The organism is Marinobacter zhanjiangensis (assembly GCF_014651935.1).
In the GTDB taxonomy this organism is placed as follows: Bacteria; Pseudomonadota; Gammaproteobacteria; order Pseudomonadales; family Oleiphilaceae; genus Marinobacter; species Marinobacter zhanjiangensis.
Genome location: NZ_BMXV01000007.1, coordinates 57,672 through 115,342, shown reverse-complemented (window position 1 = coordinate 115,342; position 57,671 = coordinate 57,672). Strand labels below are relative to the sequence as shown.

General features: G+C 58.9%; 44 protein-coding genes, 1 tRNA gene and 1 riboswitch (2 of these 46 cut by a window edge). Of the genes, 18 read left to right on the top strand and 27 right to left on the bottom strand.

Annotation, left to right across the window (positions count from 1 at the left end; all coding sequences use genetic code 11):
- A protein-coding gene (locus IE079_RS14935) for an alpha/beta hydrolase (RefSeq protein WP_189577592.1) crosses the window boundary here: on the top strand, positions 1–779 show its 3' portion. Its footprint begins 313 nt before the window's first position; the window shows 779 of its 1,092 coding nt (coding positions 314–1,092); its start codon lies beyond the left edge, outside the window; its stop codon occupies positions 777–779.
- Positions 780–1,047: 268 nt separating this feature from the next.
- Here the strand turns inward: IE079_RS14935 and IE079_RS14930 are convergent, their stop codons facing one another.
- The 5 genes from IE079_RS14930 to IE079_RS14910 form a co-directional block, all read right to left on the bottom strand.
- Complete coding sequence (locus IE079_RS14930) at positions 1,048–1,551, bottom strand: hypothetical protein (RefSeq protein WP_189577591.1); 504 nt, start codon at positions 1,549–1,551, stop codon at positions 1,048–1,050.
- A gap of 2 nt (positions 1,552–1,553) precedes the next feature.
- Positions 1,554–1,859 carry an ElaB/YgaM/YqjD family protein gene (locus IE079_RS14925; RefSeq protein WP_189577590.1) on the bottom strand — a complete coding sequence of 102 codons (306 nt, stop codon included), beginning with the start codon at positions 1,857–1,859 and terminating at the stop codon, positions 1,554–1,556.
- Between the two features lie 122 nt (positions 1,860–1,981).
- Positions 1,982–3,190 carry a glycolate oxidase subunit GlcF gene (gene glcF, locus IE079_RS14920; RefSeq protein WP_189577589.1) on the bottom strand — a complete coding sequence of 403 codons (1,209 nt, stop codon included), beginning with the start codon at positions 3,188–3,190 and terminating at the stop codon, positions 1,982–1,984.
- Between the two features lie 2 nt (positions 3,191–3,192).
- Positions 3,193–4,269 carry a glycolate oxidase subunit GlcE gene (gene glcE, locus IE079_RS14915; RefSeq protein ID WP_189577588.1) on the bottom strand — a complete coding sequence of 359 codons (1,077 nt, stop codon included), beginning with the start codon at positions 4,267–4,269 and terminating at the stop codon, positions 3,193–3,195.
- Positions 4,262–5,800 carry an FAD-linked oxidase C-terminal domain-containing protein gene (locus IE079_RS14910; protein ID WP_189577587.1) on the bottom strand — a complete coding sequence of 513 codons (1,539 nt, stop codon included), beginning with the start codon at positions 5,798–5,800 and terminating at the stop codon, positions 4,262–4,264. The genes glcE and IE079_RS14910 overlap by 8 nt, the downstream gene beginning before the upstream one ends.
- Before the next feature lie 245 nt (positions 5,801–6,045).
- On the opposite strand from IE079_RS14910, the gene IE079_RS14905 reads away from it, so the two are divergent.
- The 5 genes from IE079_RS14905 (at position 6,046) to astE (ending at position 10,146) form a co-directional block, all read left to right on the top strand.
- Positions 6,046–6,816, top strand: coding sequence for an ABC transporter ATP-binding protein (locus IE079_RS14905; RefSeq protein WP_189577586.1), 771 nt, complete (start codon positions 6,046–6,048; stop codon positions 6,814–6,816).
- Positions 6,817–6,870: 54 nt separating this feature from the next.
- A complete protein-coding gene (locus IE079_RS14900) occupies positions 6,871–7,626 on the top strand; it encodes a transporter substrate-binding domain-containing protein (protein ID WP_189577585.1) in 756 nt (251 codons plus the stop codon).
- 65 nt (positions 7,627–7,691) lie between these two features.
- A complete protein-coding gene (locus IE079_RS14895) occupies positions 7,692–8,399 on the top strand; it encodes an ABC transporter permease (protein ID WP_189577584.1) in 708 nt (235 codons plus the stop codon).
- Position 8,400: 1 nt separating this feature from the next.
- Positions 8,401–9,123 (top strand): ABC transporter permease, encoded by a 723-nt coding sequence (locus IE079_RS14890; RefSeq protein ID WP_189577583.1) that lies wholly within the window; start codon positions 8,401–8,403, stop codon positions 9,121–9,123.
- A gap of 3 nt (positions 9,124–9,126) precedes the next feature.
- Positions 9,127–10,146 (top strand): succinylglutamate desuccinylase, encoded by a 1,020-nt coding sequence (gene astE / locus IE079_RS14885; RefSeq protein ID WP_189577582.1) that lies wholly within the window; start codon positions 9,127–9,129, stop codon positions 10,144–10,146.
- Positions 10,147–10,155: 9 nt separating this feature from the next.
- Here the strand turns inward: astE and astB are convergent, their stop codons facing one another.
- From astB to IE079_RS14860, 5 genes are all read right to left on the bottom strand, one after another.
- Positions 10,156–11,538 carry an N-succinylarginine dihydrolase gene (astB, locus tag IE079_RS14880; protein ID WP_189577581.1) on the bottom strand — a complete coding sequence of 461 codons (1,383 nt, stop codon included), beginning with the start codon at positions 11,536–11,538 and terminating at the stop codon, positions 10,156–10,158.
- 481 nt (positions 11,539–12,019) lie between these two features.
- Positions 12,020–13,492 (bottom strand): succinylglutamate-semialdehyde dehydrogenase, encoded by a 1,473-nt coding sequence (astD, locus tag IE079_RS14875; RefSeq protein WP_189577580.1) that lies wholly within the window; start codon positions 13,490–13,492, stop codon positions 12,020–12,022.
- Between the two features lie 63 nt (positions 13,493–13,555).
- Positions 13,556–14,599 carry an arginine N-succinyltransferase gene (gene astA, locus IE079_RS14870; protein WP_189577579.1) on the bottom strand — a complete coding sequence of 348 codons (1,044 nt, stop codon included), beginning with the start codon at positions 14,597–14,599 and terminating at the stop codon, positions 13,556–13,558.
- A 181-nt stretch (positions 14,600–14,780) separates the two neighbouring features.
- Entirely contained in the window at positions 14,781–15,998 is a 1,218-nt protein-coding gene (locus IE079_RS14865) for an aspartate aminotransferase family protein (RefSeq protein WP_189577578.1), read from the bottom strand.
- A gap of 86 nt (positions 15,999–16,084) precedes the next feature.
- Positions 16,085–17,533, bottom strand: coding sequence for an exonuclease domain-containing protein (locus IE079_RS14860; protein ID WP_227712531.1), 1,449 nt, complete (start codon positions 17,531–17,533; stop codon positions 16,085–16,087).
- Between the two features lie 245 nt (positions 17,534–17,778).
- On the opposite strand from IE079_RS14860, the gene IE079_RS14855 reads away from it, so the two are divergent.
- Complete coding sequence (locus tag IE079_RS14855; RefSeq protein ID WP_189577576.1) at positions 17,779–18,912, top strand: DcaP family trimeric outer membrane transporter; 1,134 nt, start codon at positions 17,779–17,781, stop codon at positions 18,910–18,912.
- Positions 18,913–19,226: 314 nt separating this feature from the next.
- On the opposite strand, the gene aceF is transcribed toward IE079_RS14855, so the two are convergent.
- The gene (gene aceF, locus IE079_RS14850) at positions 19,227–20,975 is read right to left on the bottom strand and encodes a dihydrolipoyllysine-residue acetyltransferase (RefSeq protein ID WP_189577575.1); all 1,749 of its coding nucleotides are present in this window, start codon (positions 20,973–20,975) and stop codon (positions 19,227–19,229) included.
- A gap of 10 nt (positions 20,976–20,985) precedes the next feature.
- On the bottom strand, positions 20,986–23,655 hold the full coding sequence (gene aceE / locus IE079_RS14845; RefSeq protein WP_189577574.1) for a pyruvate dehydrogenase (acetyl-transferring), homodimeric type: 2,670 nt from the start codon (positions 23,653–23,655) through the stop codon (positions 20,986–20,988).
- Between the two features lie 388 nt (positions 23,656–24,043).
- On the opposite strand from aceE, the gene IE079_RS14840 reads away from it, so the two are divergent.
- Complete coding sequence (locus tag IE079_RS14840; RefSeq protein WP_189577573.1) at positions 24,044–25,408, top strand: KamA family radical SAM protein; 1,365 nt, start codon at positions 24,044–24,046, stop codon at positions 25,406–25,408.
- A gap of 147 nt (positions 25,409–25,555) precedes the next feature.
- Here the strand turns inward: IE079_RS14840 and pnp are convergent, their stop codons facing one another.
- The 14 genes from pnp to rlmE form a co-directional block, all read right to left on the bottom strand.
- Positions 25,556–27,673: a polyribonucleotide nucleotidyltransferase gene (gene pnp / locus IE079_RS14835; protein WP_189577572.1), complete on the bottom strand. Its 2,118-nt coding sequence runs from the start codon at positions 27,671–27,673 to the stop codon at positions 25,556–25,558.
- Positions 27,674–27,979: 306 nt separating this feature from the next.
- Positions 27,980–28,249 (bottom strand): 30S ribosomal protein S15, encoded by a 270-nt coding sequence (rpsO, locus tag IE079_RS14830; RefSeq protein ID WP_189577571.1) that lies wholly within the window; start codon positions 28,247–28,249, stop codon positions 27,980–27,982.
- Positions 28,250–28,335: 86 nt separating this feature from the next.
- Positions 28,336–29,262: a tRNA pseudouridine(55) synthase TruB gene (truB, locus tag IE079_RS14825; protein WP_189577570.1), complete on the bottom strand. Its 927-nt coding sequence runs from the start codon at positions 29,260–29,262 to the stop codon at positions 28,336–28,338.
- 3 nt (positions 29,263–29,265) lie between these two features.
- Positions 29,266–29,676, bottom strand: a complete 411-nt coding sequence (gene rbfA / locus IE079_RS14820) for a 30S ribosome-binding factor RbfA (protein ID WP_189577569.1) — start codon at positions 29,674–29,676, stop codon at positions 29,266–29,268.
- Positions 29,677–32,271, bottom strand: coding sequence for a translation initiation factor IF-2 (gene infB, locus IE079_RS14815; protein ID WP_189577568.1), 2,595 nt, complete (start codon positions 32,269–32,271; stop codon positions 29,677–29,679).
- Positions 32,272–32,288: 17 nt separating this feature from the next.
- Positions 32,289–33,782: a transcription termination factor NusA gene (nusA, locus tag IE079_RS14810; protein ID WP_189577567.1), complete on the bottom strand. Its 1,494-nt coding sequence runs from the start codon at positions 33,780–33,782 to the stop codon at positions 32,289–32,291.
- 46 nt (positions 33,783–33,828) lie between these two features.
- Positions 33,829–34,290, bottom strand: a complete 462-nt coding sequence (gene rimP, locus IE079_RS14805; RefSeq protein WP_189577566.1) for a ribosome maturation factor RimP — start codon at positions 34,288–34,290, stop codon at positions 33,829–33,831.
- A 390-nt stretch (positions 34,291–34,680) separates the two neighbouring features.
- Positions 34,681–34,765: transfer RNA gene (locus IE079_RS14800), tRNA-Leu, on the bottom strand.
- A gap of 6 nt (positions 34,766–34,771) precedes the next feature.
- Positions 34,772–35,170 (bottom strand): preprotein translocase subunit SecG, encoded by a 399-nt coding sequence (secG, locus tag IE079_RS14795; protein ID WP_189577565.1) that lies wholly within the window; start codon positions 35,168–35,170, stop codon positions 34,772–34,774.
- A 65-nt stretch (positions 35,171–35,235) separates the two neighbouring features.
- Positions 35,236–35,991 (bottom strand): triose-phosphate isomerase, encoded by a 756-nt coding sequence (tpiA, locus tag IE079_RS14790; RefSeq protein ID WP_189577564.1) that lies wholly within the window; start codon positions 35,989–35,991, stop codon positions 35,236–35,238.
- Positions 35,992–36,245: 254 nt separating this feature from the next.
- Positions 36,246–37,607 (bottom strand): phosphoglucosamine mutase, encoded by a 1,362-nt coding sequence (gene glmM, locus IE079_RS14785; protein ID WP_189577563.1) that lies wholly within the window; start codon positions 37,605–37,607, stop codon positions 36,246–36,248.
- Between the two features lie 284 nt (positions 37,608–37,891).
- The gene (gene folP / locus IE079_RS14780) at positions 37,892–38,722 is read right to left on the bottom strand and encodes a dihydropteroate synthase (RefSeq protein ID WP_189577562.1); all 831 of its coding nucleotides are present in this window, start codon (positions 38,720–38,722) and stop codon (positions 37,892–37,894) included.
- 127 nt (positions 38,723–38,849) lie between these two features.
- Entirely contained in the window at positions 38,850–40,793 is a 1,944-nt protein-coding gene (gene ftsH, locus IE079_RS14775; protein ID WP_189577561.1) for an ATP-dependent zinc metalloprotease FtsH, read from the bottom strand.
- A gap of 100 nt (positions 40,794–40,893) precedes the next feature.
- Entirely contained in the window at positions 40,894–41,514 is a 621-nt protein-coding gene (gene rlmE, locus IE079_RS14770; protein ID WP_189577560.1) for a 23S rRNA (uridine(2552)-2'-O)-methyltransferase RlmE, read from the bottom strand.
- 164 nt (positions 41,515–41,678) lie between these two features.
- On the opposite strand from rlmE, the gene yhbY reads away from it, so the two are divergent.
- From yhbY to IE079_RS14735, 7 genes are all read left to right on the top strand, one after another.
- Positions 41,679–41,987: a ribosome assembly RNA-binding protein YhbY gene (gene yhbY, locus IE079_RS14765; RefSeq protein ID WP_189577559.1), complete on the top strand. Its 309-nt coding sequence runs from the start codon at positions 41,679–41,681 to the stop codon at positions 41,985–41,987.
- A gap of 129 nt (positions 41,988–42,116) precedes the next feature.
- Complete coding sequence (locus IE079_RS14760) at positions 42,117–44,744, top strand: tetratricopeptide repeat protein (RefSeq protein ID WP_189577558.1); 2,628 nt, start codon at positions 42,117–42,119, stop codon at positions 44,742–44,744.
- Between the two features lie 254 nt (positions 44,745–44,998).
- Positions 44,999–45,073, top strand: a riboswitch (cyclic di-GMP riboswitch).
- Positions 45,074–45,113: 40 nt separating this feature from the next.
- Positions 45,114–45,878: a DUF4114 domain-containing protein gene (locus IE079_RS14755; RefSeq protein ID WP_189577557.1), complete on the top strand. Its 765-nt coding sequence runs from the start codon at positions 45,114–45,116 to the stop codon at positions 45,876–45,878.
- Between the two features lie 388 nt (positions 45,879–46,266).
- Complete coding sequence (locus IE079_RS14750) at positions 46,267–46,869, top strand: PEP-CTERM sorting domain-containing protein (RefSeq protein ID WP_189577556.1); 603 nt, start codon at positions 46,267–46,269, stop codon at positions 46,867–46,869.
- Positions 46,870–47,131: 262 nt separating this feature from the next.
- Complete coding sequence (locus tag IE079_RS14745; RefSeq protein WP_189577555.1) at positions 47,132–48,556, top strand: exosortase/archaeosortase family protein; 1,425 nt, start codon at positions 47,132–47,134, stop codon at positions 48,554–48,556.
- 385 nt (positions 48,557–48,941) lie between these two features.
- On the top strand, positions 48,942–50,900 hold the full coding sequence (locus tag IE079_RS14740) for a PA14 domain-containing protein (RefSeq protein ID WP_189577554.1): 1,959 nt from the start codon (positions 48,942–48,944) through the stop codon (positions 50,898–50,900).
- A 380-nt stretch (positions 50,901–51,280) separates the two neighbouring features.
- Positions 51,281–52,759 carry an oligosaccharide flippase family protein gene (locus tag IE079_RS14735; protein ID WP_189577553.1) on the top strand — a complete coding sequence of 493 codons (1,479 nt, stop codon included), beginning with the start codon at positions 51,281–51,283 and terminating at the stop codon, positions 52,757–52,759.
- 201 nt (positions 52,760–52,960) lie between these two features.
- Here the strand turns inward: IE079_RS14735 and IE079_RS14730 are convergent, their stop codons facing one another.
- The gene (locus tag IE079_RS14730; RefSeq protein WP_189577552.1) at positions 52,961–53,578 is read right to left on the bottom strand and encodes a PEP-CTERM sorting domain-containing protein; all 618 of its coding nucleotides are present in this window, start codon (positions 53,576–53,578) and stop codon (positions 52,961–52,963) included.
- A gap of 440 nt (positions 53,579–54,018) precedes the next feature.
- Here IE079_RS14730 and IE079_RS14725 point away from each other — a divergent pair, with 440 nt between their 5' ends.
- The 3 genes in view from IE079_RS14725 to IE079_RS14715 are tightly spaced (at most 27 nt apart) and all read left to right on the top strand, a layout consistent with a single transcriptional unit that may run on beyond the window.
- Positions 54,019–56,616: an RIFT barrel domain-containing protein gene (locus IE079_RS14725; protein ID WP_189577551.1), complete on the top strand. Its 2,598-nt coding sequence runs from the start codon at positions 54,019–54,021 to the stop codon at positions 56,614–56,616.
- Entirely contained in the window at positions 56,613–57,197 is a 585-nt protein-coding gene (locus tag IE079_RS14720) for an acyltransferase (RefSeq protein ID WP_189577550.1), read from the top strand. Before IE079_RS14725 ends, IE079_RS14720 begins: the two co-directional genes overlap by 4 nt.
- Positions 57,198–57,224: 27 nt before the next feature.
- A protein-coding gene (locus IE079_RS14715) for a glycosyltransferase family 2 protein (RefSeq protein WP_189577549.1) crosses the window boundary here: on the top strand, positions 57,225–57,671 show its start. It continues 495 nt past the right edge of the window; the window shows 447 of its 942 coding nt (coding positions 1–447); it begins with the start codon at positions 57,225–57,227; the stop codon falls past the right edge of the window.

Genomic DNA, 57,671 nt, shown 5'->3' with positions numbered 1-57,671 from the left:
CGCCTTACCGGACCATCGTCCATTTCCACGGGGGCGACTGGCGATCCGGCAGCAGGCAATCCGCCGCCAGCGCACCGGTCTACTGGGCTATTTACCAGGGCTATGCACTGGTCGATGTGGGCTACCGCCTGGCTGACGAGGCCCGGTGGCCCGCCCAGCTCCATGACGCCAAGGCTGCCATCCGCTATCTGCGGGCCAATGCCGATCAGTACGAGCTGGATACCGGGCGTATCGTGGCCATGGGTGGCAGTGCCTCCGGTGGCCATCTGGCGCAGATGCTGGCTGCCACCAACGGCGATGCCGTGGCGGAAGATCCGGACATGGGATATGGCGAGCATTCATCGGACATTCAGGGCGTGGTGTCCCGGGCCGGCGTGTCCGACATTACCGCCATGCCGCCACCGGGACGTCCGGCTGCTGACGCCCTCATGGGTTACCCGGCCTATCAGAGCAAAGTGGCCCGGGAAGCCAGCCCGGTGGCGCAGGTCCATAATCAATTCCCGCCGATATTGCTGCTACACGGTACCAATGACCGAGTGGTGCCTTTTGCCCAGTCCGCCCGCATGGCCATCCGGGTCAATGCCGTTACCGGCCACCCCCGGGCAAGGCTGAGGCTGGTGGTGGATGCCGGGCACAGGGACCAGGCACTCGCCACACCGGCGGTAATGACGCAAACGCTCGATTTCGTGGATGAGATCCTGTTCCCGGAAGACGACAATCCGCACCGTTCCTCGTTCTATCCGGGCATTCAGACAATCGGCAATGAGGGAAGCCGTTGACGGCAGGGCTACCCTAAGATGCGCTCGAGGCTGAAGGGAAGCTGATCACAGACTGCAAACCTGACCAGTGTTGAAAGATTATTATCTACCTACTCACGTTTTTTTGATCTATGCTGCAGTTATTGTCGAATATCAAAAACAACAAAGGAAAGGTGTATGAATATGGTTAAACGTCGCGATATGGTTATCCCCGCCTGGATCATGATCCTGACCGGATCAGGTGCCTTTCTCTATTGCGCCTACGCCGGCCTGCTGTCCAGCTGACAGCTCAGGGCTCGCCACCTGCCGGATTCCCACTTGCTGCCTCATCATTGGCAGCTTCTTCAGGTCCGACTTCACCGCTATCAGCCTGCGCCTGCTTCATGTAGGCCATGCCACTCCTGAGCACCATGGCACGGAAGCGAGGATCGGCCTGACCGAAAACCCCCAGGGCAAAGGCGCCTAATGCGGCCTCCAGCGGATTTTCGCGGATGGTGTTTTCCAGGCGCTCGCTCATTGTGGGGCTCTTGGCACCGCCTTCTTCCTTCGGCATTGCCCGCGCACTGATCAGCCGCCAGAAGAACAGGCCCAGCAAGACAAAACAGATGGCGCCGGAAATCCCCAGCGCCCCGGCCTGCCCCACCAACGGCGTCAGAGCTGCCGTAGCGGCCCATAGCAGCAGGACAAGACCGGCAATAAGCAAGGACGACAGCAAGGCAAACGCCAACAAGGCCCCGATCAGGGCGGCGACGGCCTTGCGTGCAATCCCTTCAGCTTCCTGTTTCGAGAACATGATTACCGGTCAAGCAACTTGCCAACCACCAGTCCCGCCAGGAACAGGATAATAACCGTGAGGAACGGACGCTCGGCAATACGCTCCTCCGCTTCGTTCACGGCTTTCTCGCCAGCGCCACGGGCGTAATCCATGGCTTCCTGGCTTTCACGGCGAATTTCATCACGGAAGCTGTTGATACTGCTTTTCTGCCCGTCAGCAACGCTCTTGCTGAGCTTGCTGAGATCTTCCCGCAGAGCTTTCAGGTCCGACTTGACCTGTTCGTAATCTTCGTTCGCACTTTTCAGTTCCGGGCTTTGCGTAGCCATGGATCGATCTCCTTGATGGTTGATTCTTGGCTTTTTTAAACACTCACTTTCAAAGTAGCACAGGCTTTCGTCTCTGGCTAAAGTTGGACCCAATCTCACGATCTTGTGTGCCCTCTCCATTGCTACAGATCAAGAAACTCAATCCAGTGTCGCACCGGCACCGGTGACCGGCTTTCCAGATGCAGCTGACAACCCACGTTGGCGGTGGCGATTTCCTCTGGCTCTTCAATAGTCAGCGCCTGCAGCTTGTTGGTCAGCAGGCGCTGACTCAGTTCCGGCTGCAACACCGAATAGGTACCGGCAGACCCACAGCAAAGATGCCCGTCAGTGGTTGCAGCCAGCTTGATACCGGCTTTTTCCATCACCTGCTCCACCACCCCGCTCTGCCCCATGGCGTGCTGCAGCGTGCAGGGGCAATGGAAGGCCACCCGGCCCTTGCGACCGGAAAGCCCCAGGGCCCCCAGGTCCTGTTTCAGCAGGAACGCACCCAGGTCCATGCTCAGCTCACTGACCCGACGGGCCTTGTCGGCATAGTCGGCGTCGTCCCTGAGCAGATGCCCGTAATCCTGCACCATGGCGCCGCAGCCCGACGCCGTCATGATGATGGCCTCTGCGCCATTTTCGATAGCGGGCCACCAGGCGTCGATATTGCGGCGCATGTAATCCAGGCCCTGGTCATGATCCCCGAGATGATAGTTCACCGCACCGCAACAGCCCGCAGCGGGCGCTTCCACCATCGTGATGCCCAGACGGTCCAGCACCCGGGCCGCAGCGGCATTGGTGTTGGGTGTTGCCGAGGGCTGTACGCAACCCGCCAGTGCCAGCACCTTTCGCTGGTGACTACGGGCCGGCCAGGGGCTGGCGCGTTTGCGCAGAGGAATCTTGCTTCGCAAGGGTTCAGGCACCAGAGGCCGGCTCAGCTGCCCCAGGTAAAGCAGGGCCGCGAATAACCGGCGGTTGGGCAGCACCCGGATCAGAGCCTGGCGCAGCCACCTCTCCTGCCGCGGCCGCTCCAGTCGCTCTTCCATCAGGCCCCGGCTGATATCCAGCAGCCGACCATACTGGACATCCGCCGGACAGGTGGTTTCACAGGCACGGCAGCTCAGGCACCGGTCCAGGTGCTCGCGGGTTTTTTCAGTGGTCTCCCGGCCTTCCAGGAACATCTTCATCAGGTAGATGCGCCCGCGGGGCCCATCGCGCTCGTCGCCCAGCTCCTGATAGGTGGGGCAGGTAGCGGTACAGAAGCCGCAATGGACGCAACTGCGCAGGATGGCCTCGGCTTCCAGACCTTCCGGTTGTGCGGCAAATTCCTGAACAAGATTGGTTTGCATATTTACAACCAGGTATACAGATGTTGGGGGTTGAAGATGCCTTCGGGGTCAAAGGACGCTTTCAGCCGTTTCTGGATGGTCCGCAACGGTGCCGGTTGCGGGTGCATCACCTCGCCACTGCGATCGCCGTGACGGAACAGCGCTGCCTGGCCGCCAGCACGGGCGGCCTTTTCCGCCATCACCGACAGGTTCTCCTGCTGACGACTCCAACGCTGGGCACCGCCCCAGTCAATCAGGGCGTGTTCATCCACGTCCTCCAGAGTCGCGGTCGGGTTGACCGAGAATCGCCATAGCGGCTTCTCACCGTCGAAGAACGGCAACCGCTGGTCACGCAGCTGGCGCCAGAAAATGTCCCCATCGTCCAGCACACCCATATCGCCGCCAGAGTCTGCCCGCCAGCTCTCCGAGGTCGCTTCCACCGCCGGCCGGGAACCGGACAGACGCAGGTACAACTGCCCCTGGTACCAGCACGCAGCCGACAGCGGTTTGGACTGGCCGGCCAGACGGTTCATCAGGGCGAGTGCGTGCTGATGATCCATGGGCTGAATCAGGGTTTGCTCCATGGCCGGCCGTGGCATCACTTTCAGGGAAATCTCGGTAATCGCGCCCAGGGTACCCAGGGCGCCGGCCTGCAGGCGAGAGGCGTCGTACCCGGCCACATTCTTCATCACCTGACCACCGAACCGGAGGTGTTCACCGCGACCGTTGATCAGCCGCAGCCCCAGTACATGGTCCCGCACGGAGCCCTGCCAGGGGCGGCCCGGCCCCGAGAGGTTTGCGGCCAGGGCACCGCCTATGGTGTCAGAACTGCCGAAACGTGGCGGCTCAAAGGCCAGCCGCTGGCCCTGTTCCGCCAGGGCCGCGTCGATATCATCGAGCCGGGTGCCGGCCCGCACCGTCAGCACCAGTTCCACCGGTTCATAGCTGACAATTCCGGCATGGCCTACCAGTTCCAGGGGCTCCCCCCGAAGACCACGGCCCAGGAAAGGCTTGCTGCCACCGCCGGTGATGGCCAACGGCGTATCAGCTTCCGCCGCCTGCCGCACCTGTTCCACCAGTTGCTGACTGATATCACCCATGGCTGGCCTCCGTATCCGGGGCTGCCGAAGGCTGTCGCAGGGGACCGATCGCCCGGTATTCCTGACACTGCCGCAGGGTGGGCACACCCTTGCCCGGGTTGAGAATGCCCCGGGTGTCGAAGGCCTGCTTGATGGCGTGGAACTGGCTGACCTCCAGGTTGCCGAACTGGTTGGGCATCTGGCGGATCTTTTCCATACCCACCCCGTGCTCGCCGGTGATGCTGCCGCCCACGTCCACGCAGAGGTTGAGGATGTCGCCGCCGAAGGCCTCGGTGCGCTCGAACTCCCCCGGTACATTGGCATCGAACAGGATCAGGGGATGCAGATTGCCGTCGCCGGCATGGAACACGTTTGCCACCCGCAGACCGTAATGGGCCGACATTCTGTCCATCTCGGTCAATACATGGGCCAGCTGGCTGCGGGGAATGGTACCGTCCATGCAGTAATAGTCCGGGGAAATGCGCCCCACGGCGGGGAAGGCGGATTTACGCCCCTTCCACAGCAGGGCCCGCTCTTCCTCGGTGCCGGAGGTACGCACCGAGGTGGCACCCATCGTCCGGAACAGCTCCTCGGCCTGGCGGATATGGTCCTGCACTTCTTCCCGGGTGCCGTCCACCTCGCACAGCAGCAAGGCGGCAGCATCGGTGGGGTAACCGGCGCGGGCAAAATCCTCCGCCGCCTGAATGGCAAAGCCGTCCATCATTTCCAGCCCGCCCGGGATAATGCCCTGTCCGATAATGCCCGCCACGGCGTCACCGGCCTTCTGCACCGAGTCGAAACCCGCCATCACCACCTGGGCCACTTCCGGTTTGGGCAGCAGCTTCACCTGTACCTCGGTGACAATACCCAGCAGCCCCTCAGACCCGGTCATCAGGGCCAGCAGATCCATGCCGCAACTGTCGTAGCCGTCGCTGCCAATGGTCACCCGGTCCCCCTCGGCGGTCACTACCTCAACGCTCAGCAGGTTGTGTACCGTCAGGCCATATTTCAGGCAATGCACACCACCGGAATTTTCAGCCACGTTGCCTCCGATGGTGCAGGCAATCTGGGAGGATGGGTCCGGGCCATAATAGAGACCATGCTTCGCCGCCGCCTCAGTGATGGCCAGGTTACGGACGCCGGGCTGCAGCCTGGCGGAGCGGGCACCAGGATCAATACCCAGAATACGATCAAACTTTGCCAGTGACAGCACCACCCCGCCAGCATGGGGCATGGCCCCGGCGCTGAGGCCGGTCCCCGCCCCGCGGGCCACCACCGGCACCTCGTCGGCATGGCAGATACGCATGATCTGTTGCACCTGCTCAACAGTTTCCGGCAGCAGCACCAGCTGTGGCATTTCGCAGTACATGGAGAGGCCATCGCACTCATAGGGGCGGATCGTCTCTTCATCGCTGATCACGGAGTCCGGGTTCAGAAAACGCCGGAATTTTTTCGCCAGCGCGCTGCGATAAACCGGAGGGAAGTCAACACGACCATCCAGTTTGCCGGGCGCGGGGGTCGCTGAGGTATCTTGTTGTTTTGCTGCTGACATTTTTTGGCCTGCTATCCGTCAGTACATCACCAGCCACCATCATAGGAAAGCCTGCCCGGGATCACCACCAGACTTTGGTTGATCCAGTGTCCCGTTTGGCACTGCGCGGCTATTGATTTTCATCGCCGCAATCCGTAAAAAGTGCGCCTTTCATTAACAAACCGCGCATTTTCTGTTCATGGCGCCGGTCAATTCGTGTATTTTTCAGGCATCACCGAACAGTCACAAACAGCCGGAGCATGGCCATGGCGGACGACGCCCCCCTGATCTGCAGGGACATCCACAAGACCTTCGACCAGAACGAGGTGCTCAAGGGTATCTCCCTGGAAACCCGCAAGGGCGATGTGGTGTCGCTGATCGGCAGCTCCGGGTCCGGCAAGAGTACCTTCCTGCGCTGCGTCAACTTGCTGGAAACACCGACTTCCGGCGACATTATCGTGCATGGCGATCCTATCCGCTTCAAAACGGACCGCAAGGGTGAACGGATTCCCGCCGACAACAAGCAGGTTGAACTGATACGGGCACGCCTTTCCATGGTGTTCCAGAGCTTCAACCTGTGGTCCCATATGACCGTGCTGGAAAATGTTATCGAGGCCCCCGTGCACGTACTGAAAGTGCCCAAAAAGGAGGCAATCGAGCGGGCGGAAGCCTATCTTCACAAGGTGGGCATTCATGAACGCAAGGACTACTATCCGGCCCAGATGTCCGGCGGGCAGCAGCAGCGGGCGGCCATTGCCCGCGCCCTGGCGATGGAGCCGGATGTGATGCTGTTTGACGAACCGACGTCTGCCCTCGATCCTGAACTGGTAGGCGAGGTACTCAAAGTCATGCAGGGCCTGGCCGAGGAAGGGCGGACCATGATCGTGGTTACCCATGAAATGTCTTTCGCCCGGGACGTGTCGTCCCAGGTCCTGTTTTTGCATCAGGGTGTGATCGAAGAACAGGGGTCCCCTGAAAAAGTCTTCGACAACCCGGAGTCGGAGCGCATACGGCAATTTCTTGCGCCCCGGTTCTGAAACCCGGGAACTGCCCCGACAACCTGGAAATCGCAACACACTGGAGAAAAACCGATGAAAAAACTGATTGTTGCAGCGGGATGCGCCCTGGCCATGATGGCCGGAACCGTACAGGCCAAGGACTGGAAAGACATTCGCATTGCTTTCGACGTACCCTACGAGCCCTTCGAATACCGTGACGACGACGGCAACCTGACCGGCTTCGAGGTGGAACTTGCCGAAGCCATGTGCGAGGAACTCGGCGCCAACTGTGAGTTTGTCATCCAGGCCTGGGACGGCATGATTCCGGGTCTGCAGGCGCGCAAGTTCGACGCCATCATGTCCTCCATGTCCATCACCCCGGAGCGCGCCGAACGGGTACTGTTCTCCGAGCCCTACTACAACACCCCCGGTGGCTGGTTCGCCCGTGAGGACTTCGACACCGACGTCACCGACATGGACGCAATGGACGGCAAGACCGTGGGTGTGCAGCGTGGCACCACCATGGACACATACGTAACCGACAACCTCGGTGGCGTGGTGACCATCAAGCGCTATACCACCGCGGATGACATGGTACTGGACCTGGAAGGCCAGCGTCTGGACGTGGTGTTCGTGGACTACCCGGTGGGTGAGCAGACTATCCTGAGCAAGGACGGCTTCAAGGAAGTGGGTGAGCCGGTCAAGCTGGGCCAGGGCGTGGGCGTTGCCATGCGCAAGCGTGACAAGGAGCTGGCCGAAATGGTCAATGAGGCGCTGGCGACTCTCAAGGAAGACGGCACCTACGACGACATCATGGACAAGTACTTCGCCTACGACATCAAGATGTGACCTGAGGGTCCTCGCCGGGCGGCCTGCAACGGAACACCGCAGGTCGCCCCCCACCGGATTGCCCGATGATTGATCTCAAAGGTTACGGCCCCAGACTTGCCGAAGGCGCCGTGGTTACCATTGAACTGGCGCTGCTGTCCCTGTTGCTGGCCCTGGTCCTGGGCCTGCTGAGCGCCTCTGCCAAACTCTCCCGCAATCGCTTCGCCCGCGGCCTGGCCAGCACCTACACCACGGTGGTGCGCGGTGTGCCCGACCTGGTGATGATGATGCTGCTGTATTACGGCGGCCAGGTCCTGGTCAACCGGATTTCCGACTGGCTTTATGAGAATTACAGCATTGACTGGTTTGTTCAGTTCGACCCGTTCATTTCCGGTGTGCTGACCATCGGCCTGATCTTCGGTGCCTATATGGCGGAAACCTTTCGCGGTGCCTTCCTGGCGGTGGAGACCGGACAGATCGAGGCCGCCCGGGCCTATGGCTTCACCAAATGGCATACCTTTCGCCGTGTGATGGTGCCGCAAATGATGCGCCACGCACTGCCCGGTATTGGCAACAACTGGCAGGTGCTGCTGAAAACCACGGCGCTGGTGTCCATTATTGGGCTGACCGACATGGTGCGGGTGGCGGAGGAAGCCGCCAAGGCGGAACGGTCGCCGTTTCTGTTCTTTATTCCAGTGGCCGCCGTGTACCTGGCCCTGACTGCCGTGTCGGAACTGTTCATCAAATGGCTGGACCGACGTGCCAACGTCGGTGTGGTCCAGGGGGAAGGCTGATATGCCGGAGTTCATCACCGCCTGGCTCGAAGGCAACGACGTCTTCAATGCCATGACGTTTCTGGACTACTGGCAGGGGCTGGTCAATACGGTCCAACTGGTCTTCCTGTCTCTGATTATCGGCCTGGTTGTCGCTATCCCCCTGGCCATTCTCCGCAACAGCCCACACTGGTGGATCAACAAACCGATATGGCTCTATACCTACCTGTTCCGGGGCACCCCACTGCTGATCCAGCTGTACATCATCTACTACGGCATCGCGCAGGTGCCCGGTATCCAGGATACCTTCTGGTGGAACATCTTCCGGGAGCCCTTCTACCCGGCCCTGCTGGCGTTCACCCTGAACACCGCCGCCTACACCACGGAAATCTTCCGGGGCGCCATTGCGGCCACCCCCCAGGGAGAAATTGAAGCCGCCAAGGCCTATGGCATGAGCTGGTTCCTGCGCCTGCGCCGGATCGTGCTGCCCAGCGCGGCCCGCCGCGCCGTGCAGGCCTACGCCAACGAGGTGATCTTCATGCTCCACGCCAGCGCCATTGCCAGCGTGGTGACCATTGTGGATCTGACCGGTGCCGCGCGGAACATCTACTCCCGGCATTACGCCCCCTTCGAGGCGTTCATCGGCGTGGCACTGATCTACATGGCCCTCACCTTCCTGCTGGTATTCGCCTTCCGCAAGCTGGAGAACCACCTGCTCAGGCACCAGCAGCCGGCCGGAGGCTGACCAGTGCTCCCGGCGCAGACACTGTTCGACGGCCACGGGGACTGGCTTGCCCATACCCTGACCCTTGGCGGGCAGTCCTGCCCTGAACTCCCGTTGGCCCTGGCAGCGGGCGGCCAGCTGCAGCGACTGGACACTGGCTTGCTGCACTACCAGCCTGACCATGATGCGACCGACGCGCCGGCACTGATTCTGTCCGCCGGCATCCACGGTAACGAAACCGCTCCCATAGAACTGCTGAATGACCTGGTTGACGACATAGTGAACGGCCGCCTCCAGCCCGCCATTCCATTGCTGCTGATACTGGGCAACCCGCCCGCCATAATCGCGGCAGAGCGTTTCACGGACCACAACCTGAACCGGCTGTTCTGTGGCGCCTGGCAAGCGTATCCGGACTGCTACGAAACCCGGCGCGCCGCACAACTGGAGGCCGTCTGCCGCGCCTTTCGCAAACAGCACCAGGGGCCGCTGCGGCACTACGACCTGCACACCGCCATCCGGCCATCCCGGCGGGAGAAGTTTGCCCTGTACCCCTTCGTGGAGGATCGCCAGCCACCGGACCCGGAACTGGCCTTCCTGACAGAGGCGGGCATTGGCACCCTGCTGCTACAACACGGGCATGGCACCACCTTCTCATCTTTCACTGCGGAGCAACTCGATGCGGAAAGCTTCACCCTGGAGCTGGGCAAGGTGCACCCCTTTGGTCAGAACGACCTGAGCCGGATCGCAGGCCTGGAGTCAGCCCTGACCAGGGTAATCCGCAACGAGCCAGCGCCCCGGGTAACGGGCGACCAGCCGCCGGAGATCTTTGAGGTAGTCCATGAAATCCTGAATACCGGCGACCACTTCCGGTTCCATATCGCCGACGATGTGGCCAACTTTACCGAGTATCCGCCAGGCTCGCTGATCTGGGAAGACGACACCACCGGGTACCGCGTCGGCCCCGAGCCCGAAGCGATTGTCTTTCCCAACCCCAGGGTTCCTGTGGGGCATCGTGTTGGGCTGATGGTCAGGAGAAAGCCCTGATCAGCATTGCTACACCCCGTGCTGAAAATCGTAAATCGTCCCCAGCCCCAGAATCCCGGTCAACTCATCCAGCGCATGCCGGCTCTCCTGCAGTAAGGCCGGATCCGCCAGGTCCGCAACGGAAAGCTCCTCGCGATAGTGCCCCTGCACCCAGGCCACCAGACGCTCGTAAAGCTCGTCGGTGAGCAGCACGCCCTGATTCATGGCCGCCAGGGCATCTTCGGTCAGCGCCACCCGCAACCGCAGACAGGCCGGGCCGCCGCCATTGCGCATGGACTGGCGCAGGTCAAAGGTTTCAATGCTGGCAATGGCGTTGTCAGCCGCCAATACCTCATCCAGATACCGGCTCACTGACGGCACCTCCCGGCATTCCGCCGGCACTACCAGCAACATGCCACCATCCACCGACAGTAGCTGGCTGTTGAACAGATAAGACGATACCGCATCGGCCAGCGGCACCTGACCGGAGGTTACGCGGATGATCTCGAGGGGCGTATCCCCCAGTTTTTCCTGTAATTCCGCCATCAGGGGCTCCTCATTGAGGAATGCCTCCTCGTGGTAGAACAGCAGGTTCTCGTTGCCCACCGCAATCACATCGTTGTGAAACACCCCGGCATCAATGGCCACCGGATTCTGCTGGGCAAACGCCACCCGCGCCGGCTTCAGGCCATGCAGGCGGGCCACCGCCTGTGACGCCTCCAGCGTCTGCCGCGCGGGATAGCGCCGCGGCCTTGCCGCCCGGCTGTCGAATGCCATCTGCCCATAGACAAACAGCTCCACTCCGGGCTTGCCATGCTGCCCACACAGGCGTGTGTGATTCGCCGCCCCCTCGTCACCAAACTGGGGCACCGACGGTAACGGCGGATGGTGGGCGAACCAGGCATCATCGCTGAAAATCGACCGCAGGATACGTGACGTTTCCGCCCCCTCCAGGGACCGGTGAAAACTGGAGCCCAGATTGGCTGCGGTAAAATGCACCCGATGATCCGGCGTATCCGCCGCTGGCGACACCGTGGCGGCATTCGCGGTCCACATGGACGACGCCGAACTCACCGCCGACAACAGCTCGGGCGACTCCTTCGCGACCTGTGCCAGTATCGCCTTATCGGTGCCACCAAAGCCCAGGCGCCGCAGGGTCGGCATGTGCGGCCGCTCCTGGGGTGGCATCACACCCTGCAACAAACCCCGGTCCGCCAGCGCTTTCATCTTGGCCAGCCCCTGCAGCGCCGCCTCTTTCGGATTGGATACCTGGTTGGCATTGGCATCGGACGCCAGGTTGCCCCGGGCCAGACCCGCGTAGTTGTGGGTGGGGCCCACCAGGCCATCCAGGTTCATTTCCCGGCAGATGCCGGGATGGGGGGGCTCGTTTGGGGATGGGTTGTAGGTGTCCATAATGATCTCGCATATCAGGAAGCAAGCTACGAGCTCAAGCGAATTTCCCACTCGCTCCCAGTGGGATAGAGTCTACGCCAGTCTTGCAGCATACATTCCCTCTCCCTTGAGGGGAGAGGGCCAGGGTGAGGGTGGAGCAGGAAACTCTGAAGTCCCACCGCTTTCACCCTCACCCCAACCCCTCTCCCCTCAAGGGAGAGGGGCTAAAATCGCGGAGCCCTCGACTTATGCAGGCTACTCAATCGCGTAGGGCAGAGCGATCCGGGGGAAGCTTTCGGGACCTTCAAAAACAGGGGTGGAACGCGTAAGCGTTTCACGGGCTGGCCAGGGATGGCCAACCCTGGACCTTTAATGCGACGCAGGAGCAATCAGCATTAAAGGTTTTTGAAGAGCCTCCATGGATGGATTCACGGCGTGTCCCGAAAGCTTTCACCGGATTGATCTGCCTCCCCCCAAGTCCCGCAGGCTCGCGACCAATCACTTAAACCTTCAACCCAGGCGCCAGTTCCTCAGGCAAAGACATTTTCTCAGACTCCAATGAAGCCATAGGCCACGCACAGTAGTCAGCTGCGTAGTAGGCACTGGGCCGGTGGTTCCCGGAATCGCCGACACCTCCGAAGGGCGCCGCACTGCTGGCCCCGGTCAAAGGCCGGTTCCAGTTCACGATGCCGGCACGGGCCTCTTCCAGCAGGCGGTCATAAAGCTCCCGCCGATCGGTCAGAATCCCCGCCGCCAGACCAAAGCGGGTGTCATTGGCCAGCGCCAGCGCCTCATCGAAATCGTTATACCGGTACACACTCAGCAACGGCCCGAAATATTCTTCATCCGGCGCTTCCACCCCGGTCAGATCCACAATGCCAGGCGACAATAACCCGGTACCTTCCTCATGGGTCATGTCCAACAGCGACTTGCCACCCGCGGCTCTCAGCTTCTGCCAGGTTTCCATCAGGCGGGTCGCCGCCTGCGGCGAAATCACTGCTCCCATAAACGGCTGCGGGTCCGCATCGTACTGGCCGACGGTGATATTTCCGGCCGCCTGCACCAGTTCCTCCAGAAATGCATCGCCCTTGCGGCCCTTCGGCACCAGCAGCCGCCGGGCACAGGTGCACCGCTGCCCTGCCGACAGGAACGCGGACTGCAGGGCGTGATGAACCGCCGCCCGGGTATCCTTCACATCGTCCACAATCAGCGGATTGTTGCCCCCCATTTCCAGCGCCAGGATCTTGTGAGGCTGGCCGCCGAACTGCTCATGCAGCAGCTGGCCCACCGTGGAACTGCCGGTAAAGAACAGGCCATCGATCTGCTTGTGGCCGGCCAGCGCGCGGCCCGTGTCGGCCCCGCCCTGAATCAGGTTGAGCACCCCGTCCGGCAGACCAGCCCGACTCCAGAGCCGCACTGTCAGTTCCGCCACGCCCGGCGCCAGTTCACTGGGCTTGAAGACCACCGTATTGCCTGCCAGCAACGCCGGCACAATGTGACCATTGGGCAGATGCCCCGGAAAGTTATAGGGGCCAAATACCACAACCACGCCGTGGGGCTTATGGCGCAGTACCGCACGGCCACCGGGCACGTCGCTCTCGCGGAAGCCGGCGCGCTCGTCCCGGGCACGGACGGAGATGTCGATCTTGCCTATCATGGCAGAGACTTCCGTGCGGGACTCCCACAGGGGTTTGCCAGTCTCCCGGCCGATCTGATCGGCCAGTTCCTCACGGTGTTCTTCCAGCAGTTCACCAAAGCGGCGGACGATCGCCTCACGCTCGCCAGCCGATTGCCGGCGCCAGACAGAAAAGGCCTGCCGCGCTTCGGTAACGGCTGCGTCCACATCATCCATTCCGCCACCGCTGCCCTGCCAGACGGTGTCGCCCGTAACCGGGTGCAACGACTCCAGCTCGTCACCATGGCCTTCAGCCCAAAGGCCGTTTATAAACAGTTCACCGGTTAGAGTCAGGCTCAAGGAATACCTCCTGGGATCGAGAAGTTGGACAAGGAAACATTACCCTCTATTACAGGATATTGTTCAAAAGAGTGCTTCTTTCAAGGGGGCAATGCTCACCTGGTCGCCTTCCTCGACTGCCAGCGCTTCCATGATGGGCCCTGGCATCTGCACTTCCTCATCCCGCACGGCGCCTCTTGGCAGGGTGCCAACCCGGAAGTTACCGAATGAGCGGTTGCTGACCATGACCCGATCGGCCGCCGGCAGGTTGTCCAGCAGCGGCCGGTCTACCCGCTTTACCGTGCGCCGTATTCTCTGGCGGATAGCGCGGATGTTGTGGAGGAAGGTTTCCACCACGGGGCCTCCATCGAAGATATCCACCAGGCCGTTAAAGTTGAAGCCTTCTTCCTGCAGCATGTTGAGGGCGGGCTCGGTATTTTTGTGGACCTTGCCGATCACGTCGGTGGCGCTGTCTGGCAGCAGGGACAGATAGATGGGAAAGCGGGGCATGAGTTCGGCGATGAAGGATTTGTTGCCCCGGGCGGAGAGGCGGTCGGCTTCGACAAACTCCATGTCGAAGAAGCGCCGGCCGAGGGCTTCCCACAATGGGCTGCGGCCGTGCTCGTCGGATACGCCGCGCATTTCGGCGAATATTTTGTCGGAGAAGTGTTCGCGGTATTCGTCGAGGAAGAGGAAGCGTGCGCGGGAGAGCAGCAGGCCGTTGCCGCCGCCCCGGTGGCTGTCGGCCAGCAGCAGTGAGCCGATTTCGGTGGCGTCGGTCATGTCGTTGGTGAGGTAGAGGGTCGGCGTGCGTACGTGGACGTCGAGTTCGCGGCTGTCGTTGACGGTGATGCTGAGGCGGTAGTTGTAGAAGACTTCATCGAGGCCGACGCGGGCCTGGATGCCGCTGATGCCGACGCAGCGTTGTTGTTCGGTGTCTTCCAGGGCGAACAGGTAGAGGCCAGCGCCGGGGGCACAGCGGCCTTCGAAGGTGGCTCGGGCTTTTTCGATCTTGCCTTGGAGGAGTTGGCGGTCCGGGGGGAGTGTGGTCAGGCCGTTGCCGGCTGAGGCGGCCATGTGGTAAAGGTCATCGAGATCGGTTTCTTGCAGTGGCCGGATGATTAGCATTCGGGGCCCTCTTGACCAGGACTGGAGGTTCAGGAGCAGGGTGCGCGATCTGGTGCGGTTTTCCGGGACACGCCGTGAATACGTCCCTGTAGGCTCTTCGAAAACGTCCATGTTTTCGAAGGTCCCGGAAAACCGCACCAGACCGCCCACCTGGACATTGTGCTATTCGCCGTGGAGACGCCTATTTTGTCAGTGTAGCCACTGCTTTTTCGAACCGCTCCAGGCCCTCCTCGATATCTTGGTCAGGAATGATTAACGACGGGGCCAGGCGGATCACGTTGGCGCCAGCGATCAGTATCATCAGGCCTTCTGCCTGGGCGGCGTTCAGGAAGTCCTTGCCCCTGCCCTGCCACTTTTCAGTCAGCACACAGCCCAGCAGCAGGCCTTCACCGCGCACCTCGGTGAAGACGTCATATTTCTCACCGATGGCCATCATGCCCTTGCGTAGCTTGTCGGAACGGGCCTTGATACCCTTGAGGATTTCCGGCTGGCTGATGGTGTCGATGACTTTCTGGGCCACGGCGCAGGCCAGCGGGTTGCCGCCGTAGGTGCTGCCGTGGGTGCCGACGCCAAAGCTTTCAGCGACTTTTTCGGTGGTCAGCATGGCGGCCACCGGGAAGCCGCCGCCCAGGCCCTTGGCGCTGGTGAGGATGTCCGGGGTGACGCCGTAGTGCTGGTAGGCGTAGAGGTGGCCGGTGCGGCCGGCGCCGCACTGGACTTCATCGAAGATCAGCAGGGCGTTGTGCTCATCGCACAGGTCGCGCAGGCCCTGGAGGAATTCCGCTTCGGCGGGCATGACGCCGCCTTCACCCTGGATGGGTTCGACCACCACGGCGCAGGTCTTTTCCTTCGAGATCAGGGCCTTTACCGAGTCCAGGTCGTTAAAGGTGGCGTGGTGGATGCCACCCGGGGCGGGTTCGAAGCCTTCCAGGTACTTGGCCTGGCCACCGACGGCAACCGTGAACAGGGTGCGGCCGTGGAAGGAGTTGGTGAACGAGATGATCTCGTGCTTTTCCGCGCCCTGGTGTTGCCAGCCGTAGCGGCGGGCGAGTTTGAAGGCGGCTTCGTTGGCTTCAGCGCCGGAGTTGGCAAAGAAGACCCGTTCGGCGAAGGTGAGTTCGCAGAGGGTGCGGGCCAGGCGCAGGGCCGGTTCGTTGGTGAGCACGTTGGAGACGTGCCAGAGCTTTTCCGCCTGCTCGTGCAGTGCACCGATGAGGCCGGGGTGGGCGTGGCCGAGGCTGTTGACGGCAATGCCGCCGGCGAAGTCGACGTATTCCCGGTCGTCCTGGTCCCAGACTCGTGAGCCCTCACCTCGCACGGGGATCATGGCGCCGGGGGCGTAGTTGGGGACCATGACGTCGTTGAAGAGTTCGCGGGTGACAGGTTCTCTGTTATTCATAGTGTCCTCTCTGACCTTCCGGGAGCCGGACCTGAACCGGCTTGTAGTGGCTTTATCATACGCCAGAGAGGGAGGGTCTGGAAAACTCAGGAGAGTTCACTCTCCCGGCTCAGTATTTCCGGTTTGCCGACCGGGGGCAGCTCCAGAATCCTGAGCCCTCCGATTCCCTTTCCGGACAGGGCCTTGACCACCAGTTTGTAGGAATCCATGTCGAAGGTTACGGCGGTGCCGCGGAGGCTGAGGTCGTTCAGTTCTTCCTCGGAATGGACGGTTGCCACGTGCATCCAGTTGTAGATGATCAGGATATCGGTACGACTGGTGTCAGGGTTGTGTTCGACCACGCCCACCGGTCCTGACCAGGGCCAGGTTTTCAGGTGCAGGCTGTGGAAGGCGATCTGCACCCGCAGGTTATAGCGGGTGACGTCTTCGATACCTTCGCAGGCGCCCTTGCAGCGGCCCAGCGTGCGCTGGAAACAGGGGCCGCTCTGGTCCGCCGGCTCCAGGTCCAGCAGCTTGTTGCACAGTTCGTTCTTGGCCGCGATGCCGGTCAGGGCCCGCTGGGCATCCCGCTTGCTGCGGAACAGGCCATAGTAGTCGCCGAGGCGGTGGGGCTCGATCTCTCGCACCAGCCTGGCCTGCAGGTAGCCTTGCTCGTTCGGGGTCAGTTCAATGCTCCAGAGGGTTTTGGCGGGCCGGGAGCGGCGGTTATACAGGGGGTGCAGGGTCTTGATCTGCTTCAGTTCCAGCAACAGTGCGCCCAGTTCACCGGCGGTTTCGGTCCATTCCAGGCGGCGCATGCTTTCGGACAGCCGGATGCCCTTGCCCGAGTTGTGGTCGCCAGAGAAGTGAGAGGCCACCCGCTGGGCGATGTTGGTGCTCTTGCCCACGTACAGCAGCACGTCGTTCTCGCCATAGAAGCGGTAGACACCGGGCACCGCCGGCACTTCGTCGAGCACGTCCGGTGGCATGTGGGAAGGCACACTGGGGCGTTGCAGCAGGGTTCGGATGGCCTCTTCCATGCTGTCCGCGCCGTGCTCCCGCAGGGCATGGGTGAAGAAATCCATCATCGCGGTAACGTCACCCATGGCCCGGTGTCGCTGAACATCGCCCAGGCCATGGCGCTGGATCAGGGCATCCATGTTGTGGCGTTTGTACTGGGGATAAAGGCGCCGGGACAGCTTGACCGTACACAGCACCTTCGCGGCAAAGGGCCGGACCAGGCGGCGGAATTCGGCCTTCACGAAGCCATAGTCGAACCGGGCATTATGCGCGACAAACACAGTGCCCCTGAGGCGCGCTTCCAGCTCATCCGCTACCTCCGCAAACTCCGGTGCATCGGCCACCATCGCGTTGGTGATGCCAGTGAGGCGCTCGATAAAGGGCGGGATGCGCTTGCGGGGATTGATCAGGGTCTGCCACTCATCCACTACCTCGCCATCACGCCAGAAGCGGATGCCAATTTCGGTAATGCGGTCATGCCCCGCCGATCCCCCCGTGGTTTCCAGGTCCAGGAAGGCAAAGGTGGTGGAGTTCATAAAGCCCGTTTCAGAGTATTGAATTGCCATATCAGGATTATACGAAAGTCGTAACCATCCGGGTTAATGTATCTTTTAAGTGCATATATATTCGGATCGTTTTAAGAATTTAATTAAAAAACATTACATAATCGACTATCAACATTGCAGTTTCGTTACTTATTTGCCACGTTACTGAGGTGTTCAACCCGAAAGCAGGGAAACCACTGCAAGCTCAAATACAACGCAACAGAGAGAGGACAATCATGAAGAAGCTCAAACTGTCCAGGGCTATTGGCCTGACCTCAGCCGCACTTGCCATGGGTTTTGCCGTAAGCCCCGCGTCCGCCGTCGAATTTGACGCAGGCGATGTCAACGTAGACCTTTATGGCCATGCTCGGCTGAACGCTGTGTATGACATCGATCAGGATATCGGCCTTAACACCCAGTCAGGCCATTTCCCCTATCTGTTTACCAACGACAATGGCCGAGATGGCCACTTCGATGCGGACGCACAACAGTCCCGTCTCGGTGTCACGGCTACCCATGAAAATGGCATGAGTGTCACTGTGGAAGGCGATTTCCGCGGGGGTGACCTTCGCCTGCTGCGTGCCTATGGTGAATATGGCAACTGGATGGCCGGGCGCAACTGGTCCAACTACACCAGCTTTGTCGGCTGGACCCCTACCCTGGACTTTGACGGCCTGGCTGGTCTCGCCGGTGTTCAGGACCGTGCTGCCCAAGTTCGCTATACCACTGGTCCCTGGTCATTCTCTCTGGAGGATCCGCGCTTCCAGAACGTTGGCGGCGACGAGAAGCAGAGCGCGCCAGTGGTCACTGCCCGGTATGAGAACGCTCTGACATCCAGCGTGATGTTCAGTGCCGGTGCCCTGCTACAGTATCTGTCCTATGATGAAGGCGATGCCGGTGACGATGACAACGCCGTAGGCATGGCCGGCTATGTTGCCACTGACGTTTCGGTAACAGACGCCGTTACCTTGCATGGTGTTCTCAGCGCCACCGATGGCGCCAATGGCTACCTGTATCGCTCAGGTGACAGCGGCTTTGGCGGCCAGGACGCCTACCGGGATGGCAGCAGCCTGGAGACCATCCAGGGCTATGGCGGCACTGTGGGTGTATCAGCGGATGCCGGGGCTGGTACAATGAACGTTGGCTATGGTCTGGTCAAAATGGACTGGGACGACTACGAGAGCGACGTTGGTGCTGTAGCCGCAGACGGACGAGTTGAAACCAACAGCAACGCCTTCGTGAACTATCAGTGGTATCCGATTGAAAACGTCATGCTGGGAGTAGAGTACGGCTACTTCAAATCCGAACTGTATGACGGCGACAGCGAAAACGCCCAACGGGTGATGTTCGCATCCCAATACAGCTTCTGATATCTCTCCCACCTGAAATCAGCGCCCCCGCCCGGGGGCGTTTTTTTGCTATCCGTTAAACCGCTACGGCCTGGTTAACCTCAAAGCCTTTGACCGGCTTAGTGAGTTTATCCTGACAGCCTGGCGTAGTCTTGCCCGTCCCGACCCGGTCAAGCAATTCTGACCGGGCGCCCGCGGGCGCCCCCCCCCCCTCACCCTGCCCTCTCCCGCGCCGGGGAGAGGGAATATTCGGCGCCGGGTGGATGGCGGAGGTTTCGGTAAGAACCCCTCTCTCCTCAAGAGAGGGGATGTTCGACGCGGATGTCGGAGATGCTCTATAGCAACAACCGCCGGATATCCCCCAGCAACTGCGCCAGCAGGTTGGTAAATCGGGCCGCATCGGCGCCGTTTACCGCCCGGTGGTCGTAGGACAGTGACAGCGGCAGCAGCAGCCGGGGCTGGAAGGCTTCGCCGTCCCAGACCGGCTTCATGTCGGCCCTGGAAAGCCCCAGTATCGCTACTTCCGGCGTGTTCACAATGGGCGTGAACGCCGTGCCGCCAATGCCTCCCAGGCTGGTGATGGAGAAGCAGGCCCCCTGCATTTCCGCCGGCTTGAGCTTCTTGTCCCGGGCCTTGCCGGCCAGTTCCTGGGCTTCTTCCGCCAGTTGCCACAGGCCCTTCTGGTCCACGTCGCGGATCACCGGCACCATCAGGCCATGGGGAGTGTCCACAGCGATGCCAATGTGGATGTACTTCTTGCGCACCACTTCCTTGCGCTCCATGTCCAGGGACACGTTGAACTGGGGCAGTTCCGCCAGCGCCACCGCACAGGCCTTGAGGATGAAGGGCAAGGGCGTTAGCTTGACGCCCTTCTTCTCGCCGGCCTGCTTCTGGCTCTTGCGGAAGGCTTCCATCTCGGTGATGTCCGCATCGTCGAACTGGGTGACGTGGGGCACATTGAGCCAGCTCTTGTGCATGCTGGTGGCGGTGGCGGTCATCATGCGGGACATGGGCTGCCGCTCCACCTCGCCGAACTGGCTGAAGTCCGGAAGCTTGACGCCCGGTATGCCGGCACCTTCCACCGAGCCACCTTCCTGGGCCTTCTTCAGATTCTGGCGAATATAGCCTTCCACGTCCTCCTTGAGGATACGGCTCTTGGGACCGGAGGGTTTGACCCTGGTCAGGTCGGCACCCAGCTCCCGGGCCAACTTGCGCACCGCCGGACCCGCGTGGACCTTGGACCCAGGGGATGGCATCTGGTAGGTGCTGTCGCCTTCGGTCTCTTCGGAGGTTGATGATTCGGCCTGCTTTTTGTCTTTTCCGGACTTGCCCTCCGGCTCTTCCTTCGGGGCTTTGTCGACCTTTTCACTACCCGATTCGCCCCCGGTCTCGTCATCCGCGTCGCCGCCGTCATCCTCCTGCACGGTCATTTCCAGCAGGTCGTCGCCCTCGGAGAGTTTGTCGCCCTCCTTGACCAGGATCTTGTCGATCCTGCCGGCGTAGGGCGACGGCAGCTCCATGGTCGCCTTGTCGGATTCCACGGTGACCAGCGGGTCCTCTACACCGACCTCGTCCCCTTCACTGACGTTGATGTCGATGACCGGTACGTCCTCGAAACCATCCAGGGCCGGAACCTTTACCGTTTCCTTGCGACTGCCACCGTCCTTCTTGCCGGACGACTTCTGTTTGCCGGAGTCGCTTTCTTTTTCCTTCTGTTTGTCGTCCTGGTCTTCATCGGAGTCCGTGTCTTCATCCTTCGACTCGTCGGAGGCCTTCTCGCTTTCAGCCTTGCCCTTTTCCTTGTCGTCGCTGTCACTGTCGTCGTCATCGTCACCATCACCGGCACTGTCGGTGTCGATGGTGCCCACCACGTCGCCCTCGCTGAGCGTGTCGCCCACCTTGACGGAGAGCTTTGTGATCTTGCCGGCAAAGGGGGACGGCAACTCCACGGAGGCCTTGTCGGACTCCACGGTCAGGATGGGATCTTCCTCCTCGACCGTGTCGCCCTTGCTGACCAGTAGTTCGATAACCTCGACTTCGTCCGCGCCGCCGAGATCGGGAACCTTGATGTCCTGCTCACTCATTGCGGCCTCCTCAGCTCAGCACCGGGTTGGGTTTGTTGCGGTCGATGCCGTACTTGCGCATGGCTTCCAGCGCCTGGTCGCTCTTGAGCTCACCATCCTTCGCCAGGGCCGACAGGGCATTGACGACCACGTAGTAGCGGTCGACCTCGAAGTGGTGCCGCAACCGTTCGCGGGTGTCACTGCGGCCGAAGCCGTCGGTTCCCAGGGTCATGTAGGTCTTGGGGATGTAGGCCCGCAGCTGTTCGGAGTGCAGCTTGATGTAGTCGGTGGAAGACACCACCGGCCCCTGCTGCTTCTCCAGGCACTGGGTGACATAGGCCTTCTTCTGGGTGTCATCCGGGTGCAGGTGGTTCCAGCGCTCCACGTGCATGCCGTCGCGGGCCAGCTCGTTGTAGCTGGTGACGCTCCACACGTCGCTGGCGACGCCCCAGTCGTCCCGGAGCAGCTCGGCGGCGGCGCGCACCTCGTTGAGAATGGCGCCGGAGCCCAGCAGCTGGACCCGGGGGGTCTTCTTGCGGCCCTTGGTTTCCACCGATTCGAACTTGTACATGCCCTTGATGATCTGATCCGGCAGCCCCTTGGTCTTGGGCATGGCCGGCTGATGGTAGTTTTCATTTTCGATGGTGAGGTAGTAGAAGACGTTGCGGTTGTCCTCGAACATCTCCTTGATGCCGTGCTGGACCACCACGGCCATCTCGTAGCCGAATGCGGGGTCGTAGCTGCGACAGTTGGGTACCACATTGAACAACACGTGGCTGTGGCCGTCCTGGTGCTGCAGACCCTCACCGTTGAGGGTGGTGCGCCCGGCCGTGCCGCCAATCAGGAAGCCCCGGGCCTGCATGTCGCCGGAGGCCCAGACCAGGTCGCCAACCCGCTGGTAACCGAACATGGAGTAGAACACGTAGAACGGGATCAGCGGGAAGTTGTTGTGGCTGTAGGACGTCGCCGCCGCCATCCAGGCTGCCATGGAGCCGTCCTCGTTGATGCCTTCCTGGAGGATCTGGCCTTTCTTGTCCTCCCGGTAGTACATGATCTGGTCCCGGTCCTGGGGCACGTACTTCTGGCCTTCGGCGGTGTAGATGCCCAACTGGCGGAACATGCCCTCCATGCCGAAGGTACGGGCCTCGTCAGGCACGATGGGCACCACCCGCTTGCCCACGCGCTTGTCCTTGACCAGGGCGTTCAGCAGGCGCACGAAAGTCATGGTGGAGGACACTTCCCGGTCGCCGGAGCCCTCCAGTACCGTCTTGAAGATATCCAGCTCGGGGACCTTCAGCGGCTGGGCGTCCTTGCGACGCTTGGGATAGAAACCACCCAGCTCCTGCCGGCGCTTGTTCATGTAGACGATTTCCGGGCTGTCCGGGGCCGGCCGGTAATAGGGGATGTCGTCCAGTTCGTCATCCTTGAGCGGGATACCGAAACGGTCGCGGAAGGCCTTGAGAGCGTCCTTGTCCAGCTTCTTGAGGGAGTGGGCCGTATTCTGGGCCTCGCCCGCCGCGCCGAAGCCATAGCCCTTGATGGTGTGGGCCAGGATCACCGTGGGCCGGCCGTTGGCCTCGGTGGCGGCCTTCTGATAGGCCGCATAGACCTTGTAGGGGTCGTGGCCGCCCCGGTTGAGCTTTTTGATATCTTCGTCGGAGAGCCCCTCGGCAAGCTTGGCCAGTTCCGGATACTTGCCAAAGAATTCCTTGCGGGTGTAGGCGGGCCCCTGACTGGTGTAATTCTGCAGGTCGCCGTCGCAGATCTCGTCCATGGCCTTCTGCATGACGCCATCCTCATCCTTGTCGAACAACGGGTCCCACATCCGGCCCCAGACCACCTTGATCACGTTCCAGTCGGCCCCGCGGAAGATACCCTCCAGTTCCTGGATGATCTTGCCGTTACCCCGCACCGGACCGTCCAGGCGCTGCAGGTTGCAGTTAACCACGAAGATAAGGTTATCCAGGTTCTCGCGGCCGGCCTTGGAGATGGATCCCAGGGTCTCGGGCTCGTCGCACTCACCGTCGCCCACAAAGCACCAGACCTTGCGGTTGCCCATATCGATCATTTCGCGGCTGTGCAGATACTTCATCACGTGAGCCTGGTAAATGGCCTGGATCGGCCCCAGACCCATGGACACCGTGGGAAACTGCCAGTAGTCCGGCATCAGCCAGGGGTGCGGATAGGATGACAAGCCCTCACCACCGACCTCTTCCCGGTATTTGTCCAGATGTTCTTCCTCGAAGCGTCCTTCCAGGTACGACCGGGCGTAGATCCCCGGTGAGGCGTGGCCCTGGAAATAGACCAGATCTCCCTCGCGCTTCTCGTCACCACCGTGGAAGAAATAGTTGAAACCCACGTCATACAGGGTGGCCGCCGACGAGAAGGTGGAGATATGACCGCCCAGGTCCCCCGGGCGTTGGTTGGCCCGTACCACCATGGCCATGGCGTTCCAGCGGATCAGCGAGCGGATGCGCCGTTCCATGAACAGGTCGCCGGGCATGCGTGCCTCGTCCCTCACCGGGATGGAATTGCGGAACGGCGTGGTGATGGCGTAGGGGAGTTCGGTGCCTTCACGGCTGGCGCGCTCTGACAGGCGCTCCAGGATGAAACGGGCACGCTCCACCCCCTCGTACTCGATCAGTGATTCCAGCGCGTCCAGCCATTCGCTGGTTTCAGTGGGGTCTTCGTCCTGATACATCGAACCCTCCCATTTCTATGATGGCGCGGCCTGGGTGCCGCAAAACTGGTGGCGGCGCGGGAAAATGACGCCCGCCCGGGATAACTGTCACCACAAAGCATAGATCAGGCGAGGAGTCTTCGCGGCGTCTCCGGCCGAAGGTTTGTGGTGAAACAACCGGGTTTTATCGAGCCCGGAAATTTTCGGAGCACAGTCAACACTATAGAAGGCATGTTGCCAACTTGCGACTGCCTCCACAACTCGACCAAAGACGAACACCGGATAAGCCTCGGCCATTTTTTCCTTAGACCTGAAAATGTTCTCTCTTTCCGGTATACTCGCCTGCCTGATTTTTGAACAGTGGTGGCCGATGGGCCTCCTGCCATTTCCCACAGACAGAGGGCGATTCATGAATTCCGTCGTCACCTTTCCGAACCGGATTCCGACTGTCGAGTTTGAAGAACGTCGTTTCCAGGTCTATACCGACCGCCAACTCGACAAGATCGAGGTTATCCAGAATCTTCCCGAAGAGACTCTGTTCGAAATGAAAGTGGTAGCCAGTGTGCTGCCCTTCCGCGTCAACGAGTACGTGATCAACGAACTGATCGACTGGGACAAGGTACCCAACGACCCCCTGTACCAGCTGGTTTTCCCCCAGAAGGGCATGCTGAAGGAAGAACATTTCGAGCGCATGGCCAAATTGCACCGGGAAGGCGCAGACAAGAAGCTGATTCAGTCAGTGGCCAAGGAAATCCGCGATGAGCTGAACCCGCACCCGGCGGGCCAGATGGAGATGAACCTGCCCACCCTGAACGGTGAGCCACTGGAAGGGCTACAGCACAAGTACCGGGAAACCGTGCTGTTCTTTCCGGCCCAGGGGCAGACCTGTCACTCCTACTGCACCTTCTGCTTCCGCTGGGCACAGTTTGTCGGTGACAAGGACCTGAAAATGGCCAGCACCGACGCCGACAAACTGCACGGCTACCTGGCACAGCATACCGAGATCAGCGACCTGCTGATGACCGGCGGCGACCCCATGGTGATGAAGACCAAACACCTGGTCCAGTACCTGGAGCCACTGCTGCAGCCGGAGTTCGACCATATCCAGACCATCCGCATCGGCACCAAGGCACTGACCTTCTGGCCGTACCGGTTCGTCACCGACAAGGACGCCGACGAGCTGATCGAGCTGTTCGCCAAACTGGTCGATGCCGGCAAGCACGTGGCCCTGATGGCTCACTACAACCACTGGCAGGAAATCACCACCGAGATCTCGGAAGAGGCCATCCGCCGCATCCGCGCCACCGGCGCCGAGATCCGTGCCCAGGGCCCGCTGATCAAGCACGTCAACGACGATGCCGACGCCTGGGCAAAACTGTGGAAGAAGCAGGTCCAGCTGGGCATCATCCCCTACTACATGTTCGTGGAACGGGACACCGGCGCCAAGAACTATTTCGAGGTGCCCCTGGCAAAAGCCTACGAGGTATACCGGGAAGCCATGAAGCAGGTCTCCGGCCTTGGTCGCACCGCTCGAGGGCCCTCCATGAGTGCCGGCCCCGGCAAGGTGGAGATCCAGGGCATCGCCGAAATCAAGGGCGAGAAGGTATTCGTGCTGCGCTTCCTGCAGGGCCGCAACCCGGACTGGGTACAGCGCCCGTTCTTCGCGAAATACAGCGACACCGCCACCTGGCTACACGAGCTGGAGCCGGCGTTCGGTGAGGAGAAGTTCTTCTTCGAGGACGAGTACGAAAAGATGCGTAAGGGTAATGGCTGATCAGCCACGCCCTCGCATTCAGCAGAAAGGCAGCCCGCGGGCTGCCTTTTTTTGTGGACGCCTGCCTGACCGCCAGGGTTTGCAGCCCCCGGAACGGAAAAAGCCGCCCCGGTCTCCCGGGGCGGCTTTTTCCGACATCGGTTGTGCTTAGCTGAAGTCGGTGGGCTGCTCGCCCTCTTTCACTTCCTTCATGGACAGCTTGACGCGGCCACGGTTGTCCACATCCAGCACCTTGACGGTGACTTCCTGACCTTCGCTGAGCACGTCGGTGACGTTCTCGACGCGCTGGTCGGAGATCTGGGAGATGTGAACCAGACCATCCTTGCCAGGCAGGATGTTAACGAAGGCACCAAACTCCATGATGCGCTCGACCTTGCCCTTGTAGATGGCGCCCACTTCGATCTCGGCCGTGATCTCCTTGACCCGGTTGACCGCCGCCTGGGCGGCAATCTGGGTGTCGGCGTAGATCTTGACGTTGCCGTCGTCGTCCAGGTCGATGGAGGCACCGGTCTCGTCGCAGATGGAGCGGATGGTGGCGCCACCCTTGCCGATCACGTCGCGGATCTTGTCCGGATGGATCTTGATGGTGGTAATGCTCGGTGCACGGTCAGACAGCTCGGCGCGGGGCTTGGCGATGACCTTGGCCATCTCACCCAGGATGTGCATGCGCGCTTCGTTGGCCTGCCCCAGAGCGATTTCCATGATCTCGTCGGTGATGCCGTTGATCTTGATGTCCATCTGCAAGGCGGTGATGCCCTCGGAGGTACCGGCAACCTTGAAGTCCATGTCGCCCAAGTGATCCTCGTCACCGAGGATATCGGTCAGCACGGCAAACTGCTCGCCTTCCTTGACCAAGCCCATGGCAATACCGGCGACCGGTGCCTTGATGGGCACACCCGCATCCATCAGTGCCAGCGAAGAGCCACAGACAGAGGCCATGGAGCTGGAACCGTTGGATTCGGTGATCTCGGAGACCGCACGGATGGTGTACGGGAACTCCTCGATGGTCGGCATAACGGCGGCAACACCACGCTTGGCAAGGCGGCCGTGGCCTACTTCACGACGACCCGGCGTACCCACACGACCGGCTTCGCCGACCGAGTACGGAGGGAAGTTGTAGTGGAACAGGAACGGGTCCTTGCGCTCACCTTCCAGGGCATCGATGATCTGCATGTCACGGGCCGTACCCAGCGTGGTGGTCACGATGGCCTGGGTTTCGCCACGGGTGAACAGCGCGGAACCGTGGGTGCTGGGCAGCACGCCAACCTCGATGCTGATCGGGCGAACGGTCTTGTTGTCACGTCCGTCGATCCGCGGCTTGCCTTCGATAACCTGCTGGCGAACCACGTTCTTCTCGACCTTGCCGAAGTACTTCTTGATATCGTCTTCTGCAGGCTGGCCTTCGTCTTCACCGGCCAGCTTCTCAACCGCCTCGGTCTTGATTTCCTTCAGCTTTGCGTAGCGGTCCATCTTGTCACGGATCGCATAGGCGTCAGCGATAGCACCGCCGAAGCCGTCCTTGATGGCATTCAGCAGCTCGGTGTTTTCCGGCTCTGGCTGCCACTCCCAACGCGGCTTGCCAACCTGGGCGGCGAACTCCTTGATGGCGGTAACCGCTGTCTGCATTTCCTGATGGGCAAACAGTACACCGCCCAGCATCTGGTCTTCGTTGAGGCCATTGGCTTCGGACTCGACCATCAGCACGGCGTCTTCAGTGCCGGCAACAACCATGTCCAGCTGGGAGCTTTCCAGCTCTTCAAAGGTCGGGTTCAGGAAGTAGCCGCGCTCGTTGGTGAAACCAACCCGGGAAGCGCCGATGGGACCGTCAAACGGAATACCGGAGATGGACAGGGCAGCGGAGGCAGCCAGCATGGCCGCGATGTCCGGATCCTGCGTCTTGCTGGACGACATGACCGTCAGGATGACCTGTGTTTCGTTCATGTAGCCATTGGGGAAGAGCGGACGGATCGGACGGTCGATCAGGCGAGAGGTCAGGGTTTCCTTCTCGGAAGGACGACCTTCACGCTTGAAGAAACCACCCGGAATCTTGCCCACGGCGTAGGTCTTCTCGAAGTAGTTGACGGTCAACGGGAAGAACGGCTGGCCCGGCTTGGCTTCTTTGGCGCCAACCACGGTGCCCAGCACGGAAATATCGTCAATGGTAACCAGCACCGAGCCGGTGGCTTGGCGGGCAATGCGGCCCGTTTCGATGGTGACGGTCTTGCCGCCGAGTTCAAAGGTTTTCTTGGTAGCTTCTGGAATCACAATAACTCCTGATGTCTGTTGGTATCTGCTCGTACCAGACCAGGATTACGCATCTCCGGCACCCTGCTACCTGAAAGCGAACAGGCTGTTGCAAAACCCCGGAACCATGGGCCCGGGCCTTTCAACAACCTGCTATCGGCGCTTTCGGTCATGACAGCAGACGCACTTCGGTGGTGACGTAACAACCGGTTCTGGTACCGGTTCGGGTGGAAAAGCATACCCCGATGACAGGCCCGGGTCGAAACCCGTTCCAGCCACCGGAGCACAGGCCAGCACCAGGAAGGCGCCGGCCGGCAGGTCGTCCGCTTAGCGACGCAGACCCAGGCGCTTGATCAGCTCCAGGTAACGGTCAGCGTTCTTGCGCTTCAGGTAGTCCAGCAGTTTACGACGCTGATTAACCATGCGAATCAGGCCACGGCGGGAATGGTGATCCTGCTTGTTGGCCTTGAAATGGCCCTGCAGCTTGTCGATGTTGGCGCTCAACAGGGCTACCTGTACTTCAGGGGAGCCTGTGTCGCCATCGCCTTGCTGGTAGTCCTGGACGATCTGTGCTTTTTCCTCGGCTGAAAGAGCCATAGTTCACCTCATTGTTTGCGATGCCTGAAATCATCCGGCCGAACCGCGCATCTCTGCAGCCCGGCTAGGCAGTGATAGCCCAATGGCTACCAGCTGCTTGAGACCAGACGGCGCGGCACGACCTTGATCGCATCATCGCCATCCGGCTGCCCTTCCCCGAGCCCGACAAAACGGTGGTCACCGTAAAGCCTGACTGGCCCGGTCAGGGATTGACCCGATATTCTAACGGGTTGTCCGTTCAATATCGACCGTAAATTTGGCCCCTCCAGGGCCAGCTCCGGGAACATGGTCAGCGCCTTGTCCGGGGCCAGCAAAAGGCCATCCAGCGACTGTTCCTGCTCACGCCTCTGCTCCAGATCCGCCACGTCATGGGCATCCTCCAGGGTAAAGCCGGAAGCCAGCGTGCGGCGCAATGCCGAAACATGGGCGCCGCAGCCCAGGACTTCGCCGATATCCTCTACCAGGTTACGGACGTAAGTGCCCTTGGTGCACTTCACGGCCAGGTCCAGCTCGCCGTCACGGATCGCCAGCAGGGTCAGTTCGTAGATGGTCACCGGGCGGGCCGGGCGCTCCACCTCAATGCCTTCCCGGGCGTATTCGTACAGCGGCCGCCCCTTGTGCTTCAGGGCCGAGTACATGGAGGGAACCTGCTCGATCCGGCCCCGGAAATCCGCCAGTACGGCTTCTACAGCCTGCTCGGTCAGTCCGGCCGGAACCGGCCGCTCCTCCACCACGGCACCTTCACTGTCCGCGGTTTCCGTACGAACACCCAGGTGAGCCGTGGTGACATAAGCCTTGTCACTGTCGAGCATTAACTGGGAAAACTTGGTGGCTTCGCCGAAACACAGGGGCAACACCCCGGTGGCCAGGGGGTCAAGCGCCCCGGTATGGCCCGCCTTGGCGGCCCCATAGAGACGTTTGACCTGCTGAAGGATACCGTTGGAGGTGACACCGGCCGGCTTGTCAATAACCAGAATGCCGTTGACGTTGCGGCCTTTACGTCTGCGAGCCAAACGTCAGGACTCCTGGTCGCTGTCGTCGTCCTGACGCACCACGGGCTTCTTGCCCACGGCCTGGTCGATCAGGCTGTCGATATGGCGACTCTGCCCCTGGAGGCTGTCGAAATGGAAGCGGAGCTGGGGGACAACCCGCAATTTCATGGCGCGACCGAGCTGCCCCCGGAGGAATCCGGAGGCATTGCGCAACACTTTCAGGGAGTCCTGCACTTCGCCGGACTCCTCTGTCAGTTCCTCGGTGCTCAGCTTGGACACGTAGATATCGGCATAACCGAGGTCCTTGCTGACGCGCACCGCATTGATGGTGACCATGCCCACGCGGGGATCCTTGACCTCCCGCAGGATAAGCTGCGACAGCTCACGCTGGATCTGGTCACCAATGCGGTCGAGACGACTGAACTCTTTGGGCATTTATGAACCTGTGGATTCCAGTTTACGTTCAACACGAACCCGATCGAATACCTCGATCTGGTCACCCACCTTCACGTCGTAGCCCTTGACGCCAATACCACATTCCATGCCGTTGCGTACTTCCGGCACGTCATCCTTGTAGCGACGCAGGGATTCCAGCTCGCCTTCAAAGATCACCACGTTGTCACGCAACACACGGATCGGCTTGTTCCGGTAGACAGTACCTTCCACCACCATGCAGCCGGCCACCTGGCCGAACTTCGGTGAGCGGAACACTTCCCGCACATCGGCGATACCGATAATGTCTTCACGGTATTCCGGCGCCAGCATGCCAGTCAGGGCCGCTTTCACGTCGTCGATCAGGTTATAGATGATGCTGTAGTAGCGCAGGTCGACACCTTCCTGCTCCACCAGACGCTTGGCAGAATTATCCGCACGAACGTTGAAGCCGAACACCACGGCGTTGGAGGCCACCGCCAGGCTGACATCGGTTTCCGCGATGCCACCCACGCCAGAGGACACAATCTTGACCTGGACTTCGTCGTTGCCCAGATCCATCAGCGCCTTGCTGATGGCTTCCAGGGAGCCACGAACGTCGGTCTTGAGCACCACATTGAGGGTCTTGACCTCGTCCTTGCCCATGTTCTCGAACAGGTTCTCCAGCTTGGCCGCCTGCTGACGGTGCAGCCGCTGCTCACGCTCACGGCTCTGGCGGAACTCGGCCAGCTCTTTCGCCTTGCGCTCATCAGCAACGGCAAAGAACTCGTCACCGGCATCCGGGGTACCGTTCAGGCCCAGGATCTCTACGGGAATGGACGGACCCGCTTCCTTGACCTGCTTGCCGGCTTCGTCGGTCATGGCGCGGACCTTACCGTACCAGGCACCCGCAACCACCATCTCGCCCTGACGCAGGGTACCGTTCTGAACCAGCACCGTAGCCACGGAGCCACGGCCCCGTTCCAGGGAGGATTCCACGACAACGCCCTTGGCCGGTGCCTCTTCGACAGCTTCCAGCTCGAGGATCTCGGCCTGCAGCAGTACCGCTTCCAGGAGATTCTCGATACCGTCACCGGTGTGGGCGGATACGGGCACGAACTGCACGTCGCCACCCCAGTCTTCCGGGACAACATCCATACCCGCCAGCTCGCTCTTGACGCGATCCGGGTCGGCCCCTTCCTTGTCCATCTTGTTGATCGCGATGACCAGGGGCACGCCGGCGGAGCGGGCGTGGTCCACGGCTTCCTTGGTCTGCGGCATCACGCCGTCATCGGCAGCCACAACCAGGATAACGATGTCGGTACACTGGGCACCACGGGCACGCATGGCGGTGAACGCGGCGTGACCCGGAGTATCCAGAAACGACACCATACCGTGGTCGGTTTCCACGTGGTAGGCGCCGATATGCTGGGTAATACCACCGGATTCACCGGACGCCACCTTGGTACGGCGGATGTAGTCCAGCAGCGACGTCTTGCCATGGTCAACGTGACCCATAACGCTCACCACCGGCGCGCGGCGGGTCTTCTCGCCTTCGCTTTCGGCGGCAATCTCGCTGATCACCTCTTCCTCGAAGGCATCCTCACTCACCGTCTTCGGCTTGTGGCCCAGTTCCTGGGTCACCAGTACGGCGGTTTCCTGATCCAGGGCCTGGTTGATGGTGGCCATCACACCCATACCCATCAGGGTCTTGATCACATCGGCTGCCTTGACCGCCATGCGCTGAGCGAGATCACCAACGGTAATCGTTTCGGGAATATCGACTTCTCTGACCATTGGTTTGGTTGGCTTCTCGAAGCCATGCCTTTTGTCTTTGGGTTTCTTTTTTGCCCGCAGAGGCTTGCGCAGCGTGCTGTCTTCCTCGTCTTCCGAGATCACGATGGGCTCGTCCGCCGGGCGACTGCGAGGTCCGCGATGACCAGCGGACTTCTTCTTGGGCTTGCCTTCTTCCGCCTCGTCGGGGCGCTCGCGGGCCTTCTCTTTCTTCTTCTTGGCCTTGCGCTCCTTGTCCTTCGCGGTTTCAGGATCCGGCGGCGGCATCGGCATGTCTTCTTCCACTGCCGTATTCACCGGCTTCACTGCCTTGTTGGTTTCCTCTTTGGCCTCTTCCTCACCCACGGCGACCGGTCCGGTTTCCGGAGTGGCCTCCGCGGCCGGTGCTGCCTGGGTCTCGGGCTTCTGCTCCGGGGCAGGCGCCTGCTCGGCCGTGGGCTGAGATTCAGCAGCGGGCTGCGGCGCCGCTTCCGGCTTTTCCTCGGCCGGCGGAGCTGAAGGCTGCTCCGGCTCGGGTTGCAACTCGGCGCGCTTCATATAAGTACGACGCTTGCGGACCTCAACATTGACGGTCTTGCCACCACGGGCTCCACCACCAGTCTTCAGGGTGGTGGTCGTCTTGCGCTTGAGGGTGATTTTCTTCGGTTCAGCCTCGGCCTCACCGTGGTTCTTGCGCAGATAGGCCAGCAACTGCTGCTTCTCATCGCTGGTCACGGAGTCATTTTCGGAACGGGCCTTGAGGCCGGCTTCCACGATCTGACGCAGCAAACGATCCACGGGAGCGCCTACATCATCGGCCAGTTGTTTAACGGTTACTTCTGCCATACTGGTCCTCCTCCCGATTAAGCCTGGTCTTCAAACCAGGGGGCACGCGCCGTCATAATCAACTGACCAGCACGCTCTTCGTCCATATCTTCGATTTCGAGCAGATCATCAACAGACTGCTCGGCGAGGTCCTCCATGGTACGCACACCCATAGCCGCCAGCTTGAAAGCCAGGGTACGGTCCATGCCATCCATTTCCAGGAGATCCTCCTGTGGTTCATTGCCCTCCAGAGCTTCCTCACTGGCGAGGGCCTTGTTGAGCAGAACATCCTTGGCGCGACGACGAAGCTCGGTAACGGTGTCCTCGTCGAAGCCCTCGATGGTCAGCATTTCTTCCATGGGGACATAGGCCACTTCCTCAATGGAGGTAAAGCCTTCCTCGATCAGGACAGCGGCGAATTCCTCATCCACATCCAGATTTTCCATGAAGTGGTTCACCAGACGATTGTATTCCTGCTCCTGGCGCTCACCGGCTTCTTCCTCGGTCATTACGTTGAGGGTCCAGCCGGTCAGCTCACTGGCCAACCGCACGTTCTGACCATTGCGGCCGATGGCCTGGGCCAGATTGTCCTCGGCCACGGCCACTTCCATGGTGTGATTGTCCTCGTCCATAACAATGGAGGCCACTTCTGCCGGTGCCATGGCATTGATCACCAGCTGGGCCGGATTGTCATCGTACAGCACGATGTCGACACGCTCGCCCGCCAGTTCGTTGGACACCGCCTGCACCCGCGAACCGCGCATGCCGACGCAGGCGCCTACCGGGTCGATCCGGCGATCGTTGGTCTTGACGGCGATCTTGGCGCGGGAGCCGGGGTCACGGGCAGCGCCGCGGATCTCGATAAGATCTTCGGCAATTTCCGGCACCTCGATGCGGAACAACTCGATCAGCATCTGCGGGTCGGTGCGGCTGAGCATCAGCTGCGGACCGCGATGGTCGGTGCGGATATCCTGCAGCAGCGAACGCACGCGATCGCCCATGCGGAAGGTTTCCCGGGGAATCAGCTGATCCCTTGGCAACAGGGCCTCGGCGTTACCGCCCAGATCAATAATGACGTTGTCCCGTGTCACCTTCTTGACGGTACCGGAAATCAGCTCGCCAACCCGGTCACGGTAGCTGTCCACGATGCGCATGCGCTCGGCTTCGCGCACCTTCTGGAAAATAATCTGCTTGGCAGCCTGGGCGCCAATGCGGCCAAAGCTCTCGGACTCGACCTTTTCCTCGTAGATATCACCGGGCTTGAGGTTGGCATCAATCTCTTCCGCTTCCTGCAGGGTCAGCTCTGTGCCCAGTGCGGGAACCGCGTCGTTGTCCACCACCAGCCACCGGCGGAAGGTTTCGTATTCCCCGGTGCGACGGTCAATGGACACGCGGATATCGGCTTCTTCATCCTCGAAACGCTTCTTGGCCGCGGTTGCCAGTGCCAGTTCGATGGCCTCGAAAATAACGTCTTTCTCGACGCCCTTCTCGTTGGAAACGGCCTCAACCACCATCAGGATTTCTTTACTCATTGAAATGCCCTGCCCTTAAAATTCTCAGACTTGCAGTCATCCGGCCTTACTCGAAAACCGGCACAATATTGGCTTTGTCAATACTCTCGAACGGCAGCAGATATTCGTGGTCATCCACCACAACCACCACGTCTCCGCCCTCGGTGCCCTTCAGAACACCCTGAAACTTGCGACGCCCGTCGAATGCCATGCGCAGCCGGATACTGACCTGATGCCCGGCCCAGTCCTCGAACTGCTCCAGCCGGAACAGAGGGCGGTCCATTCCCGGTGACGATACTTCCAGGGTGTATTCGTTCTGGATCGGGTCTTCCACGTCCAGAACACCGCTGACCTGCCGACTGACTTTTTCACAGTCTTCAACACTGATGCCATCGTTCTGATCATCAATGAACAGCCGCAGTACCGAATTGCGCCCCTGGGAGCGAAATTCAATGCCCCAGAGTTCGTAACCCAGCCCCTCCACCACCGGACGGAGGATTTCATCAAGTTTATTCAGCTTTGCAGACAAGTCTGTTGAGACTCCCTATGTCATCCGCCTTCTGGTTACAGGCGATATCAGTTTTCAGGCCACAAAAACAAAAAAAGGGCTGTCTGGCAGCCCTTTTCATGCACCAGGGCCCGACACGCCAGGCCCCTTAATCAAAAAGCCCCGCCTGCTCAGACAGTCCGTGCAACCTGCACCGGAACTACCTGCCTGTGGGGCTTTTTGTTGCAAGTAATTGCGGAAACCCCAAGGGTATTCCGCCGACAGACACCTGGCCTGTCATCACGACCCGACGAAAAACCATGCGCCAGGCCGCTCCAATAATCGCCGGAGTATAAGGACCCGAACGACCGTGGTCAAGGACTGACCAAAAAAAACGGCTTGGGGCACACGACTCCAAGCCGTTTCTGTATATGGTGCCGAAGGCCGGACTCGAACCGGCACGGCTTACGCCACTACCCCCTCAAGATAGCGTGTCTACCAGTTCCACCACTTCGGCAATAACTCATTCGAGCTCGGGAATGGCGTTACCACCATCACCGTTCTCTTCGTCGCTGAGATCGGGGCTCTCACCCTCGCTGGCAGCCTGATCCGCGGACGGCGACTCGTCGACCTGCTGTACCGTGGGCACACCAGTCTGACCCGCCACTTCAGCACGCTGCTTGGCGAAAATCGCCAGCGAAAAACTTGTCACAAAGAACACCAGCGCCAGAAAGCTGGTCAGACGGGTCAGGAAGCTACCACTACCCTGACTGCCAAAGACCGTCTGGGAGGCACCGCTGCCACCACCACCAAATGCGGCACCGGCATCCGCGCCCTTGCCCTGCTGGATCAGGATCAAACCTACCAGTCCCACGGCAATCACGACGTGCACGACGACAACCAGTGTTTCCATCCAGTCCATATCTGCTCTCTGCAACCTTGAACAGTCATCATGTGACTGCAGAATTCATGTGATTATGCCCGGTCTTATGCCACCGCTGCCTGGCAAATCGCGATAAAATCGTCTGCTTTGAGGGATGCCCCACCAATCAGGCCACCATCAATATCCGGCTGGGCGAAAAGCGCGCCCGCATTATCCGGCTTTACACTGCCGCCGTAAAGCAGCGACATCTCATTTGCCGGCAGCCCCATGTCGGAAAGCCTGTCTCGCAGGGTCCGGTGCATGGCCTGTGCGTCTTCAGCGGTGGCCGTCCTGCCTGTACCAATGGCCCAGACGGGCTCGTAGGCAACCACAACGCGATCAGCAGCCGCTGAATCCAGCCCTGACAGGGCTATCTCGACCTGGCGGCAAACAACCGCCTCGGCGTCACCTGCCTCACGCTCTTCCAGGGTTTCCCCCACACAGAGCATCACTGCCAGACCGCTTTCCAGAACCCGCAACACCTTTTCGGCAGCGATGTCGTCGGTCTCGCCAAAGAGCTGGCGCCGCTCGGAATGCCCCACCAGGGCATAGTGGCAACCAATGTCTGCGGCCATGGCGGCAGACAGCTCGCCGGTGTAAGCACCGCTCTGCCAGCGGGCAACATTCTGCACACCGAGCATGACCGGGGAGCCCGCAAGCTCACCCTTTGCCTCACTCGCAAACAGCGAGGGAGGCATAATAACAACCTCGACAGCATTATCAAGCGATGCCACCGAATCCCTGACGGCCGGCACCAGTTGACGAACCAGCTCACTCGAGCCGTTCATCTTCCAGTTAGCGGCAACAATCTGCTTTCGCATGACAATCCACCATCCAAAAAGTCGGGGCCGCCCAGAAACGAGCGCGAACTATACAGCAGGGGAAAGGGCCGCACAAGTCTCTGATGGCCGGGATTAAAGTCTACTCGGGAGGGACAGTCTCCACCCTCACCCCAACCCCTCTCCCCTCAAGGGAGAGGGGCTACATCCCCGAAGCCGGCGGCGTATATTCCCTCTCCCTCGAGGGGAGAGGGCCAGGGTGAGGGTGGAGCAGGCAACTCATCAGCCAGATCCATTCAGGCCCTCGAACCGCGCACCACTTCCGCCAGCTCCTCAGCAACCCGCTCAATAACGGTAGCATCTTCTCCCTCAGCCATCACCCGAATCAGCGGCTCGGTGCCAGACGCCCGCATCAGGATGCGGCCAGCAACACCCAAGTGATCTTCCGCCTGCCGCACCGCCCGGACGATGTCATCACGGGACATGGGGTCGAAACGCTCATCCACCCGCACGTTGATCATGGTCTGGGGCAGTTTGGTCATACCCTGGCGCAGCTCGCTGATGGGCTGATCGGCGCGCCAGCATGCCAGCAGCACCTGCAGCGCCGAGACGATGCCATCACCGGTGGTGGTACAGTCACGAATCACCAGGTGCCCGGAACCTTCACCACCCAGCAACCAGCCACGCTGCAGCAGGCGCTCCGTGACATAACGGTCGCCGACTTTTGCCCGCTCGAAGGGAATGCCCTGATCCTGAAAGGCCAGCTCAACCCCCAGGTTGGTCATCAGGGTACCGACCACCCCACCATGGAGGGTCCCGGCCCTCTTACGCTGGGCGGCGATGATGTAAATCAGCTCATCGCCATCAATCTCGGTGCCGTCACGGTCAACCATCAGTACCCGGTCGCCATCACCGTCAAAGGCGATACCGAGGTCGGCATTCTTGTGCAGGACTGTTTCCTTGAGGGCTTCAAGGTGGGTGGAGCCGACGCCGAGGTTGATATTCAGACCATCGGGATCGCCCCCGATCACCGATACCCGTGCGCCCAGCTCCCGGAACACCTTGGGGGCGACGTGATAGGTGGCACCATGGGCACAATCCAGAACGATGTGCATGCCATCCAGCACGAATTCGTTGGGCACAGTGCTCTTGCAGAACTCCACATAGCGACCCGGCGCATCGTCGACACGGGTCGCCTTGCCGAGATCGGCAGACTCGCATACCGAGATGGGCTTTTCCAGCCAGCGCTCGATTTCCGCTTCGAGGGCATCGTCCAGCTTGGTGCCGTCGCCGGAGAAGAACTTGATGCCATTATCGTAATGGGGATTGTGGGAGGCGCTGATCACAATGCCGGCGCAGGCACGGAAGGTACGGGTCAGATAGGCAATGGCCGGTGTCGGCATGGGCCCCAGCAGCTTCACATCCACCCCGGCCGCGGACAGGCCGGACTCCAGGGCTGATTCGAACATGTAGCCCGACAGCCGGGTGTCCTTGCCAATGATCACACTGTTCGGCTGGCCATCCCGCCGGAACGCCTGGCCCGCCGCCCATCCAAGCCGTAGCATGAAATCCGGCGTAATCGGCCCATGTCCCACACGCCCGCGAATGCCATCGGTGCCAAAGTACTTGCGCTCCACCGGCGACTTGCTGTCCGTCATCGACTATTGCTCCTGTAAAAACATGTTTGGCCACGGAAGAACACGGAAGAACACGGAAGAACACGGAAGAACACGGAAGAACACGGAAAAAGAAAAGATGAAATGATTTTTTTGGCCACTAAATCCACGAAATAACACGAAAAAATGAACTGCCTTTATAGATATTCAGATTTTCTTGTTTTCACTTTCGTGTTCTTTCGTGGGTTTAGTGGCAGATAGCCTTGTCTTTATCTTTTTTTCCGTGTTCTTCCGTGGATTCCGTGGATTCCGTGGCGAAAAATTTATTAGCCCTGCGCCCGCATGGCCTCAACCACCTTCACCGCATCGACAGTTTCCCGTACGTCATGCACCCGTATCACCGAGACCCCCTTCAGGGCCGCTATTGTGGCGGCCGCCAGGCTTGCGGGCAAGCGCTCACCAACATCGCGGCCGGTTATATGACCCAGCATGGTCTTTCGCGACATACCTACCAGTAAAGGGTAACCCAGCACCTGCAACTGCTCCAGTGCCGCCAGCAGTTGCAGGTTGTGCTCCAGGGCCTTGCCGAAACCGAAGCCCGGGTCGAGCAGCACCTTGTCCGCGGAAACACCCGCCGCCTCACAGTGCCGCACCCGGTCCATAAGATAGGTAGCCACATCCCTGACCACGTGCCGGTATTCCGGATCAGCCTGCATGGTGCCGGGGGCGCCTTTCATATGCATCAGGCAGACCGGCAGACCGGTTTCCATTGCGGCCTCGACGGCACCCGGGCGCTCCAGCGCCCGCACATCGTTGATCAGCCCGGCACCCAGGTTTGCCGCCTCCCGCATCACGGAGGGCGTACTGGTATCCACGGAAATCACCGTATCCACACTTCTCGCGATGGCCTCGATAACCGGGCATACACGATCCAGCTCTTCCTGCTCCGCCACCGGCTCTGCCCCGGGGCGGGTGGATTCGCCGCCCACGTCCACAAAGGCGGCGCCATCCGCCACCATCTGCCGGGCCCGCTGAACCGCCATATCCACGGTGTTGTATCGGCCGCCGTCGGAGAATGAATCCGGCGTCACGTTTACGATACCCATAACATGGCTGCGCGCCATATCGAGTTCACGTCCCGCAAATGTCATCAGCATTGCCAACCTGCCTGGAAAAGAGTGTCTGAAGAAAGGGAATACCCCGGAAAATCACGCATTATACACACACAAAAACGCCGCCCCTGAGGGCGGCGTTTTGACTTGGGTCTATGCCAGGCGATACGGGTCAGTGATCGCTGGCCGGGTGCCCGGCGCCGTCACTGTCCCTGCCATCATCGTCGGACAGGCTTCCTGTCTCCGGCTGATCGATAGTTACACCACCACCCGGCCGGCCATCGTCATTCCAGCCCTTGGGCGGACGGGGCGGACGACCTTCCATGATGTCGTCGATCATGAAGCGGTCGATGGTTTCATACTTCATCAACGCATCTGCCATCAGGTCCAGCTTCTCCCGGTTTTCCACCAGGATGTCCTTCGCCTTCTCGTAGCAGCTGTCGATGATGTTGCGCACTTCCTCATCGATACGCTGGGCGGTTTCCGGCGAATAAACGGTGTGGCTCTGCCCCGCACTACGGCCCAGGAAAGGCTCTTCGCTTTCAGTATCGTACTGCAACGGGCCCAGCTTCTCGGACAGCCCCCACTTGGTGACCATGTTGCGGGCCAGCTGTGTGGCACGCTCGATGTCATTGGAGGCACCGGTGGTCACGCCCTCGAAGCCCAGGGTCAGCTCCTCGGCAATGCGCCCGCCAAACAGGCTGCAGATGGAGCTGATCAGGAACCGCTTGGAGTGACTGTACTTGTCCTCCTCCGGCAGGAACATGGTCACACCCAGCGCCCGGCCACGGGGAATAATGCTCACCTTGTAGACCGGATCATGCTCGGGCATCAACCGACCCACGATGGCGTGGCCGGATTCGTGGTAGGCCGTGTTGAGCTTTTCCTTCTCGTTCATGACCATGGACTTGCGCTCGGCGCCCATCATGATCTTGTCCTTGGCCAGCTCCAGCTCTTCCATGGTCACCAGGCGCTGGTTACGGCGCGCCGCAAACAGGGCGGCCTCGTTCACCAGGTTGGCCAGGTCGGCACCGGAGAAGCCAGGGGTACCGCGGGCAATAACGCCCGGCTCGATACCGTCTGCCAGAGGCACCTTCTTCATGTGTACCTTGAGGATCTGCTCGCGGCCGATGATATCCGGCAGGCTGACCACCACCTGGCGGTCAAAGCGGCCCGGACGCAGAAGCGCGGGGTCGAGCACATCCGGACGGTTAGTGGCGGCGATGACGATAACGCCCTCGTTGCCTTCAAAACCGTCCATCTCGACCAGCAGCGCGTTCAGGGTCTGCTCACGCTCGTCGTGACCACCACCCATGCCGGCACCACGATGACGGCCGACGGCGTCGATCTCGTCAATGAAGATGATGCAGGGGCTCTGCTTCTTGGCCTGCTCGAACATGTCACGTACCCGGGAGGCACCAACACCCACGAACATTTCCACGAAGTCGGAACCGGAAATGGTAAAGAACGGCACCTTGGCCTCGCCGGCAATGGCCTTGGCAAGCAGGGTTTTACCCGTGCCCGGAGGGCCCACCATCAGCACGCCCTTGGGAATACGTCCGCCCAGCCGCTGGAACTTGCTGGGATCCCGCAGGAAGTCCACCAGTTCCTTGACGTCTTCCTTGGCCTCGTCGCAACCGGCTACGTCACCAAAGGTCGTCTTGATCTGGTCTTCACTCATCAGACGGGCTTTGGACTTGCCGAACGACATGGGGCCTTTGCCGCCACCACCGCCCTGCATCTGTCGCATGAAGAACACGAACAGGGCGATAATGATCAGGATCGGGAAAGCGGCCACCAGCAACTGCGTCCACAGGCTCTGGCGCTCGGGCTCTTCACCAATGACGGTCACGTCATTCTGGAACAGATCGCTCATCAGACGGTCATCCCGAATCGGCGGAAGTACCGTCGTAAACTGGGACCCGTCACTGCGCTGCCCGGTGACATTTTGTCCACTCATGGTCACCTGGCGCACCTGGCCCTGCTCCACCATCTGGACGAATTCGGTATAGTTTACCTTCTGCTCTGTGGTGGTCGGAGAAAAATTCTGAAACACCATCAGCAGTACGGCTGCAATTATCAGCCACAAAACCAGATTTTTAGCCATATCGTTCAAGGGTCATCACCTGTGAATTGCAGGGCAACCGGGGACGCATCCTCAGCAGCCTGTTAACGGTTACCTTACACTACTTGTACGCCCTACCACCAGAAACCGGTCACCCGCGAAACCCCCTGCACACCTGGTAGATCTCACGGGAGCGGGCACGGGATGAGTCCGGCTTGCGGCTGACAACGGATGAGAAGGATTCCCTCATATCCGCCAGCAACGCGTCAAAACCTTCCCCCTGGAATACCTTGGCGACAAACACGCCGCCAGGGCGCAACACCTGCTTTGCCATATCCAGCGCCAGTTCCACCAGCGCCATGGCGCGGGGGATATCCGTCGCGGGGTTACCACTCATGTTGGGGGCCATATCTGAAATCACAATATCAACCGGGCGCCCATCCAGCACCGACATCAGTTCATCAAAGACCGATTGCTCGGTAAAATCCCCCTGAACGAACTCCACGCCCGCCACCGGATCCATGGCCAGTATGTCGCTGGCAACCACGACACCCTTGTCCCCGACCTTTTCCACAGCCACCTGCGTCCAGCCCCCGGGCGCAGCCCCCAGGTCAACCACCGTCTGGCCGGGCCGGAAAAGGCGATCTTTCCGGTCCAGGTCTGCGAGCTTGTAGCTGGCGCGGGACCGGTAGCCGTCCTGTTGCGATTTTTTGACCCACACATCGTCAAAATGTTCCTTGAGCCAGCGATCACTGGATTTCGAGCGTGCCAACTTCCCTCCTGTCTCGGGCATCCACCGGGCGGACGCCTCTCCAAATGGCGAGGTTGTCTGTTATCATTCGTCTATTATACGGTCCCGGAGCGACAATTTCTCCCGACCTTTGGCGTACAAGCCGCACCATTTATTAATCGCACCCATCAAGAGACTTTATCACCATGAGCCTTTCCGCCGCCCAGCGCCGCGAATACCGGGCAATCGCCCATAACCTCAAGCCTATCATCATCATTGGTGACAAAGGCCTGTCTGAAGGACTGATGCAGGAACTGGACCGCGCCCTGGATGATCACGAGCTGATCAAGGTGAAGGTTGCCAACAATGATCGCGAAGCCCGCAGTGAGGCCATCAGCGAGCTGTGTGCCCGGTCCGGCGCAGAACTGGTGCAGACCATTGGCAAGATCGCCATCATCATGCGCCGGGCGAAACAGCCAAATCCCAAACTGAGTAACCTGGCGCGCCAGGGCTGACTTTAACGTGACGCCCCTGGTGGCATGCCTGCAAATTGACCTGCGACGTAAAAATCGCCTGTCCAAAAGATTATGAAGGCACTAGGATACGGTTAAAAACCAAACAGATTTCCTCGAAGGACCGAAACCATGAATACTGCGCTCAGGCTCCTTGCCGCCACCGTTTCCGCTTCCCTGATTGTTTTTGCTGCTGGTTGCAGCAGTTCGGATGAATCCGGCTCCGAGGCGGCGGGCCATATCGACAGAGCCGAAACCTACGCCGATCAGGGCCAGTACCGGTCCGCCATGCTGGAAGTCCGCAATGCCGTGCAGAAAGACCCCGGTAATGTGGAGCACGTGGTAACACTGGCGGGGATTTACAACAACATTGGCGCCGGCGAACAAACCACAGAGCTGCTGGAACCCTGGCTTGAAGACCACCGCCAGCAGGTCGTCCTCCCCCTTGCCCGTGGCTATATCCTGCAGGGAAAACACCTGTCTGCCCGCGAGACCCTGGAAGGCTTCACCCCCGAATCCGATGCCCAGAAACAGCAACATCAACTGCTGCTGGCACAGAGCAAGCATCTGGCGGGCAATAGCCAGGAAGCCATCCAGGAGTTGCGGGAACTGCGCAAGGCCGCGCCGGCCAACCCGGACATCACGGCCGCTCTCGCACGGGCCCTGCTCGCCGAGAACGAAGCCAATGCTGCCGTCAATGAACTGACCGGCTGGACGGAAGAGCACGGCGACGATCCCGAAATCCTCTACCTCACCGGCCTGGCCCATTACCGCATGGGGAATGTAGGCGAAACGACCGAGGTGCTGACCGATGCCACCGGCAGCGTGCCCACGTCCGACATTTTCCTGCCGATCAGGCGGCAGATCCTTACTCTGTTGTCCCGCAGCCTGACGGAGCAGGGACGCATTACCGAGGCGCAGGTTTACAACAAGATTCTGGCCGAAAACACCAGTTCCGACACCCGGGAACGGGCAGAATCCGCCATTGAGGCCATCAACCGCGGGGATCTGGACACCGCCCGCACCACGCTAGAGGAATTGCTGCAGCAGAACCCCGATAACGACCGGGTGTCGATGATGCTGGGCGCCCTCAGCCTCCAGGAGGGTCGTTCTGACGACGCCCAGTCGCTGCTGGTGGACAAAGTAGATGCCGAAACCACGCCTACGCCCTTGCTGCGGGCAGCCACCATTGCGCAGATCGATACCGGCAAGCGGGAGGAGGCCCTGAAAACCCTGTCCCGGGCCATCACCGCGCGCCCCAACGATGTCGACCTGCTGGCCATGCACGGCCTGCTGGCCCTTTCGCTGCCGGGCGAGAAAGACAGCGGCGTTGCCAGCCTGAGCAAGGCCCTGGAGCTTGACCGCTCCCGCTCCCGCCTGCGCCTGGCCCTGGCGCGCCATTACATGACGCAGGACCAGACGGAGCAGGCCCTGGCCCAGATGCGGGTGGCCTTTACCGAAACCCCCACCGACTGGTCGGTAACGCAGTACTACCTTTCATTGCTGCTGAGTACGGAGCGCGAGACCGAAGCCGGGGAAGTGGCCGAATCGCTGATCAACGGCTTCGCCGATAACCCTCGTGCCGTCACCCTGGCCGCCATGACCGAGCACCGCCTGGGCGACACCGAATCCGCACAGAACCGACTGGAGCAACAGACCAGCGAGTCATCGGACAACCTGCTGGCCCTGATTGCATTGGGCGCCATTTACCAGGAACAGAACCAGAACGACAAGGCAATCGACACACTGCTTCGCGCCGCCCGGCTGCAACCGGCCAACATCGGCCTGCTACAGGCTGCCGGCCGCCTATACTCCCGGAACCAGAGCCCCGACGAGGTAGTGACCTGGCTGAATGATATCGCCACAGAGAATGACGAACTGGCCCCCAACGCCTACACCCTCGCCGCCCAGATCCGCGTCCAGCAGGGCCAGTTGACGGATGCCCGACAGATACTCGACCGCATTTCTGAGGATGCACAAACCGACCAGGGCCGGATCGTGCGGGGCCAGCTGCTGGTGGCCGAAGCCGAGCTGGCCGCCAGCCAGGAAGATTGGGCCACGGCCCGCTCCAAGGCCGCAGAAGCAGCCTCCCTGCGCCCAAACAACCTGTCTTTTGCCCTGGTTCCGGTGCGTGTTGCCGCAGCCGCAGGCAATCACGAAGAAGCCATGGCCGGCCTCGACGAACTGGAAAGCTCCTTCGGTGAACAGACCCCGATCGACCTGACCAGGGCAAGGCTGATCACGACGTCGGAGGATGAAAAAGCCGCTTTCGACTACCTGCTGGAACGCTGGGAGACTGCTGGCAACACCGAACTGATGCCCACCCTGCTCTCCCTGGCCAAACAGTATGCGCCGGACAGCGTCGGAGAGCTTGCTCAGGCCTGGGTGTCTGCAGCCCCGGCCAGTACCGCGGCGCAACTGAGCCTGGCCGAATACCAGATGTCCAGTGGCAATGAGGCAGCGGCCATTGCCAGCTACGAAGCCGCCCTGGAACAGAGTCCGGACAACCCCATCACCATGAACAACCTGGCATGGCTGCTGCGGGAAACGGACCAGGAGCGAGCCCTGTCCCTGGCCTCACGGGCGAGCGAGCTGGCGCCGGACAACGCCGCCATTCTGGATACCTACGGCTGGATCCTTCATCTGGCCGGCCGCAACCAGGAAGCCCTGACGACTCTCGAAAAGGCACTGGCGCTGGCCCCGGAAAGCGACGAAATCCAGCAGCACCTGGAGACGATCAAAAAGGCGAAAGGACAGTAGCCTCCCTAGGTGTAAGCGGGTGTCGACATCTTTGACACCCGCTATACCTTTCTCAACACCACCATCCCGCGACACCTTCATCAGTTCAATCGATAGGCCCATAGCGACCACCTCCTCCGCCAAACATGAGGCCTCTCATGAGCTGTCGAATTTATTTACACCTCCTAAAGCGCGAACACCTAAGTTACTGTTTTAAAAGCATTAAATATACTGGCATGATAATGGCATATTAATAACCAACCCGGGATTGTCGCCCGGTCAAATGCCAAACCATTCGCGAGAATGGGACGGAAAGCCAAGGATCTCCCCGAGACAGCCTGGTTGCATGAGCACTACATGGACTTAGAGCAAAACAACCGGAGAATTACCATGAAAACCAAATCACTCGCCTTATTGGCTGGCTTGTCTGTCGCAGCCTTTTCTGCGCAGGCATCACTGGTCAGCTCCACCAGCGACGACGGAGTGAACCTGCAGTCTGTTCTGGATGGCATTACCGACAGCGGATCTTCTTCCGTCAATGTCTACAACGATCACCTTGGTGACGGCCTGGACAGCTACTGGAATATCACTGCCAGTGGTGGCAGTGTCGCCACCTTTGTAATCGAAATAGCTGGCAACGAGAACATCAACACCTTTGGTGTTTATGATCGCTCCAACTCCAACAACTACCTCGAGTTGTTTTCTGGGCCTGCTTCCAGCGGAAATGGTTTCCAAAGCTCAGTGACCTTGTCAATGCTGGACGATGGTTCTGGTTCCTTCGACGTTCAGGCCTTGGGTGCTGGCGTCTACAATACCGGTACTTTTAACACTAAACAGTTCGGCTATTATCTCGGAACCGCAAACGGTCCGACCTTCTATTCAGACAGTAGCCTGAATACTGATGGGTCTGACCAGATGGTTGCTTATCAGGGCACTGGTGATGACGTCACAATTGATGGTTTCTCTGGCGGTGAATGGACGGCCAATGAGTACATTCTGGCCTGGGAAGACCTTCTCTACGCCGATTCCGATCAGGACTTTAATGACCTGGTGGTCATGGTAGAGTCAGTCTCACCCGTACCCGAGCCCGGCACACTGGCGCTGCTGGGACTTGGCATCCTTGGCCTTGGTGCGGCACGTCGTCGCGCTGCCTGATTTCAGCCCATTCGGGTTGGTATAAGGCATTGAAAAGCCGGGCGTGAAGCCCGGCTTTTCTTTGTCTGACTATTAGCAGCCCACCACCTGCCACCCAGGGATTGCGAGCGCCGACAGACCCTCAACAAACTCCACGGTCACCCGGTCTCGACACACTGGTTCCTGACTATCACCTGGCAAGCTTCCTCTTTTGGTATTTCAGCGTCAGTCACCTTTTTCGATTCAGAAGAATGGCGTAAAGAAAGATTCGACCAACCAAAACATGTCGACTTAATTTACATAAAATTCCTGACCAGCATTACTTTCACTTTAATTTCATAAGGTTATCGTACTGGCACTTTTCCTGCTTGGGATAAGTCGAATTCCAAAACCACGACGGGACAACACTATGAAACTGACACTTTTCACAGCCATCATCTTAAGCTTGATGTATACAGCCGGTGCTCAAGCAACCGCCATCTTTCAGGATGATTTTGACTCCGAAGGTGATTCCGGTGGGTCAACGCTGAACTATACGGGCTTCTCCAACTGGGACGTTACCGACGGCACTGTAGACCTTATCAACCACAATGATTACGGCATCGGCTGCTCCGGTGACACGGGGAAATGCGTTGACATGGATGGCTCCACAGGAAACGCAGGCACTCTGACCAGCGATGTTTTCACGCTGGCAGCGGGTACCTATGGACTGCTCTTTGATATTGCCGGCAATCAACGCGGCGGCGCCGATGATTCAATGGAGGTGATGCTTGGTGGATTCCTGACTGAAACATTCGAGTTGTCAGCAGACGCCCCCTGGCAAACCATCAGCCGTAGCTTTACGGTGATGGAGGAAACCACCAGCTATATCAGTTTCAATCATAATGGCGGCGATAATATCGGCATCATTCTGGACAACGTCTCGGTCGTCCCAGAGCCCGGCACCCTGGCCCTGCTGAGCCTTGGCCTCCTCGGCCTCGGCGCAGCCCGTCGTTACAAAGCCTTAGTCTGACCATTTCGGTGGTTCAGGTGTAGCAGCAAAGCCGGGTTAGTACCCGGCTTTCTTTTTTGCCAGACTGTCAGGTTTATTGACGTCTATAGACAGCATACAATTCAATGTCATCGTCAGAGCAGACAACTGCCCCCCCAACCACCACAAATTCGACAGCATGGCGGTCATTTTTCGGATACAGTAAGGTAGCCTGAATTGTCGCGTGAAGAGCTGGCAGCAAGGGCCTGGAGCAACACCATCCCGAAACGCAGTTGAGTAAACCATGTTACGGAAGACGCTGGATCAGTTACCCCACTCAATACCCTACCTGATCGTCACGGCTATCGGCCTTGTGCTGTTCTGGCCCACCTGGATCCGGCTGATTGGTGAGTGGCTGAAATGGGAACAGGTGCTGGCACACGGCCTGCCAACCTTCCTGATCTTTATCGGTTTGCTGCTGGCCCACCCGCCCCGCCAGTCCACACGACCGCCCACCGGTTACTCGATTGTCGGTACTATTGCCCTGTTTATCGTCGTGGCAGTCTGGGCACTGCTGGAACTGGTGCGCATCGACACGCTGACCTATCTTATGCTGCCGGCCGGACTGCTCACCCTATCGTGGGCCCTGATGGGGTTCGGGCCTGCCCTTCGCTTTCTGCCCTATGTACTGCTTTTCAGCCTTTCATTACCCGTCTGGTCAGACATTGTCCCGCTACTGGTCGCGCTGGCAACCACCGTGGTTACCAAGGCCGTATCCGCCCTTGGCATTACCGCCCTGATCGAGGGCGCCTATATTTCACTGCCCTATGGCCGGCTGGTGATTGCCGATGGTTGTTCGGGCATCCGCTATTTTGCCATCTCCATCCTGCTGGCCATGCTCACCGCCATCCTCAACGATTTTCGCTGGAAAGGCTGGGTCGCTGCCATTGCAATCGGCGCCGCCGTGGCCCTTGTGGTCAACTGGGTCCGCATCACCGCCCTGGTGGTCATTGCCTACCAGTCGAATATGGAAAGCAGCCTGGTAGAAAACCATGAAACCTTCGGCTGGCTGATCTACGCTGCCTTCATCATCCCGGTGATGCTGCTGGCACCGGTAAGGCGACGCCAGGGCCCGCTGGAGGGGCAGCCACCAAGGCTCGCCGGCAAGGGGAGCCTTGCCATTGTCATCGCAGCCTTCCTGCTGGGCCCGGTGGGTATCACCCTGGCCCACTCCCGTATGGGAAGTCCGGGGCTGTGGTCCGTGTCACTAACCCAGGCGTCACCTGCCCGAGCAGAGCAGCTGCCGGTCACCCTGGCACTGCCGGAAACCCTTGACCATCAGGTATGGCGTGCCGGGCCGGGTGGCTGGGTATCGGTCGCCCAGGCACTGAAAACAGACCGTGACCAAAAGCTTGTCCCCTATCTGCCGCCAAGAGTGGACGGCGGGCAATGGTTCCTCACTGAGCAGCGCGCTGACAGTGGAGTCCGCATTTATCAGAACCTGCTCGGTCGACGACAGGTGGCGGTAGGGGAGCGCTACCATGTCGGCACTTACGTCACCGACCGCTATCGCTCGGCCAAGCTGCTCCAGATCCCGGCCACCCTGGCCGGCGAGAACCGCTTCGCACTGGTCACCGCCCAAAGCCCCTGCAGCCCCCGCAACTGCGACAGCGCTGTGGAGAGGGTTCAGAACCTGCTGAACACCACCACCCTGGAGTCACCGGACTGAAATGTGGGCAGCCTCAAGGTACTGAAAAGCGCCGGACTGCTGCTGGCTCGTCTTTCGCATCGATATGGCAGACATGCACACAGAGATGGTATCTCTGATGACTGACTCGGCTTCTTCCCTGACAGGCGTATCCTGAGTCGTCCAACAGCTTGCCCGTTCTGTTTGAATTATTGTGTAGTGATGATATCTGATTATTGACTTTGAACGGCGCGGCCATATATATCCAATTTGCCGGTCATATATTTAAGCTACACATCGTGAATCACTTTATCGAATAACCAACTGGATACCATTCGAAAACAGTACAACAGCGAACTGGCGGAATAGGCAGCCTCAACCGATACTTGATACAAGATTTATATTAAATAACCTACCGGGTGAATTTATGGCGGTCAGAAACCTTCTGTTGCTTGTCTCTATTGTTACCGTCGTTAGCGGCTGTCAGACATGGCAAGCCGATAAAATGCCCCCCACAGCATCGCTCCCCCAGATCAGTGAAACCGGCGTGGTCGAAGCCAGATACTGGGACAACCTGGGCGATGGCGGCATCAGTAGCGTGACCAGCCTCGATGCCTACCCCGACAATCCGGATGAAGTGGTGAGCCTGAACGAGCTGAGAAGCCCACAAAACCGGGCTGATTACTACGGCTCACTGGTCCGGGGCTTCATAATTCCACCCAGCGACGGTATCTATCGCTTTTTTGTTGCCGGAGACAACAATGCCCAATTCTGGCTCAGTACAGATGAGAACCCGGACAATATCCAAATGATCGGGTCCGTGCCAGGATGGACTTCGCCTAACGATTACAGCAAGTATAGTTCACAGGCATCGGGAACCATCGAGTTGACGGGAGAAAACCGGTACTACTTTGAGATTCGGCACAAGGAACTTGATGGAGGTGATCATTTCAGCGTTGCCTGGGAAGGCCCCGGCTTTTCCCGACAGCTGATCGGCGCAGACTCGATCGCGTCCCTGGGCCAATCTCCCTATGACCAGGAGGAGGCAGAGACAGCATACTCCAGAGGCTACAGGATCGGTTTCTTTGATGGCACGCAGGCTCTCGCTTTCGACTCCAGTTATCCGCCTCTCGATCAAGACCGGGACGGCCTCTACGATAACTGGGAGACCTTCCATGGCCTGGATCCCAACGATCCTACAGATGCCACGTCCGACGCTGACGGTGACATCCTGAACGCCCTTGATGAATTCTGGCTCGGAACCGACCCAAACAATCCGGACACTGATGGAGACGGCATTCCGGATGGGGTCGAGTTTGCCAATGAGCTCAACCCGCTCAACCCTGAAGATGCTAATGAAGATCTGGATGGCGACGGAGCTACCAACCTGGAGGAGCATCGTGCAGGCACCGACCTGGCTGACGCCAGTAGTGTCCCCGTTACAAGTGCGCCCCAGGTGTCCGGCTTTCTCGGTCAATATTTTACCGGCAGAAATTTCGATCGTTTTGAACGGATTCGTCAGGATCAGGCGATCGACTTTAACTGGAGCAGCGATGGGCCAATAGCTGAATTGGGGCAAGACAACTTCAGCGTTCGCTGGAGCGGGGTGTTCACTCCGCCCCACTCTAGCGGAGTTCAGCAGTATGAGTTTACGACACTGACCGATGACGGTGTGAGGCTTCATCTCGACGGCAATCTGGTCATTGATGAATGGAAGAATCAGGCCGCGACAGCCTATAGCCATACCCTCGGATTGCAGGCCCAGGAAGCCATCTCGATAACCATGGAATACTATCAGGCGGGCTATGGCGCCGAAGCCGGACTGACCATTACCGACCTCAACAGCGGCGAAGCATTAAACACCAGCGAAACCGTTACAGCGCCAGATCCCACGACTGTCAGCAATCAGGACACTGATGGTGATGGTATTCCTGATACCTGGGAATTGGCCCACGGCCTTAACCCCTGGATTAATGACGCCAGCGACATATCCAATGACAGCGGCGTAACGAATCTTGAAGCCTACCGGGATGCACTTGATCCGTGGACGTTAGAGCCGACAACCGGCCAAAGTGAACCTCCAGCCACCACAGAGCCTGAACCAGCTCCAGATACTACATCCCCCGGTGAAGTGACACTATCCTGGACCGCACCCCTGACCCGGACCGACGGTAGCTCCATGTCTCTCAGTGCGATTGATCATTACGAAATCGTCTACGGCCAAGAACAGACTAATCTCGGACAGAGCATAACCGCAGCGGGCGACGCCACCAGTGCTGAGATCAGCGGCCTGGAATCGGGCACCTGGTACTTCTCAATTCGAGTGATCGACATCAACGGGCTTGAGAGCGAATTATCCGCACCTATTGAGCACTCGATTCCATGAGGATCATGGCAGTCTGGCAAGGGCTGCCAGGCATCATGATTTGACGCTGGCTTTCACGTTCCCAGTGGGTAACAGTATACGGGCCCCTTCACCAGCAATGATCGCTCCGCCCAAGTCGGACCCGCACGGCCGCGCAGTGGGGCTATGATATCCTTGAAAAGGATCACATTTTCTAATCAAAAAAATCTTTAATGGCACCCAGCACATGAGTGCCATCAGGGCCAAGTGGTGTGATACTCGTCGTGCTGGTACTCTTATCGAGCAGGGGCGGTAACAGCGATCTGTTCTGCCCGCAGGCCCTGAACGCGTGAAAATATCCTGCAGGCCAAACCTGAAACCGAGCAACAATGCATCGAAAAATTCGTGACCGCTAGCCTAACATGTCTGCCAGTCTGAAAGTCGTCAAAAGCGCCGGCCTGCTGCTAAGCCTACAATTGGTTCAACGTGGCCTCGGCATTATCAGTACACTGATCCTGGCCCGACTTCTCACTCCAGAACACTTTGGCATAGTCGCCCTTGTCACAATTGCCCTGCAGTTCTTCGAAGTACTCGTGGAAACCGGCAACCAGCAATACATCATCCAGAAAGATCAGATCGAACACGCCGACCTGAATACCGCCTGGAGCATGGATGTGGCGATCAAGACCGGCATGGCGTTACTGATTATCGCCATCGCGCCACTTGTGGCCGGCTACTTCGAAACGCCGGAACTAACGGCAGCCCTCAGTATTGGCGCCCTCGCCCTGCCGATACGGGCTCTTAAAACTCCCGGCATGATGCTATTGGCCCGTAACATAAGCTATCGGCCGATGTTCAAACTGACACTTTGGCAAAAAGGTCTGTCCTTTGTCACGATTATAACTATTGCCTTTGTCCAGCCCAGCCACTGGGCCATCATTATAGGCAATCTGGTTTCCGCCGTTATCCTTGCCGTAGGCTCGTATCAGGTACACAGCTATCGCCCCTCCTGGTCACTTTTGCACGTTCGCACGCAATGGCGGTTCTCTCAGTGGCTTCTGATGCGCGGGGTAGTGGGCTTTACGCGGGCACAGATTGACAACCTCCTTGTATCCAAAGTCTTCGGCACCACCCAGCTCGGTGGTTACAACCTCGTTCGTGAAGTCGCTCTTCTTCCGGCCCTTTCGGCCATCGTGCCGATGAGCGAGCCATTGCTGGCGGCCATCGCCCAGGGCAAACAGGATGCAAACATCCTGGCTTACAGGGTGCGCCTCAGTCTGGCCTTGATGATCACCGTTTTAATACCCATTACCACCTTTATAATGCTCTATCCAGAACTGATAATCACCGTGCTTCTGGGGGACCGCTGGCAAACCTACGCCCCACTTCTGCAGCCCTTCGGCCTGTATTTCTTTACTTTTTGCCTCTTCGAGCTGATCAGCAACGCTGTTATCGCACTGGGTAAAGTAAAGGCGCTGTTTACGTTTGATATGGTGACGACCCTCATCATCATCAGCGTCCTCCTGCCGTTCACTACGACGGGCCTGGACACCCTGGCCTGGGCCAGAGGCTGGCTGGCGGTACTGACCACGATGACTCTACTGCTAATACTCAACCGCTGGGCGCCCTTTAACTTGCTTCGCCTATGCTGGCTGTGCACGCCTGCACTGATAGCAAGCCTAGCCGCAGCATGGGTTGTATCCGCCCCCCTGTTCGGGGAATTGGCTATACTGCCTGAATTTCTGCTACGGGGCTTTCTGTTCGTGATGATTGCGGCAATACTGATTGTGATTCTGGCGGCCCTAATGCTGGGGCGCAGTGAAGAGTGGGGACAACTCAGATCAATGACTCGAGCACTCGGTCAACACCCCTATAATCGCAAAGACGGCGACCGCACTTAGTCTTCGGGCATTATTGAGTAGTTGTTCAGATCGTTGTCTCGAGTGGGTGCAGCATTGACTTTTGATTGAAAGCACTTCACTTTGCGCTCTACCGCTTTGATCCTGGCGTATAAGAAGAAGGCTTTGGAAAAAGCGTCTAGAGCCAAAGGTTAAGTTTCTCCAACATGCGCAGACGCTTATTTGAGCTTTACTCCCGTTAGCTTACCTCCGCCTTCTGGCTGCCACGAGTGTAAAGAGTCCCCCTATCAGTAGGAGTAGCGACGAGGGTTCGGCTACAACTGTGGCTCGACCGAAACCGAACTCGACCGTTATTCCTTCCCAACCAAAACTCCCAGAGCCTCTCACCGCAGGAGTCATATGATTTTCGAAGACTATGTCAAAATAACCAGTATCATGTCCATCATCATGAAATGTCTGCTCCAAGCCGTCACTGATAAAATTATTCTTCCAACTCACCGCCAAGCTTCGATCTGAGTCTACCTCCAAAAATCCCCAAACATTGGACAGGCCAGCCTCAATTGAAAATACATAGGTATCTTCAATTCCGAAAAAAGTATAGTTTGACTGAAGAAACATCTCTCCGTACCCGGACTCTTCGCCAGTGTCGTATAACGCAAAATCACCATGGAATCGTGTGCCGGCCACAACATCACCATTTTTAACCCAATCTTTAGCCCAATCTTCGATTATGACCTGCGACACTCGCCCAGAAAATTCGTTTTCTGCAAGAAGTGTGTGACCGATTGGTCCAGCCTGAGCGATCGGGTAAAATACGAGAAATAATATGGCGCTAGTCCAAGCGAACTGAAAAATTTTCATCCTCAAATCCTTCGATAGGGCACAGTCGGAAGAGTCAGGTAACACAACCCAGGTTTTAGCAACTATCGTTCCAAGATTTAATGTTCTGTTTTTATTGATTTTTGTGGAAAAACAAGAATCAGACTGTAAGATAGGTCGACACTCTGTTAAGAACGATAAACTCTCAGAGAATCTTATCTACGGTACGCTGATCGCAAACCCGATCTGTTCCTCCTCAGATCTCGGTTAGTAAACTATTGAGGCAACTCAGCTCCGTGGATCTGAGTTGCCTCTCGCATCATGGCCCACTCAGAAATGGCGACACTACAGAGGAGGCTGGCTTAGAACGGAAATTTCGGACTCCGTCGCTTTATGTTGCTGAAAAGAGGGATTACTCTATTGCCGAGTAAACCTTAGCCCTACAGCCTCCAATGACCACGAAACAAGCGACAGGCAGTATCATGGAACCGATAACCATCCACCTGAAGGACCAACGCGGCTTTGCCCGGCATGGCGAAGCCGTCCAACTGGGCCTCCCGTTCGCCGAAGGCGACCTGGAGCATGGGGACCCAATCAACCTCCACGACCCCGGACATGGCCGGGTCATTCCCTGTCAGACAACCCCCATGGCCCACTGGCCTAACGGCAGCGTGCGCTGGCTAAAGCTCAACTTTCTCGTAGATGTTGCGCCACACCAATCCAAAAGTTTGCATTTGCACCATGGTCGCGCCAACGACGCTAACGAGGATTCTCCACTCAAACATCAGGCAACAGAGAAGGAACTGCTCATCGAGACCGGCAAAGTAACCTTCCGGCTGCCCCGAAATCAACTTGAATGGATCGCCTCGACCGGCCCGGAAACCGAGCTGCGTCATGAAATTCGGTTCAATGACCAACTGGATACGCCCTGCACCCCAGAACCAGATTCCGGATGGCAGGTTACCGAGTCCGGCCCCGTCTCCATTACTCTGAACACAAGAGGACAATGGTTGACCACCAACGATGAAGCACTCGCCCGTTTCGATTGCAGTTTACGGTTCTACGCTAACAGCGAAACGGCCGAAATCGAGGTTTGCCTGCATAACCCGAAAAGAGCCCATCATCCGGGCGGTCTATGGGATCTGGGAGATCCCGGCTCAGTGCAGTTCCGCGCTCTGACTATTCATGTTCAGAACCCAGGCAGTAATTCAGCCTGGCTGAAAACCGGGCCCGACAACCTTCCGCTGACAGGTACAGTCACCGAAGGCCTCGATCTCTACCAGGACTCCAGCGGCGGTGACCAGTGGCAAAGCCGTAACCACGTAAACGCGGATGGTGAGATAACCACACGCTTTCGGGGTTACCAGGTGTACTCCAGAGAAAAATCCCGAACGGCCGGTGATCGAGCCAACCCAATTGCGGCGCTTGAAGGCCCGAACCAGACAGTTCAGGCCAGCATGCGCCAGTTCTGGCAAAACTTTCCCTCGTTCCTTGGCACCAAGCACCAGGAACTTATCATCGGCCTGTTTCCAGCAGAGGCTAGCGGGCCCTACGAGCTCCAAGGCGGCGAACGCAAGACCCAAACAGCCTACCTGAACTACGGCAGCAATCCGGATGCGCTTAACTGGACACAGTCACCACTGGTGCCGATTCTTGATGCGGAACTGTTCGAACGCACCGAAGCTTTTCCCTGGTTCAAGGCCAATGCATCCAACGGTCCGCTGGATAATCTCATCCAGGAAGGGTTGGACGGTCCGAACAATTTCTTTGCAAAACGGGAAGTGATTGATGAATTCGGCTGGCGCAACTTTGGCGATCTATTCGCAGATCATGAGACGCTGTATCAAAAGGAAGGCGAGGAGCCGCTGATCTCTCATTACAACAACCAGTACGATGCCGTCTACGGATTCGCGCGCCAGTTTGCGCTGACCGGCGACCCGCGCTGGTTTGAGCTCATGGATGACCTGGCACGGCATGTGACTGATATTGATATCTACCACACCAAAGAGGACCGGGCCGAATACAACAATGGCTTGTTCTGGCATACCGATCACTATCTGGACGCTCACACAGCAAGCCACAGAACTTTCACAAAACACAATAACACCAGCTCCACGGCCGGGCAGACGGGCGGAGGACCGGGTGCAGAGCACTGTTATACTACTGGATTACTTTACCACTATTTACTCACCGGCCAGCAGCAGTCACGGGATAGCGTGCTGGAGATGGCTAACTGGATGAAAACCGCCCAGGAAGGGCAAGGAGGGCTCCTGGAGCAGGTACTAGCGGTCAAGAAACATGATTTGCCCCAGTTAATGGCACTGTTGAAGGGCCAACAGCCCTCAGCTCATCGTTATCCCTTCACCCGGGCTACCGGCAACTACCTTAATAGTCTCCTGGACGCCTGGCACCTTGAGCCAGGAAAGAATTGGCTGAATCTAGCCGAACGCGTCATCCACGAAACCATTCATCCAGCAGATAACATTGAGCAACGAAACCTGCTAAATATAGAAGAAAACTGGTCTTACCTCGTGTTGCTTTCCAGCATCGCCCGCTACCTGTCAGTAAAACAGACTCTGAGCGAAAACGATGAAGCCTACGAATACGCAAAGGAGGCATTTCTCAATTATGCCCGATGGATGCTAAACAATGAGCGCCCTTTCCTTTCTGACCCCAGCCAACTAGTATACGCCAACCACACATGGGTCGCACAGGATGTTCGCAAAGCCATGTTGATGTTCCAAACAGCTGGTTACAGGTTAGGAGTTACAGAGGGTTTTCTTGAAAAAGGGACCCAGTGGCTAATAGACGTATGCGAGGACCTTCGCAAGAATGAAGAGCGCCATTTTACCCGCATCCTGGTTATTTTGATGCAAAACTACGGTCCTCAGTACTTGCAGGAACTAGAACCACCTGCCGAGGCAGCTCCAGAAAAAAACGAGCCATACTGGAGGGACCAGCCACAACTAACTTTGCGCCAGTTGGCCGCTCGTATAACCCTCCGTCTTATTCGCGGAATAGCAGGCTTCCGTCCAGCCCAGGAGAAAGCCTGGCTAGCCGCACGACTGGATCGCTCATGAGTGCACGACACATTGTCAAAAGAACCATTAAAAATCTGTTCCTGGTATTAGCCTTCCCCATACATCTCTTCTTCCGGTTATTCACTATCAGCGGTAATCCGGACAGCGCGTTCATGTCTTTTTCCCAGGGCCTGAGCCTTGTGCCCGGAAAACCAGGCATTTACCTCCGCGCTGCCTTTTACAGGCTAACCTGCCCCAATACCTCCGATGAAATCACTATCGGCTTTCTCACCATTTTTTCCCACCGCGATACGACGATCCACAGAGGCGTTTATATTGGCCCTCAATGCAACGTAGGGAAGTGTGAAATAGGCAAAAATACTTTAATAGGAAGTGGCGTTCATATACTCAGCGGGACCAGACAACATTCTTTCGAAGATGTCAAAAAACCGATCCAGGAGCAGGGTGGACATTACCGGAAAATCATGATCGGGGATAACTCCTGGATAGGAAATTCAGCAGTTATCGCAAGCTCTATTGGAAGAGGATGCATAATCGGTGCAGGTAGCGTTGTAACTAAAGACATCGAGATGCTTAGTATAGCGGTGGGAAATCCGTGCAGCGTCGTGAAAAAACGATGACCTTGTCCGATTTTAGAAGGATCGAACATGACTACCAGACTACCCTTTGTGTCATTCATCATCCCTGCGCTAAATGAAGAAGAAAACATCCTATGCGTCATACAGTCTATAAAGTCAACAATGCCCGACCAGACCTATCAGATAATCATAGCCGACAATGGCTCGACTGATAGAACCAGATCGATAGCTGAAGCCGCAGGATCAATAGTTTTAAAGGAACCAGAAGCCACCATCGCCTCCCTCAGAAACTTTGGCGTTGAATCAGCTAAAGGAGATATCCTCGTATTTCTCGACGCCGATATCACCTTGGCTCAAGACTGGCATAAAATCCTGATTGAAGATTATCAAAGCTGGCCCGGCGATCGCCTGATCATAACAGGAAACCGTTGCCTGGCTCCGGATTCAGGAGAGTTTATCGTAAAAAACTGGTTCAATAAACTAAGCAATACTCGTTCGAATTACATAAACTCTGGC

What these genes read in the sequence shown, in the direction of transcription:
- rpsO (WP_189577571.1), bottom strand. Translation starts at nt 28,249, where the DNA reads ATGGCTCTTTCAGCCGAGGAAAAAGCACAGATCGTCCAGGACTACCAG.
- glmM (WP_189577563.1), bottom strand. Translation starts at nt 37,607, where the DNA reads ATGACGGACAGCAAGTCGCCGGTGGAGCGCAAGTACTTTGGCACCGAT.
- IE079_RS14740 (WP_189577554.1), top strand. Translation starts at nt 48,942, where the DNA reads ATGGCGGTCAGAAACCTTCTGTTGCTTGTCTCTATTGTTACCGTCGTT.
- aceE (WP_189577574.1), bottom strand. Translation starts at nt 23,655, where the DNA reads ATGTATCAGGACGAAGACCCCACTGAAACCAGCGAATGGCTGGACGCG.
- IE079_RS14720 (WP_189577550.1), top strand. Translation starts at nt 56,613, where the DNA reads ATGAGTGCACGACACATTGTCAAAAGAACCATTAAAAATCTGTTCCTG.
- IE079_RS14895 (WP_189577584.1), top strand. Translation starts at nt 7,692, where the DNA reads ATGATTGATCTCAAAGGTTACGGCCCCAGACTTGCCGAAGGCGCCGTG.
- IE079_RS14840 (WP_189577573.1), top strand. Translation starts at nt 24,044, where the DNA reads ATGAATTCCGTCGTCACCTTTCCGAACCGGATTCCGACTGTCGAGTTT.
- tpiA (WP_189577564.1), bottom strand. Translation starts at nt 35,991, where the DNA reads ATGCGAAAGCAGATTGTTGCCGCTAACTGGAAGATGAACGGCTCGAGT.
- glcF (WP_189577589.1), bottom strand. Translation starts at nt 3,190, where the DNA reads ATGCAAACCAATCTTGTTCAGGAATTTGCCGCACAACCGGAAGGTCTG.
- IE079_RS14890 (WP_189577583.1), top strand. Translation starts at nt 8,401, where the DNA reads ATGCCGGAGTTCATCACCGCCTGGCTCGAAGGCAACGACGTCTTCAAT.
- IE079_RS14750 (WP_189577556.1), top strand. Translation starts at nt 46,267, where the DNA reads ATGAAACTGACACTTTTCACAGCCATCATCTTAAGCTTGATGTATACA.
- yhbY (WP_189577559.1), top strand. Translation starts at nt 41,679, where the DNA reads ATGAGCCTTTCCGCCGCCCAGCGCCGCGAATACCGGGCAATCGCCCAT.
- IE079_RS14735 (WP_189577553.1), top strand. Translation starts at nt 51,281, where the DNA reads ATGTCTGCCAGTCTGAAAGTCGTCAAAAGCGCCGGCCTGCTGCTAAGC.
- nusA (WP_189577567.1), bottom strand. Translation starts at nt 33,782, where the DNA reads ATGAGTAAAGAAATCCTGATGGTGGTTGAGGCCGTTTCCAACGAGAAG.
- IE079_RS14745 (WP_189577555.1), top strand. Translation starts at nt 47,132, where the DNA reads ATGTTACGGAAGACGCTGGATCAGTTACCCCACTCAATACCCTACCTG.
- folP (WP_189577562.1), bottom strand. Translation starts at nt 38,722, where the DNA reads ATGCTGATGACATTTGCGGGACGTGAACTCGATATGGCGCGCAGCCAT.
- astB (WP_189577581.1), bottom strand. Translation starts at nt 11,538, where the DNA reads ATGGACACCTACAACCCATCCCCAAACGAGCCCCCCCATCCCGGCATC.
- astA (WP_189577579.1), bottom strand. Translation starts at nt 14,599, where the DNA reads ATGCTAATCATCCGGCCACTGCAAGAAACCGATCTCGATGACCTTTAC.
- IE079_RS14900 (WP_189577585.1), top strand. Translation starts at nt 6,871, where the DNA reads ATGAAAAAACTGATTGTTGCAGCGGGATGCGCCCTGGCCATGATGGCC.
- IE079_RS14865 (WP_189577578.1), bottom strand. Translation starts at nt 15,998, where the DNA reads ATGAATAACAGAGAACCTGTCACCCGCGAACTCTTCAACGACGTCATG.
- infB (WP_189577568.1), bottom strand. Translation starts at nt 32,271, where the DNA reads ATGGCAGAAGTAACCGTTAAACAACTGGCCGATGATGTAGGCGCTCCC.
- IE079_RS14925 (WP_189577590.1), bottom strand. Translation starts at nt 1,859, where the DNA reads ATGGCTACGCAAAGCCCGGAACTGAAAAGTGCGAACGAAGATTACGAA.
- IE079_RS14755 (WP_189577557.1), top strand. Translation starts at nt 45,114, where the DNA reads ATGAAAACCAAATCACTCGCCTTATTGGCTGGCTTGTCTGTCGCAGCC.
- glcE (WP_189577588.1), bottom strand. Translation starts at nt 4,269, where the DNA reads ATGGGTGATATCAGTCAGCAACTGGTGGAACAGGTGCGGCAGGCGGCG.
- IE079_RS14910 (WP_189577587.1), bottom strand. Translation starts at nt 5,800, where the DNA reads ATGTCAGCAGCAAAACAACAAGATACCTCAGCGACCCCCGCGCCCGGC.
- rbfA (WP_189577569.1), bottom strand. Translation starts at nt 29,676, where the DNA reads ATGCCCAAAGAGTTCAGTCGTCTCGACCGCATTGGTGACCAGATCCAG.
- IE079_RS14855 (WP_189577576.1), top strand. Translation starts at nt 17,779, where the DNA reads ATGAAGAAGCTCAAACTGTCCAGGGCTATTGGCCTGACCTCAGCCGCA.
- aceF (WP_189577575.1), bottom strand. Translation starts at nt 20,975, where the DNA reads ATGAGTGAGCAGGACATCAAGGTTCCCGATCTCGGCGGCGCGGACGAA.
- IE079_RS14725 (WP_189577551.1), top strand. Translation starts at nt 54,019, where the DNA reads ATGGAACCGATAACCATCCACCTGAAGGACCAACGCGGCTTTGCCCGG.
- IE079_RS14930 (WP_189577591.1), bottom strand. Translation starts at nt 1,551, where the DNA reads ATGTTCTCGAAACAGGAAGCTGAAGGGATTGCACGCAAGGCCGTCGCC.
- IE079_RS14860 (WP_227712531.1), bottom strand. Translation starts at nt 17,533, where the DNA reads ATGAACTCCACCACCTTTGCCTTCCTGGACCTGGAAACCACGGGGGGA.
- secG (WP_189577565.1), bottom strand. Translation starts at nt 35,170, where the DNA reads ATGGACTGGATGGAAACACTGGTTGTCGTCGTGCACGTCGTGATTGCC.
- IE079_RS14760 (WP_189577558.1), top strand. Translation starts at nt 42,117, where the DNA reads ATGAATACTGCGCTCAGGCTCCTTGCCGCCACCGTTTCCGCTTCCCTG.
- IE079_RS14730 (WP_189577552.1), bottom strand. Translation starts at nt 53,578, where the DNA reads ATGAAAATTTTTCAGTTCGCTTGGACTAGCGCCATATTATTTCTCGTA.
- IE079_RS14905 (WP_189577586.1), top strand. Translation starts at nt 6,046, where the DNA reads ATGGCGGACGACGCCCCCCTGATCTGCAGGGACATCCACAAGACCTTC.